This is a genomic window from Dictyobacter arantiisoli, from assembly GCF_008326305.1.
Classification (GTDB): domain Bacteria; phylum Chloroflexota; class Ktedonobacteria; order Ktedonobacterales; family Ktedonobacteraceae; genus Dictyobacter; species Dictyobacter arantiisoli.
The window spans coordinates 1-41,931 of record NZ_BIXY01000062.1; the positions used below are offsets into that span (position 1 = coordinate 1).

Sequence of the window (41,931 nt, forward strand, 5' to 3'; positions counted from 1 at the left end):
AATTGGTCACTGACTTCCCACGGTTTGGTTCGGGCCATCTTGGTTTCTCCTTTGCTTGGGGGATTCGTGTTCCTTTCCTTGTTCTTGATTCTATCATCTCCTTCCACGTTTTCGGATAAGTTCTAAGGCGGCTGATCGCTATGAAGAAGCTATGAACATTTTGCGCGCAGCAGGCGCTGCCAATACCGGGCGAGATGCCTTTCCCACAGGCTCAGAGCGTGCCTCCGCTATCATGAATGACTATGCAGTCACTGATCCCACCGTTCCTACCACCCCCGAAATGTATCCTGCCGCTCCGGAGGCTTCGAGCGGTACTGAGGGCATGATCAATCCTGGTCTTCCAGAGGCCGAACGCACGGTAGCAACTCCTCATGTCACTGATGAGCTGAGCCAGCCTGCTGTGACAGAAGTGGCGCGTGAACATGAGCAGCAGAAGTTTGAAGAAGAAGAAGTGGATGAGCGCTCCTGGTAGCATTCGTTTCTTTTACATTCACAAGGTATTCTCTCGGTCAATTGCTAAAGTCAGACCGAGAGAATACCTTCTTTTTATTTATTTTCTTATGCTATGATGCTGCGAAAGAATTGCCTCGGTCGCCCCCAGAAAAATGGATTTTGCCTGTTCTGAAAATTACATGATCTATTGACGTGTATATGGCAGGAAGAATTCTATCCTATTTGGGGGGGATATGTCTGCTATGTTTAATTTACTGGCTAATGCTGGTATACTAATCGTACCAAATGCGGATATTGGTACAACGCATGTACATATACGAGAGAAAGTATATCCCAGCATGACAGTGGACAAATCAGCCAATCAGCCGCAGGCTGGTTCCTCAGCAGATGACTCCGCGCTGATACATTTGTATGAGCAATATCGTCGTCCCATTCACTCCTACACATACCGTTTGTTGGGGAGTCAGGAAGATGCTGATGATGTGACGCAAGAGGTGTTTATCCGAGTTTTTACATCCTGGAAAGGATTGTATGAACGCGATAAACTCTCGGCATGGCTCTATCGCATTGCGACTAATCTCTGTGTGGATATTTTGAGAAAGCGCAAGCGTATTTCATGGTGGCCGTTGCGCTTTCGTACGCATCACGATAGTGTGTCTGATGACGATGCTCATGAGGACTTTTCTGCTTTTCTGTCCGATACCGGTGGCATTCCTGAAATTGCTGAGCGGGAGTTGATTCGTTCAGTACTGGCTCAGATGCCGGAAGAATACGCGGTTGTGCTTGTGTTGCATGCGGCCCAGGGGGTACCCTATCAGGAAATTGCCGACATTGTTGGAGTTTCCCCCAATGCGGCAGCCACACGTATTTCGCGCGCTAAGAAGTTATTCGCTACCCACTATCAACGTCTCTCTAAGGATGGTGTTGGCAAGCAGGAGCAATGAGTGATATGAGCAACACCAACGATCAGAATAATTTGTTTGAGCGTGGCCAGAGCACGCGTGAGCGACATGCGCGTCTGCTTGAGCTTCCTCCACTGCCCGCTGCTACTGCTGTGGGTCCTGAGGTATGTGCGACGATGCGTCTCTATCTGGCTGTCTGGCAAGATCTGACACCAACGCAAATGTGGACAGTATCACAACATGCCCAGCTGTGTGCTCAATGTCGTAATGAGCAGCAGATGTTGGAGCGGGCCGGAAACTTAATCCGGCATCTGCCTGTTTCTCAACCATCCGCGCACGTCGATCAGGCTGTGATGGCGGCTCTGACCGCGCGTCGTAATCTTCGACCTATGCCCGTGACTCCGATTGGCATCAGGCGTACACACCAACGCCGCACACGTATGATTGGTTCGCTGGTAGCTGCTGCCATCTTGCTACTTGCGCTGGGTTTTGCCGCGACGAACTTCCTCTTTCCCAGCCAGCAAGCCTTCGCGTTGCCTGCGACGCTATCATGGAATAACTATGTTCTGTTCCATACGCAGACGATGGCTGGTTCCCAGGGACAGCATTATGAAGTGACCTACTATCAAAATATGAGTGAACATGTTGTCAATGAGGAAACAGTACAGCCTGGCAAGCTCGATCTGGTCGTTGTGCACGATCAGCAGAAATCTTTGGGATTGGATATGATGCATCATGTGGCGCAATGGGATGTAACTCCGATGTCAGATGATGGAACATGGTTCAATTTGCAGCATTTACGCGAGGATTTGCAGCATGGGAGCGCAACCTATCTGGGGAAAGATCGTTTCCGGAATCAGGATGTCTACCGCATTCGCTATGCCGATGGGCATATTCTGTTGCTGGACATGGATTATATGCCGGTGAATGTGCTGTCGTCAGCAAACTCCACTCCGCTGTACGAGAAGGTGCAATGGTTACAACCCTCACAGGTGGCATCATCTATGTGGAACATGGATGTTCCGTCTGACTTCCGTATGGGGCAGGTGCGAAAGGTCTCTTAATCCATCTGGCTCTTTTAACGTGATACAATAGAATCTGTTATGCGTCCTACATCTTCACCGATATTTTCATCTCCAGCGTTGTAGATAGTATGCAAGGAGAGGTTTGCGATGTCTGAACATATTCCGGTTCTGGTTGGTGCTGTACGGACGCCAACCGGAAAATTTCTGGGCTCACTGGCGAGCCTGACTGCACCTCAACTGGGGGCAATCGCGATTAAAGAGGCTGTGCGCCGCGCGGGCGTCGATCCCAATGAACTTGATGAAGTGATTATGGGAAATGTCATTTCGGCTGGCGTGGGACAGGCTCCCGCCCGGCAGGCGGCTCTTCATGCGGGATTGCCCGTCTCTATCCCCGCTTTCACGGTCAACAAGGTATGTGGTTCGGGTTTAAAGGCGGTCATGCTGGCAGCCCAGGCTATTCGCGCTGGCGATGCTCAAGCCTTTGTGGCTGGCGGCATGGAGAGTATGAGCAATGGCCCTTATCTGCTGACAGAGGCGCGTAGCGGCTATCGTATGGGCGATAAGAAGGTTGTGGATAGCGTCGTGCATGATGGTCTCTGGTGCGCCTTTGAGAATATCCATATGGGTAATGAAGCCGAGATTATTGCTGAGAAGTTTGGCGTGACGCGTGAAGAGCAGGATCGCTTTTCGCTCCAGAGTCATCAACGTGCCGCTGCTGCTACAGAAGCTGGCCGCTTTAAAGATGAGATTGTACCCGTTGCGATTCAGCAGAAGCAGCATACCCTCCTGGTCGAGACCGATGAACCGATTCGCGGCGATTCTTCAATGGATGCACTGGCGAAATTAATGCCCGCCTTTCAGGAAGGGGGCACGGTGACGGCAGGTAATGCTCCTGGCTTGAGCGATGGCGCATCGGCAACCATCGTGGTTGAGCAAAATTTCGCGCAAGAACGACAACTGCCGGTACTGGCTCGCATCATTGGTTATGCCTCAGCCGCGATTACTCCCCGCTATATCTTTGCCGCACCGACCCTGGCTGTACGCCGTCTGCTTGAACGCACAGGATTGCACATTGGCGATTTTGATCTGATCGAGGTCAATGAAGCGTTTGCCGCCCAGGCTCTGGCGAACGGCAAAGAGTTGGATTTTGATTGGTCACGCGTCAATGTCAATGGTGGCGCGATCGCGCTTGGTCATCCCATTGGTTCCAGTGGATCACGCGTGCTGACAACTCTGCTGTATGAATTGCGGCGGCGCGGTGGTGGTCGTGGTCTGGCAACACTGTGTCTGGGTGGTGGTGGGGCCGTAGCTTTAGCCATCGAAGTATAGTGCATACCATTTGCTAAGTAGCAGGACAAACGGCTTACACGATGATGTGTCTATTCGTGCTGATGTCTGGCGAAGAAAGCGAGGCGGTCGCCATGCCTGAACAAGAATCGATAGAGACAACGCAGCCTGTAATCGAGCAGGGGATGTTGTTTGATCCTGCTGAGCTTGCACGTCTGGAGGTGGCTCACCAGCAGTGGGAGGAGACGGCGCTACACCAGTCGTTACAACATCTCTCTGAGCGTGATTTACTCGAAACCACTTCTGGCGTACCGATCAAGCGCCTCTATCTGCCACAGGATATCGCCACCTTTGATTACATGCGCGATAGTGGTTTTCCTGGCTCCTATCCTTTTACGCGGGGTGTACAATCTACTATGTACCGGGCGAAGCCGTGGACGATGCGTATGTTTGCTGGCTTTGGCACCGCCGAGGATACCAACACTCGTTTTAAATATCTGTTACAGCAGGGCCAGACAGGACTCTCGACCGCTTTTGATATGGCGACTTTGTATGGCTATGATACCGACCATCCTCTGGCTGCGGGTGAATTTGGTAAATGTGGCGTCGCCGTCTCCTCGCTGGCCGATATGGAGCTATTGTTTGCGGATCTTCCGCTGGATCAGATCACCACCTCGATGACGATTAATGGTCCTGCATCGGCGATCTGGGCGATGTACATTGTCAATGCGGAGAAGCGGGGTATTCCACGTGCCCGGTTAGGTGGCACGCTCCAAAATGACATTCTGAAAGAATATATCGCGCAGAAGGAATATCTTTTTCCTCCTGAACCCTCGCTGCGCCTGGTGATTGATACCATCGAATTTGGGGCACGCGAGATGCCGCGCTGGAATACCATCAGTATTAGCGGCTACCATATTCGTGAAGCGGGCGCTACGGCTGTACAGGAACTGGCCTTTACGTTAGCAGATGGACTGGCCTATGTGGATGCCGCCCTGGCCCGTGGGTTGTTGATTGATGAATTTGCGCCACGCCTGTCTTTTTTCTTCGATGTTCATAATGACATTTTTGAAGAGGTGGCAAAGTTCCGGGCCGCCCGTCGCCTGTGGGCCAGATTGATGCGCGAACGCTATCACGCCAGAGATCCTCGTTCATGGATGCTGCGCTGTCACGCGCAAACCGCCGGAGTATCGCTCTCCGCTCAGCAGCCAGAAAACAATATTGTACGTACCACGCTTCAGGCTCTGGCAGCCGTGCTGGGTGGCACTAATTCCCTGCACACCAATTCCCTGGATGAAGCCCTGGCCTTACCTACCGAGCAGGCTGCATTGATTGCCCTGCGCACTCAGCAAATCATTGCTCATGAAAGCGGTGTAGCTTATACCATTGATCCTCTGGCTGGCTCCTATTTTATAGAGCAACTGACCTCTGAAACCGAACAGGCTGCGTACGCCTATCTGGAGCGTATTGATGCGCTGGGTGGTGTACTGGCCTGTATCCAGAATGGCTTCTTCCAGCGTGAGATTGCCGAGTCCGCGTATCGCTATCAGCAAGAAATTGATACTGGTCGCCGCCAGATCGTCGGAGTCAATGCCTATACAACCGATGAGCCACTCAAGGTGCCAACCCTGTATGTGGATTATACGGGCCAGCAGCACCATCTGGATCGCCTGCGCTACGTACGCCGTACCCGTGATCAGGCTGAGGCCAGGCGCTGTCTGGATAATCTACGCCGTGTCTGTGAGACACAAAATAATACCATGCCTGCCTTATTAGAGGCTGCACGCGCTTATTGTACGCTGGGTGAAATGACCAATGTGTTACGCGCTGCTTTTGGAGATTATACAGAACCCGCCATCTTTTGAGTCGTATGGATAACAAATATGACATAATGGGAAAAGATTTTTCTCTGGATGAGGATATTCAGCTTCTTGCAGAGTATGGTAGATAAAATGCAATGAAATGGAGTTATAGAGGGATATGCCAGACGAGCAACAGCAGGGACTGTTCAAAAAAAGCACTTTGACATTCGATGAGGTGGAGGCAATCAAGCAACTTGCCATCCTTTGTGAGACCCATGAGCAATTACATATGCGTCTGGAATGGTCGATGCTCCAGTATCGCTCAGGCACAGCGACCAATGATTTTTTGTATTATGAGGATGGCTTGCTGGTCGGTTATCTCGCTATGGATGACCATCCTGCCTCAGAAAATGAGTTGGTCGGCATGGTGCATCCTGAGTATCGACGGCGTGGCATCTTTAGCCAGTTACTCACGGCCGCACAGGAAGAGGCCCGTGCGCGTGGTGTACAGCAATTTATCCTTGTTTGTGAGCGCATGGCGTATACCGGACATGCTTTCCTGCGGGCGAAAGATGCTCGTTTAAGTGAATCCGAGCATGAGATGATTCTAGCCAAATTGCCCCAGCAGCGCGTGTCCGAACATCGTTTAAAGGTGCATCAGGCCGACAGGAGCGAGATTGATATTCTTGTTGCAGTGCAATCTGATAGCTTTAACGATCCCATTGAGGCAACACGTTCTCGTGTTGAGCAATGCCTGCAACATCCTGATCGCATCTATTATCTGGCAGTCACGGAGGCTGGAGAGGCCGTTGGCTGTTTCCGGCTAGATAAAGGCGAAGATTTCGTTGGCATCTATGCTTTTGGTGTTCGTTCCGCGTATCAGGGGCATGGCTATGGGCGGCAGATGCTGGAAGAGGCTATCTCGATTATTCGAGCACAGACCCAAAAATCGATTATGCTCGATGTGGATGTTGAGAACACACGGGCTTTTCGCCTCTATCAAGGCTGTGGTTTTAAGATCCGTACTACCTATGATTATTATGTACTTGAATTGTAAATGGCGCTGTAGCTAAAGACATGGATTATCCACGGAGCTTTTTGTGCGATCGCCGTGGGCTTCCACTGGGGCTTTACATTGAGGGGGCCAATCGTCACGACAGCAAACGGCTCTTCTCTACCTTGATGGCTTTTTATCGTGACACCACAAGGGAATAAGGGAATGATACACAAATGAGTGATTTTGTTGGAAAACAATTTGGGAATTACCTCTTGACCAAAGAAATTGCCCGTGGGGGTTTTGGAACGGTGTATCAAGCAGAACATACCATCCTCACGAACAAACAAGCGGCCATCAAAGTGCTTCATGATATTCACCTGAATTCTTCTAAAGAACGCGAAGCCTTCTTACAAGAAGCACAGTTCCTGGATAAGCTCAAACATCATTTTATCCTGCCATTCATCGATGTTGGCATTCAGCAGAATATCCCTTTTCTTATTACAGAATATGCTGTATCTGGTTCTCTACGGAAACGCCTCGAAGCACAATCACCACGCTTGCTCAGGGTTGAGGAAAGTCTCACTATTTTGTCACAGATTGGGCAAGCACTTCACTATGCACATCAGCAGACTCCTGCCATCATCCATCGTGATCTCAAACCAGACAATATTCTCTTTAATCAGCAAGGCGAAGCACTCCTGGCTGATTTTGGCATCGCAACCATTCTCTCAACGGCGAGTCTGATCCTCACCAGAGTCACCGGGACACCTCCCTATATGGCTCCTGAGCAATTTCGTGGGTATGTGAGTCGGGAAACGGATCAATACTCCTTGGGATGCATTGCCTATGAACTGTTTACCGGGCAAAAACCGTTTACGGCCCCTGATTTCGTTGCCATGGGATTTAAGCATGCCGATGAAATGCCAATTCCACCAACACAACTGAACCCAGACCTTCCCCAGCATGTGGAAGACGCAATTCTTAAGGCAATGGCAAAACGGCGTGAAGATCGCTACCCTGATGTGGTTGCGTTTGTTGCCGGGTTGTATGGGTCTTCCGATACCCAAAGAAAGACTGAGTCCAAGGACCAGCAAAGTCGTCCACCATCTCCTCCTCCTCCTCCAGATGACCCCACAGTTTCAATGAAAGTGTCTGAGTCACTTGATCCAAAAACAGTGCTGGAGAGAATCCGGCGGAACGATGTTCCATCTACCTGGCATGTTCTCAAAAAAAAAGTATTATCACCTATGCCCATCAGCGATGTTTTTTTTGCGTTCTTCGGCGTACCCATCTTTGGAGGGTACATAGGCTTGCTATCGGCGCACGACTCTCTCTCCTCTCTCTTCTCTTTCCACCCACCCCAGTCTGCGATTATAGGTGCGGCGATAGGTTTGGTAGTGGGACTGTGTCTCACCAGCGTCAATGAAGAGGCCATATTAGTATTCATGCCCAATGGTTTTATCGTTGACAATATCTCCCCTGTAAAAAATCAAAGATATATCATCAGCTACAAAGAAGTCGAGGATATTCGTTTTGACAGCACGAGTGAAATGCTTATAGTGGTCAAGACCACTGCTGCCTCTGGTTTTACGTTATTACCTATTGGGGGCTTTCACGAAGCTCCTCATCTCATTGCGCAACGTGTTGAACAGGCATACACCCGCTTTCGCCTCTATCAGATCCTATTACATCGATGTGAGATGATTCGCCATCACACGTAATTTACCGGTGGCTTTGCTGATTTTCCAAATCACATGGAATTCAAAGGATTTGATATTACTGTGAACGAGGGTGTGCCTTCTGGTATCAAGCCTGGCTCACTACCGGATGCCAACGCTTTCTCACCCGCTCCTGCTTCGTCGAAGATACGCCGCTCATCACTCACTGCCACCTCTGGCAACTACACACACAAAGATGGGGAACACCGCTTTCTAAACGGGTTCCCCCACGACATTACTGCCAATTATCCGTGTAGCCATCCACCAATCTCGGCGCGGGAATCACCTATCCACCCCTGATCGTCCGGTCTATCTCCTTCTCCCTTAAATGATATCTTTTATGCCCAGAACTCCCCAACGATCAACTTGTTTCCCTTGTCTCACAAACCATCATGGTCTGGCGAGAAGATTTGTTATAGTTCATCATAATCTACCTCCTCTAAAACAAAAGTGAAATCTTGACACTCAAACAATATATCAGCATGATCAGCAATATCCATAAAAACATATGGCATTTTTTTGCCAGGCTGAACGAGAATATCTACTTTCCATCCAGTATAAAGGGTTGCATAGGCATTATCACTCACATTGTATGCATGTATTTTTAATCTGAGTAATTCGAACAAGATGGAGATACCATGGAAATTGATTACATCACTCAAAAAAATCAAGGAGGAGGGGAAGAGATAAGCAACAAATGTCTTCTCCATCGACATTGCCATGATGACCGACACGCTAGGCCTGCCGAAGGTATCTCTGACAAAGACCATAACACTGGAATTGAGCCGGATGAAGGGAAACCTTCATGTCCGGTTTTGAAGCCGAGCAGAGGAGGTAACTCCTTTGCTTAGGTCAACAATCGGGTTCGTCGGCATTCCACGCGGGCATACATGAGTCCACTCCAGTGTAAAAAACGGAGGATCAACGTACGTTACATAACATTTGAAGCAATACATTTTCATTGGTAGAATAAATACGTATTACGTAATATGATGTAAAAACGTTTTCTGTTCTCCTCAGCTCTAACCACTAGAGACTCTACAAAAACGGGGCAGGCTCATTATCTGCCTCAGACCACTACAGAAGCTCCGTAGCCTATCAGGTTGTCAGAATCAAAGCTCATAGCCTATAGACATCCTGACATAGACCCTCCACGTTTAGCAGTATGTGTATTTCAGGTGGATTAGATTTTTTTCGTGCATTTCTGTCGTGCAACGTCTTCTGCGTCGAGAGGATGATGAGGATATTAAAGAGTACAGAAATCACGATGAAAAATCTCTGTAAACTTCTTCTGTGTATGTCTCTGTCAGCCTCCGTACACTCAGGAAATCAAGGCCAAGAAACTGGGATTTTCAACCTTACTACCTCTTGCGGTCAGTCGGAATAGAGACGCCAGAGCTTTCAGCTAAGATGATTACAGATGCTAAAAAGCTTTGATCATTATTTCACAATGTGCTCCTGTGCCATTGTCCATTATAGTATAAAGAGTATAATGTATCTTCTCCTTATCCTGTTGACTTGAATATAATGTCATGCTGCTATATTCAATACTATTTACAAATTTTTTTAAAATTTTTCTTCCTTTAATATAAGAAAAATTTTTGACTAAAATATCTACTGTATAAGTAGCGCTTTCAACAGTGTAATCTAATTTAAAACTACCGATATCTTCACACTCTTCAAGGAACATAGTAATTTCTATAATCATTCCTGAATCTATTTTGTACTCGAATTGCTTAGAAAAATCATGCATCATCATTAGTATATTTTTGGTATTTTTACCCATTTTTCCTCCTATTAACTGTCTTTAGCAGTTAAACCTCTATATAATAAGTTTAACTGCTAAAGTTCGATTTTCAATAATTTTTAGGGTTTAGGGATGAAATTTGTGTCGTTAAGAGAGGCTGGATGTGAAAAAACCGTAATAATTCTTTCTATGTATTGATTAGTAACTACGGTATTTCCTCTCTTATCACTAAATCGGAAACGCTTTTCCAAAATCCCCGGATCCTTTTCTGTAGGTACCCATTGCTCTATTTTCCTGCCTTGTCTTACAATATTATCTATAGCTTCTGGCGTGAAACCTCTTTCGTTGGCTCTAGCAGCTCCATGATCAGTAAACTCTAGCCCACCAGGCGTTTCACCACCACCAACGCAAGCATTATGAACGATCCAATGTCCGTCACCCACAGTATACGTGTGATCCTGGGCGACTTCAAGGTTGTACATAGTACTAGCACCGGATAAGGCTTGCCAGCCAGAGACGACGCCGTAGCTGCCGTCGGCTTTGCGGATGTGCAGGCCGATGTGCAACTGGGACACGGGGACAAAGCCCTCTTCCTGCGTCAGGAACGGATGCTTGGCGGTGGTGTGGATGACCTCGTCTTTCTCGTGCGTCTGCCCCTTTTTGTCGGTGGTCGTGGTGGTGATGGCAAGGTCGACTAAGTCAGTGTCGTGATTGATCCAGACATACTTGATCGGTTCCAGCTCCATGTGTTGGGTCTGGGTGTTGTAGGCCAGGACCTTCTCACCTACACTCAGGCTGCCAATCGTCAGGGCTCCCCCGGCAGTCATGACAGAGGTATCAAATGATTGATAAGAAATGTAAAAATCACCTTGTTGGACGGAGCCCCATGTTCCATTTACGGTTATCCTGTAATATTATTTCTAGCATTATCCAGCCAGAATACACAATTTCTTTCTTCGAATTTTTTATGTAGGTAAGTAACTATATCTGCATATTCAATATTACCTTTTTCAGCTTGGTCCATTCGAAGAGGGATATTGTGAAAAACATCTGAAAGCACAAAACAGGTGTGGTAATCATATGAATGACTAGCGAAACGAATATCTATAAATGCCGCATACATGAGCTTTAGAATGTACTCTTTATCTGTCATGAAATCCTCCATTATAGTATTTGAGTAGCACCGCCTCAGTGGACAGGATTCCGAGAGGTGTTACCTCGTCGGTGAGAGATCGAGCGAACCTTTTCTTGGAAATGACCCTTTCTCGACGGCTCTGAAAAGATCGCGAATTTCTGCCGAAAAGTAGCGAAAACTGGATCTACGTTTGTATGTCTCTTCTCATGATTCGTTGGTTAGCGCGAAAGGGTGCCTAGAGCCTTTTCGCACAGCCCTTAGTACTACAGTGCCACTTAGAAGATGAGGAGGCTCCAGAAGCGAGCTCCCGCGGGTTAGGCTTTTGCATGAGACTGAGCCTGAGAAGCCATATCCCGATGATTGTACCTTGCTAACTGGGGCTGTAGTAGTAGGTGGTATACGTCGTCGGCAGGCCGACCGAAGGAGAGGTCCCTGCTGAAGAGCCTTCATCATAGGTGGTATCCTGACACGACCAGACATGCCCTTGCGCATCATCCGTCTCCGTATGCTTCACTTTGTTGGTGATGTAGTAACGGATGCCATTGGTCAGGCTATCATTGATGGCGTAGGTCATCTTATTGGTCACAGCTGCGACATTGGAACCGGTCGTGACCGTTTGGGTGACATTATGATAATGTACTTGCGACCAGAACCATTGGTTGTCGTATGATCCAGGTCAGAGTAGTGATTGGTTTCATCCGTAGCACTCCTATTCAAGAGAGACCATGAGCCGAAAAAAGAAGAACTGGATTGCAAGCGCCACTTTCAACCATAGCAGGCAAAGCCCACACCATCACACAGAAAAGCAGCCGAGCCATTCAACCCGACTGCATTCCCTAAAAAATGCCCGAGGAGTAACAAGGTCCCCGTGAGACTGAGAGTTAGACGGTTCCCAGGATCAGGGCTTCCAGATCGTAGATGACGTTGGCGACGGTTGCCAGGGCAGCTGTCTCAGCGCGTAAAATCCGGCTGCCCAGCGAGACAATCTGTACGCCATGCTCTTTAGCTAGCGCGACCTCTTCGGCTGTTAAGCCACCTTCGGGTCCGATGAAGATCATCACGGTATAGGGTTCATGGTCCGTCGGTGGTATCCAGTCAGTGCGTAGCGTTTGTAGGATCTGATGCAGGCTTTGTCCCTCTTCCTCTTCCCATGGCATGATGGCAAGCGTCCTGGATGGCAGCTCTTGCAAGATGCGTGCGAGTGGTTGAATAGCCTGTAATTCAGGTACGCGTGAGCGACCACACTGTTCAGTCGCTTCTTGCATGATCCGTTCCCAGCGCTGGCGCTTCTTCGGACCCGCCTCTTCTAATCCCGATAATGAGCGTTGACAGAGTGTTGGCACAAAGGTGGTCACGCCCAGTTCTGTCCCCTTTTCCAGGATAAACTCGAAGCGCGCTGATTTGAGCAGTCCCTGGCACAGGATAACGCGTAGCGCGGGCTCTCTTTTGCCGATACGCTGCTCGTTCACCTGGACATCTATGCCGCTCCGGCTGCTCTGCGTCACGCTACATACATATTCAGTTCCGCTGTTATCAAAGAGGATGAGTTGTTCGCCGACGTTAAAATGCAGTACGGCATGAACCTGATGGGCTAACTTTTCTGGGAGCGCCAGCGTTTCGCCCGGCGATATGGACAGCGAGCCAGTTTCACCAATAAAAAAGCGGTGCATCGCTCTTACGCTCGCTTTCGATACGTCAGTGCCAGCCAGTCATCGATCTTCATCTCTTCGACCAGTTCCAATCCAGCGGCCAGTAAAGGACCCTCGGCATCGGGACGGCGAGCTTCAATGATACCGCTGACCACCAGTAGTCCATCGGGGGCCACAACCTGCGCCAGTTGTGGAGCAATTGAGCCGATAATATGGGCGATGATATTTGCCAGTACCAGATCGTATTGACCAGCTGTACGAACAGCCGTTTCTTCATCCAGCACACCCAGGACCACATGTATTTGCTCTTGTAGCCCATTCATCTCGGCGTTGGCTTTGGAACTCTCGACAGCCACGCTACTATTATCAATAGCCTCGATATGAGTAGCCCCCAGTTTCGCGGCAGCCAGTGCCAGAATACCAGAGCCAGTTCCAACATCCAGCAGCTTCATCCCTGGCTGTACCAACTGTTCAACGCGTTCCAGGCACATGCGTGTGGTGGGATGCACCCCGGTACCGAATGCCATACCTGGATCAAGGGTCAGGACGACCTCATCATTTTTGGGTGTGTACTCACGCCAGGATGGGCGGATCACCAGACGTTGCCCGATGTGGGTAACATGATAATAATCCTTCCAGGCGTTGGCCCAATCTTCCTCATCGACGATGCGCGTCTGTAATTCGCCGACAAAATGGGCTCCAATGCTGGAGAAATGCCAGAGGCCCTGCGCAATCTCCTGTTTTTTCTGCTCTTGTGTGCCATCCAGAGGGAGATAGGCATGGACGATAACGGGCTGTCCTTGCAAGATACGGTATTCCTGCCCATCATCACTTAATTCGTATGGCTCTTCAATGACAACTCCATCTCGTGAATAGGTGCTGAGCAATTCACTGACCGACTCTACCGCTTCGGGATGTGTCTGTATTGTTAATTCTAACCACTGCATGAAAACGACTCTCTATCTTTTGTACTATATTAGCCTGATAACTGTGGACTTTATTAAATGCAGCTACAGGCGCTGCGCAAGCGCGGCTACCGCTAGCATGATAGCTCTGACTGTATGGCGTACTTTATAATTATGGTATATGCTGTTGTCTAGCATATCACAGGGGGCCAGTGTTGAATATGTGGTCGATATGCTATGAAACATGTCAGCAAATATTGACCAAAACAGATACTTCGTGCTATCATAGTCGAATATATCAGTTTATAGCAGGTTTTTCGAGTAATTTGTCATTGATGGAAAATGTGATACCTGGCGTGTTAAAGCGCCTGCGTGCCGCTGATATTATCCGCATGGCTGGATTAATCGCGGCTTCGCTGGGACAAGAGTATAATCGAATTGCGATACTAAAAGATACGCAGAGGCGAGGGGCGCGTTTACGCGGCAGTGTGGAACTTTCTTCCATCACCGATACTTTGACGTCAGCTTTTGATGGAAATTCGTCAGTAATACGTTCCTATACAGTGGAAGTAGAACTGATTGGTAACACGTCATGGCGGAGTGCCTGTTCCTGCGATGGAAAAGGTCCTTTGTTATGTTCCCATGCTGCGGCTTTGTTGTATCGCTGGTTGGCGCAACCAGCACTTTTTGACGTGCTCGGCGAAACTGATGAGCCTCTAGCCATCCCTCCCCGGAAGGCCGCCTCTTCCTCATCTCAGCTGTTTCCCGTCCATGCTGGCACGCGTGCTGAGGATACCCTTTCTGAAAATAATGCTGTGGTAGATTACAGTCCTGATTTAGTGGCTATCCTGAGCCAGTTGAGTCTGGGTGAATTGCGTGGTATGGCGCGCGAATATGAGCTTTTGACTAATGGAGCATCCAAACAGCAATTGGCCGAATTGATTGTCGAGGCGCTTAAGCAACCTGATGTGGTGCGACATGTGGCCTCAACTCTGGAGAAGGCGCAACGGCAGTTGCTGTCGGCGCTGTTACTGGCTGGTGGCGGGATTAGCGATGATGATTTACAGGGAATCTTTGAGCGTTTTTCGCTTGGTCAACCTGCTCAGTTGCAACTGGCTCTGCTGGCTTTACAGCATAAAGCCCTGCTCTTTCGTGTCAATCATGCTATCAGCGCCGATGTGGGATTGAACGCCGCACGTTCTTCGGGTAACGGCAACTTGCTGGCGAGCGGTTGGTTTGTACCCGCAGAGGTGCGTAGCGCATTGCGCGTTTTGATTCCAGCCACTCCCTTTGATATCGCCCATGCTGATGAGCAGCATGGAGAGCTTCAGACGCAGCTTGCTCAGCCATATCATATTCTGGCAGATCTGTTGTTAGTGGCACGCGTGTTGCATGGTATGCAGCTTGCTGAGACTGATCCCTGGTTTCCCCAGCGTGCTGCCGATACGGCATCTCTCCCAAGCAGCGTGGGCCGTACCGAAAATTCGTTCTTGATCCTGCGATCAGTGGATATGCCTTCATCACTGTTGTTGGAAACCTTGCAAACGAAATTACCTTTTTCCACGAGATTTTTGAGTTTTGCTGTGCGTGTGCTCTGTCTGGCGGGCATTGTACAAAAGCCAGAACGCGATCAGCCCTGTTTTCGAACCCTCCCCGATGCGGCTCAACTCCTCCTGGGTTCAACACCCTCTGCTGTCTTGCGGGATCTTTTTACCTTATGGCGTCAACATGTGACAACGGCTGAATTGTTTGAATTTTTAGATCATGGTCTCCAGTTACGCTCTCGGATGACCCCCCTGAATGTCCCTGTTTTAAGTATGAATGAGTTAGCAGGCGAAAATACTGAGGCGCGTCAGGTTATCATAAATTTGCTCACGCAGGCCCCATTGCAAAAGTGGATGCTTTTTGCGGCGTTCGCCCGTTTTGTCTCACGGTTAAATCCTTTGTTCTTACAGCGGCGTCAGAAGCTACTGCAACCACCACACTGGTGGTTAGAGGTCGAGACAGGTAAACCTTTGAAGCCTTTGAAATTAGGCGATTGGCAACAGGCAGAATTGCACTACCTGGCATACTTATTGATGGGACCACTCCATTGGTGGGGACTGTGTGATATTGTGCTTTCCGAGCAGGGGAGTTTGCTGGCGTTTCGTATGACAGATCTTGCTGCATGGCTCTTTCAGACAGATGCTACTGCGGCTGCGGAATTGGAGGCCGAGATCCCTGCATCTACCGAGGAGATAGTACAACAGATCCAGGTGTTGGAAAACGATACCCTATTGATCCCTTGCTCCGCGCACTACTGGCCGGTTATTGCATTGCTCGAAAGCTTTGCGGAAGTTGGAGGTGTAGAGCAAGGCTGTTTATGTTATCGCTTTACGCCACTCGCTTTGAGCACGGCCCTCAGTCGTGGACAACGTCCCGATGCTTTGCTAGCATGGTTACGCAAGCTTGCCGAGCAGCAGCCGCAGGATAGTGAACGCAGCGAGCAGTTAGTACTTCGTTTAGAACAATGGTTGGCTGGTTATGGTCGTGTACGCATCTACTCTGATGTAACATTGCTGGAAACAATTGATACTACGGCCATGCGCGAGCTCACAGCCATCTCTCCACTTGACACGCAGGTTGTTCGATCCTTACATCCTACCCTGGTAGTATTGCGGAAGTCTGCTATTGAGCGTCTGGTTGATGATCTCAAACGACGGGGTCAATCTCCACTCATTCACGATGAGGAAGTATAAGCGCATGGATCAGAATGACCTTGAGTTATTGCAAATGGTTCCCTTGTATCATTTACAGGCGATTGCTAAGGCATGTCACCTCTCTACGACGCTCCGTGTCTTTTCTACGGCAATTTCGGCTTCCAGTGATCTTTCTGCCACTCCTTCTACTCCGGTTGTCCTGGAGATGGCGCATTATCTGTTGGATGCAACCTCAATTGGCGAGATGTTCAACGAACTCGATGAGTTTGAAGTCTCATTGTTGCTTGAATTGCTGGCCTGTGGTGGACGCGCGAATAGTCGTGATCTCGCGCTCTATTTCCAGGGAGCCGCGCCGCTAGGTACGGTACACTCAGAAGAAATGAGAATATTGGCTCTCAATGCGGGAGTACAAATTTATCAGCCAGGGACATCGCTGCAGCCTCCACGCTATCCCGTCCCGCATCCACATGGGACATTTGAGCAGGCTGTACACCATTTATTGTTATTGGGTTGTGTTTTTTGGGGCAAGCAGACGCATTTTGTGGGGCGCGATTATGCCAGTGGAATGCATGATGGCTTATTGATTGTTCCGCAGACCATTTTGAACGCGGCGCGCCGTAAGTGGCATGCGGAAGCACCATCTTTGCCAGATAGCAGTGTTGCGGGGCGTATCGTCCAACACGATGAGCGTCTGGCTTTTTTTCAGCGCAGGCTTTATCGCTACTGGTCTTTTGTTGCAGGGATGCGTGGGGGTCTGACGTTGATTAATAATGGCCTCTTGTCCCGTACTGGCTTGCGCCAGATGATTGATCACATGAATGTCCCGTCGACTATTGAGCCTGTGCGCCTGGAAAGCGATCATGCACAACTGTTATTCATCCGCCTGTTATTGATACAGTTAGGATTATTGCGTGTACGACAGAATGCCTTGATCGCTGCTCCTGCCGAGACCTTTTTTTCGCTGCCTCTCTATGAGCGAGTTCAGCTCTGTTATCATGCATATCGCGATAGCGACTTTTGGAATGAACTCCTCTATTTGCCGGAGATCAATGTACGCCCTATTCCTGAACCATTGACGCCCGCACATGAGGAAATTCTCCGCGCACGCTGTCAGGTCATTGAACGTTTGCTGATTGAGCCCCCGGCTAAATGGCATCAGCAGGCTGCCTTGATCGCCCGTGCCAAGTTACACATCCCTTATCTGCTTTTTCCGCGCCAGTATGGTCCACGCGCTGAACGCTATTCGCAAGGATGCAATCCCTATGGCTGGGATTTCCGTTTACGGCGTGGTTGGCTGACTCACCGCGAAGGATGGCATATGGTTGAAGGCGGTTTTATGCGCGCCATGCTCACCGGACCGCTAGCCTGGATGCAACTGGTACAACTTGATCAGGAAAAATTGTCATCCACCTTCCAGATCTCTGAGGCCGGTGCGCTAATTATGCGCGATGTTCCCCTGCAACTGGCTGAGGAGGATGTGCAGAGTAATCGTCTTATCGTGCAACCTAATTTTGATCTGGTGGTACTGGCGCCTGTTTCTGAAGGATTGTTGGTTCGATTGGATCGTTTTGCCGATTGTGTTAATCTGGAGCATATTGCCCAGTATCGTGTGAGCAAAGCGAGCGTAACGCGTGCGGTTCAGCATGGTCTGTCTGCTTCGGATCTGCTCGTGCTCCTGGAACTGAATATCGAGGGAGATATTCCACAAAACGTGCGCTATTCTCTGGAGGAATGGGAGCGACAGGCTCGTCGGGTTGAGATATGGCCGCATGCTACCTTGCTTGAAGTTGAGGATAGCGCTCTATTGGATCGTTTCTTTGCAGATCCCTCGCTGAGTGTTCTTTTTCGCCGTCGTCTGACACAACAACTGGTAGAGGTCGTGCCAGAGAAATTATCCGAGGTTCAGCAATTACTCTGGCAACAGAATGAGCTACCCGCATACTCTACCGCAACTAATGATTCGATTACCTCTGGTCATACCTTGTCCGCGCATGAGCCGCAATGGCATCTGCATGAGGACGGCACGTTGTCACCTGTGTATGCTGTGTTGGACTTCTATCTGATTGCTGAAGCTTTGCTGTTCTGTGATCGTTCTGAACAAACTGGAGGATTGCGCATCACTGCCGCATCTCTACAGCGTGCCCTTGCGTCTGACATCAGCCTTGAGCAGATTATCGCTTTCTTACAAAGCTATTGTGCTGATGGTATTCCTGGCTCTTTTCTCATTCGTCTCAAGCTCTGGGGAGGTGGATATGCCGCGACACAATGCATTCATGTCGAGCAAGCGCCCCTGTTGCGCCTGTCTGCAGATGTATTGCGTGATCTTCAGGCTGATCCAGAGGTAGCATCCTTATTAGGGAGTGAAGTTGCCGCCGAGCAACGTCTGGTCCATATTGATGTTGCACAGCTTGCTCAATTGTTAAAGCTCTTAGAAATACGTGGTTTTTTGACCAACGCTCAAGAAGATTAAGACAAAGAGTGTAAGCCTGACAATTTTTTCTCTAAAAACTGTTGACAAACCATAAAGGGTATGATATCTTATCCCTACAAAACGTTGATGCATTTCTCCTGAAAAGAAATGCAGATGCGGGAGTGGCTCAGTGGTAGAGCACTTCCTTGCCAAGGAAGATGTCGCGGGTTCGAATCCCGTCTCCCGCTCCCCTTTTTTTTTCGGCGACGTAGCCAAGTGGTAAGGCACGGCTCTGCAAAAGCTGCACCAGCGGTTCGAGTCCGCTCGTCGCCTCCCAAAAAGAGACGTGGTATATTTGCCACGTCTCTTTTTTAGTCGCTAATCTGGAAAATCCACCTATGCGTGAGCAACGTAGTTATCCCACCGATGCTATTATTCTTAAACATACCGATCTAGGCGAAGCTGATCGGGTACTTACCCTGCTTACTCCCTATAAGGGCAAAATACGCGCCCTCGCCAAAGGATCGCGCCGACCCGGCAGTAAAAAAGCCGGGCACCTTGAATTGTTGTGTTATAGTCAGTTGCAACTGGCTGTGGGTCGTACTTTTGATGTTGTGACGCAAGCACAAGCGAAAGAGAACTTCTTTCATTTACGCAATGACCTGTGGTATATGACCTGTGGTTTCTATCTGGCCGAGCTTGTGGATCGCTTTGTTGAAGATCGTATGCAGCAGATGGATGTCTATACACTGTTATTGGATACATTACGCACCCTGGATGCCGATGCGGCCGAGCTGAAAAAGCGCCGGGCTGAAGGTGCTGAACCCTCTCCCCAGGACCGGGATCGAACACGCCTGTTGATGCGCTACTTTGAAATATATCTTCTTACGTATATTGGTTATGAACCCGTCTTGCGGAACTGTGCCCACTGTGGTACTGAATTAAAGCCAGAAGAGAATGGCTTCACTCCTACCCTTGGCGGGGCCGTGTGTCCTCAGTGCTCTCAGCTCTGGTCACAGGCACTCTCGCTGAATGCCCTCAAAGTCATGCGCTTATTACAAAGGACTGAATGGTCCCATGTTCCACATTTGCGACTGGATTTACGGCTCCAGGCAGAGATCGAGGCAGCTATGCATAGCTTGATCCGCTATCACCTGGAGCGTGATTTAAAATCCTGGGGTTTCCTGGAGATGCTCACTGTCCACACCTCCTGATAGGATGATCAACCAAGGACACGATGACTATAAATAAGCGTATCCGCTCGATTGTAGAGCTCGGCCTGGATGGGAAGATCAACAGGCTGATCAGTTAAAAAGAGCACCATCCCATTTTCTACGTTATCTTCGACAACCGTTCCACATTTGGCGATCAGGCATACGCGTGTCACATCCTGTCCATGATCAGCCACAAAGCCGCCGGCATAGAAATGATTGGGCATGCCACCGCCTCCGAGATTAGCCCAGGCTCGTTCAACTACCGGACCAGGATTATGTCCCATAATGCCATCGCCGGCAGCGCCACGGAAGAGCCAGTTCCCCTGCGTATCCTGTTCAACGTAACAGGTAAAATAGATTTCACTCCCCTGCTCATTTTCAAATACTACGATATACACAATGCGTCCGGGTAATGAGCGCTCTTTCAAAAATCTCAGCGTTTTATTCTTCGTCTCTGGCGTATTCTCTTGCGGCGTACCCACTGGAATCTTGCCTGGCGATGCTACTAATAAGCGCGTCAAACGATTAATGATCTCTTGCTTTGGATCTTGATGTGCCATAGGTTTCCCATCCTCATTCATTGCTCTATCCCGTGTCACCATATGGCTCGCAGGATACAGGCACGGATTGTACCAGTCTGTCTAATTTTAGCCATCATACCATAGCGCTCAATGCGAATGACAGCCTTGCGGTCTGATTGAATGGTAGACAATAAACTTACAAGTCGCGTATTATGGTAAAGGATGAAGCCGGCAAGCAGCCTCATCCTGTCCCTCAGAAATATTTAAACAGAATGTAAGGGTATCTCTAGCTCTCGCTCTGTATATGGTGGACGACGTTTGCTGCCATACGAACATAGAAAGTAAATGAAAGGAAGAAGTATACATCATGGTTCATACTTATGAACTGACTACTCTGGATAAGGCGCAACGTGGCCGCCTTCTCCGTCGAGCCGAAGTTGCCATTGATGATCTCCTGGACTATATCCGCCCTGTGGTGCACGATGTACGCGACCGCGGAGATGCGGCGCTTATCGACTATATGGAGCGTTTCGATCATGTGCATCTTACCGCGGATCAGTTTCGCGTGAGTCACGAGGAGATTGCACGAGCCCATGATTTGCTTGATAAAGATGTCTATCAGGCTATCAAGCATGCAATTAAGAATGTGCGCACCTTCCATGAGCGCCAGATGCCGCATGAGCAGTGGTTTACCGAAGTAGCTCCCGGGGTGATGGCGGGCGAGAAGATCACCCCCATTAGCAGTGTGGGACTTTATGTCCCGCGTGGTAAAGGCTCGTTTCCATCCGTGGTGTATATGCTGGCAACACCGGCCAGTATTGCGGGTGTGCCGCGTATTGTTATCTGTACGCCGCCAGCACCCAATGGAGAAGTTGACCCGGCTACACTGGTGGCTGCAGATCTCTGTGGCGTCCATGAGGTATATCGTGTGGCTGGAGCGCAGGCAATTGCCGCGCTGGCCTATGGTACTGAGACGATTGCGCGTGTCCATAAGGTTACCGGACCAGGCAGTCCCTATGTCTCCGCAGCCAAACGCCTGCTCTATGGAACCCTGGATGTTGGTTTGCCCGCTGGACCCAGTGAAGCTGCCATTCTGGCGGACGAGAGTGCCGACCCGGAACTGGTCGTACGCGATCTAATGGTCGAAGCAGAGCATGGTCCTGATTCGTCGAGTATCCTGGTTACCAATAGTCGAGCCTTGCTTGATGCCGTCAAGGATTTGTTGCCTGCCAGAATTGCCTCCCTACCTGAGCCACGCCAGACTTTTTGTAGGACCGGATTTGAGGGCGAGAAGGGCACCGGTGGCCTGATATTGGCACCTAATCTTTCCGAAGCCATTGCTTTTGTCAATGAATATGCGCCCGAGCATTTGCTGGTTCATATGCGCGAGCCATTTGCCGTCCTGCCCGAGTTGCGCAACGCCGGTGAGATTTTATTAGGTTCACGAACTTCCGGTCCACTGGCTAACTATAGCCTGGGAATTAACGCGATTCTGCCCACAGGAGGATTTGCACATACCTTCTCGTGTACCTCTGTATTCGACTTCCTGAAGCGCACCAGCCTGGGTTATGTGACCGCTGAAGGCTATGGTCCACTTAGCGATAGCACACGCATCCTGGCCGACTTTGAAGGCTTCCCATCGCATGCACGAGCCGTCACCGACCGCCCCGAAGCCCGCTTCTAATCTTCCAATAGCGCCATAAAAAAGAGGAGAAGTCAGTAGCACGTATTGTATAACCGACTTCTCCTCTTGACCCTTTTCAAGACCAACTTTGATGCCTTCTTCTTTAATTCAGTCGTATGATCTTTGCTTTTTTATGCTGGTAGACGGTCAGCGAAATTGGACGCTATCACTGTGTGAAAAAGCAGGAGCGGCCACCGTTCTACGGTGGAGTGAAACGCACCGCTTCCCCCATGGTGAGCGTCACCCCCTGACACCTGCTCCCGTCTCTCTTGCAGTGCCTTGCAGGGGTGTTTCGCGTACGACTCCACCGTAGAACGGTGGCCGCTACGTTGGTTCTCCCCATCCACCTTCTCATAGTAGAACAGCGAAAATTCGCTGATATGCACGGATGGATAGAATGGGCTAAATGTTTTTTGAGCGGTAAATGAGGAAGACATAGCCGGTGAGATAAGATAGTTGGATGAGTTGAGGCAGAGGTTGCATTTATTCAGTCTGGTCGCGTACACTATGTCTTAGATAAAGATGAGTATATGTGTGTGTGTTGGTGCTGATATGCGAGAAAGGCAGGTAGCGCCGTCCTGGCTGATGCTGATAAATGCTGTCTTCTGGCCTCTGTTCCAATCGAATAGTTCTATGATTGGGCAACATAACTCGAAAGATGTGTTATAATGCCCCCTATAAAAGTCTAAATTTGAGGTATGGAGCGCATATGTTTTTGAACTCTAGCATAAGACTGGCATAAAATAAAAGTGTAGAAGCCGATCGAAGAGTTCAAATAGTTTTCGCGGTGTAAAAATACGTATGTCAAATAATTATTCATCTGATAACGAGCATGTCTTACCAGTACATAGAGGGCCTGAGCCAGTTGAGACTGGGCTAGATCAGCATGCACGCACACCGCTTTCTCCGCATGCTGTTTCTCCTGAACCGGAAGGGAAGGCATCTCAAAAAGGGTTAGCACCTGGTACTACTCTTTCGTCTGGACGCTATATGCTCGAAAAGCTGATAGCCTCTGGTGGTATGGGCGCTGTCTATCGCGCGATTGATACTCGTTTCCAACGTCCCTGTGCGGTGAAGGAGATGCTGGATAAGTTCCATGATGAGCAAGAGCAGGCACAAGCAGTTGAGTGGTTCTCTCGTGAGGCCACGATGCTCCTCGAATTAAACCATCCCTGTATTCCACGCGTGCGCGATTTCTTTGTTGAGGACAGTCGCCATTATCTGGTGATGGATTTTATTGATGGGTATACTCTCTCGGAAAAGGTGGAGCGTGAGGCGAATGTCGTCGGTGTGAAGGGCGCACGTGGGATTACTGAGCTCCAGGCTCGAAGCTGGATGCGGCAAATAACCAGTGTGCTTGGTTATCTTCATGCTCAACTCCCTCCGATTATTTTCCGGGATTTGAAGCCTTCCAATGTGATGGTAACCGGGCGTGATGAAATTAAATTGATTGATTTCGGTATTGCTCGCACCTTTCAAGCTCAAAGCCAGGCCACGGTGATTATGACGATAGGCTATGCCCCACCTGAACAGTTGCAAGGTATGCCTGAGCCACGCAGCGATATTTATGCTCTGGGCGCGACGATGTATCGTTTGTTAACCCGGCACGATCCCGCCAATAATAAGCCCAATATGTTTCAATTTCCACCGCTGCGTTCGTTGCGACCGGATCTATCCATCGCTTTTGAGCAGATTGTGATGAAGGCATTGGCTCCTCAATTGGAGCAGCGCTGGGTGAATGCCGCTGAGTTGGAACAAGCTTTGATTAATTTGCCCAATATTGCAGTGACACCACCCGTCGTATCCGTTGATCCAACGCTCCTGAGTAGCGTTGCACAGGGGCCACGCTCATCGGGTCCAGCGCCATATCAGCCCCCTGTTTCATCGGGCCCTGTCTCCGCGCCGCTCACTGGCCCCGCGGGAGCGTACCTCTCGAGCGCTCTGGGCCACCTGGGTGCGAAGCGTATAGATGCCGCGTATGAAGCGATCAAAATGGCCCATACGTTAGAACCACAGAATGCATTGGTTCATCAAATCTTTGGACAGATCTTTGCCCGGCGTACACCACCGCAGATTGATTATGCTTTGCAAGCCTATCAACGCTCATTGTCGTTGAATCCAAACAATGCAGAAACTCATAAGCTGATTGGTGATGTCTGGTTCTTCTTGCGTAAAGCGCCGCAGAACGCCATTGCAGCATATATGCAGTCATTGCGGCTAAATCCACAGGATTTTGAATCCCATGATCGGCTTGCGCAGTGTTATGAACAGATGAATCAGGTTGAGCCGGCTTTATATGAGTATCAGCAAGCTTTGCAACTGGTTCCGGCGCAACCTGAGATTTTGCGTTTGCGGTTATCCTTTTCGTTGGGCCAGATAGCGATGCGCGCCACGCAATGGGCTATCGCCGAGCAGGCATTTGTGCAGGTGCTCACCTTAAATGCGGCGGATGCACAGGCTCGCTTCCTGTTAAGCCAGGTGTATGAGCGAGAAGGAAAGTTAGAGGACGCCTTCCGCGAATGCGGCTATGTCATCAATGGACCACTGGGTAAAAATCCTGCGGTCCAGCAATTATTCTTTAGTGTAAAACAACGTTTAGGACGGTAAGAGGCAATCTTTTATGCACTGTCTATCTGGCATGAAGGGAAAGTGTCAATGAGTACGCATCGTCTCAGCTCGCGGAAATTACAAAAGAGCTTTCGACTGCCAGCTATCTTAGTACTCGCTTGGCTCATGATCGCCCTGTTCTTCGGGCGTTCCTCCACTGCCTTTGCTGCTACTCGCCAGGCACCGCTATCACTTCCTCCACAGGATGTAACACGCGCAGGTGTCTCAGTTGTGCGCCTCCTTGTGTCATATACAGGTACTGCCGATACTGGAGGGGCGGCTGCCAATTCCACTATTTTGTGTACTGGTTTGGGTGTGCTTGTATCCAGTCAGCTCGATGAGGCTAAAAATCAGTATGAGAACTGGGTATTGACCGATGGCTCGCTGGTCAATAATGAGAAAAAAGCTACCTGCTTAACATCGGCACCTGATGCAACTCTCAATGGTATCACTGTCTATACAAGCGCAGCATATAATGCCCAAAGTGTTGTGAAGTATACGGTGAATGCCTCCGCTATTTCCGCCTATTGTTTGCCTGCGACCAGTTCGTGTGTCAATAGCCCGACCTTGTTTTCTTTTTCCAGTAGTACACAGGAACCACAGCCATTTATTGACCTGGCATCCAGTCAAAATAGTGGGAATAGCGCACAAAATCCTCCCCTTGTGCTGGCAAAAAGTGATGCCACGCTTGATGGATTGCAAACGACCAGTGAGGGTTCGACGCAGATCAGCACCTATGAGAATCTCTTAGAAGGATATCGTACACCTGTTACTCAGCCACAGAATGCAACGACGCTTGAGCGTGGCGCATTGCTGGTTAATCCCACTGGCGAACTGGTTGGCATGTATGGAGGAGGAAGTACAACGGTCTTTTCGCTCTCCTCCATTCAATCGCTCTTGAATGCAACATTGCCAAAAAATCCTAACTCCGCCACGGTAAATCCTGTACATGATAATTGGAAAAATGGCATGGATGCGTATTATCATCAGATGACGGATAGCGCTCGCGTTGCTTTCCAGCAAGCCTATAGCGCCAATAAAAATTTCCAGGCTGCGCAACGCTTCCTTTCGCTCACGGAACCCACAGTGGTTGCACAGCATGTGTCTCCTCCTCCGGCGGCCTCTCCCTCTTCAGAAGGTTTTTCTTCCGCTGGCTTAACCATACATGGAGTATATGTACTGTATTGGCAACTTGGTCTATTCGTTGCTATACTGATAGCGTTACTGCTGTTGGTGGTGTTTATGATATGGCGCATGCGCATAAACAAACGCCGTCGTGCTCTGGAGGCAGAGTTGGCGGATGCCGAGCAGCGTGCTACTATCGAGGCTCAACGCATTCGTCAGTCCGAACTGGACGTCGCACAGGAAAAAGAAGAGGTGTCCGCTTCTTCTGCTCCTTTGCCTGTGGTGCTGAAGAATGGTCCTTTAGGATCATCGACGCTGCATTGCCCGCATTGTGATGAGGTTGTGGCTCTCAACGCACGTTTTTGTGGCTATTGCCAGCAACAACTCTTGCCGGTGGATGGAAAAGTTCAGCGACGCGAGCCCTTCAGGCCAGCTTCGACGGCCTCTGAAGGATCACAGGCTCCGCTGACAACACCAGCTGTTTCAGCTCGCTCGATAGCGGAACAAACCACGATTGTACCTGCCAATGCTATTGCGGAACAGCCCACCGTGGTGCCGGGACGCTCAATTGCGGAACAGCCTACTGTGGATATCGCATCACGCATGGGGGCGGGCAATGAGATGCCAGCTGATCCTGAGAAAACGGTTCCTTATACGATGCGTTTGAGTGGACAGCGGATTGGTTTTGTGGTGGGAGCGCGCTCTAACGCAGGAATTAAGCGTAAGTATAAGCCTAATGAGGATAGTCTGTTTGCGGCTCAGGGAGTGTTGCGCAGTGCCTCAAAATCACCGATGTTTGGTTTGTTGGTGGTGGCGGATGGTATGGGTGGACATGCGAATGGCGAGGATGCCAGTCGTCTTGCCATTCAAGCGATTGCGAGTTATTTGCTCCCCAGAATTATTGGGCAGCCAGTACAGCAGGGTGATGCTTATGCCAGTTTACTGGTTGAAGGCGCCCAGCAAGCCAATCTGGCGGTCCATCAAAATAATATTGAGCAAAATGGTGATATGGGCACAACCATTACGGCGACGCTGATTATTGATGGCATAGCATATGTCGTCAATGTGGGAGATAGCCGGACCTACCTGTTTAATCCGGCTCTGGGATTGCGCAAGGTGACAACTGATCACTCGGTAGTTGCCAGTCTGGTAGAAGCTGGTATCATTAAACCAGATGATATCTATACACATCCGAAGCGCAATCAAATCTATCGCAGTCTGGGTGAGAAGCCAGCGGTTGAGATAGATTCATTTACAGTGCAATTGCAACCGGGTGACAAATTATTACTTTGTTCCGATGGCTTATGGGATATGGTCCGTGATCCAAAGATCGAAGCGGTGGTGAAAAATCCTGATCCCAATCCTTTTGTTATCGGCGACGCACTTATACAGGCTGCACTGGATGGTGGCGGGGAAGATAATGTCAGTGTGATCGTAGTAAATGTAACGGAACCCATTGATACGGCTGGAATGCCGCAGTTTCAACTGATCGCGAAACCTGATTCCGTACAGATCCCACAGTTACAATAAATTGTCGCTCCCTGTTCCCTGTGCTATAATCTAGTCAGCATTTTCTTGGCCTCCGCTGCTATAGCGGAGGTATTTCTTGGGAGGAAAAGCTCGTGTCAACACCAGCTAATATTGGATATTTATATGCAGGTATCCTTGTGGCAGCAGGTTTTGTGTTTGTGATATTGGCAACAACTGTCTCAGGCCTGCTTTCTCCACATAATCCAACAAAGGAAAAACTGCAGACGTACGAATCTGGCGAAACTCCCATTGGCTCTGCTTGGGTTCAATATCCGCTCGGATTTTACATCTACGCCTTGCTCTTCGTGGCCTTTGATGTAGATATTGTTTTTGTTATCTCCTGGGCTGTTATCTTTAAGCAATTAAGCATTTTTGGCTTTTGTGAGATTGTATTCTTTATTGTCGTCCTTGCGATTGGGCTTTTGTATGCATGGCGTAAGGGAGTAACACGATGGATCTAGTACCACGATCTAAAAATATTCCCAGTGCTACAACTGGGTATCGCGACCAGAACGCCGCATTGGCTCGTGATCTGGCCCCGATTGCTCAGATTACCGGAAAGCCCCTTGTAACGCAGCTTCAAAAAGGTGATTATCTCGGTCTCGATGTTGAGCGCGAACATCTTGTGGCGGTGAGCCGCCTTTTGCGTGACCAGCTTGGCTTCGATATTCTGAGTTGTATCTCAGGTACCGATATGCTGGATCATCTGGAGACGGTGTATCATATGCGTTCCACGATCCGTGAGCAGTTAATCCAGATCAAGGTTCGTCTTGATCATGAGGCCCCTGAAGTTGATAGCGTTGTATCGGTCTGGCCGACAGCGAATTGGCTGGAGCGTGAAACATATGACATGTACGGCATTCGTTTCGCTGGTCATCCTGATCTGCGTCGTATGCTGCTCGATGATGATTTTGAAGGGTATCCTCTGTTAAAGAATTTCCATCAGGTTCCGATGACTGTCAAACCACGTGCCACGACTCAGATTGATCCAAACATGGCTGTTTCTGGTCAATATCAGCAGCAGAATGTGGAACGTGTGGTGCAAAAGAAGTTGGGCCAGGGTATGGAGGAGCGGTTGCATCCTGGAACGCCAACCTTTGGACATGCCAATGAAGCTGCCCACAAGGAAGCGGACTCGTCAACTGAGACACACTCTTCGAGCAATGGTAACGCGTAGTTGTAGCGCTGCATGTCAATCCTGATAGATATCAGAATGATAGATAGCATGCCAAAGTCAAAAAAACGCACAAAGCATGGCCGTGAGCAGGGGGCTCTGGCACAGCCAGAGAGAGTTCATCCAGGCATGAGTCGCAGGCTGGTTTCACGCCGCACTGGCCGTACTGATAGTATGTCTGGTCTGGTGATAGGGGCGGTTGTGGCACTCGGTTGTTGGGGAATTGCCTACAGTTTTGTTTCGCTTAATGATCCCAATCGCTATGTTTTTGCTGGTATGATGGCTATGATTGCGTTACTGTGGTCGATTAGCTTCGGCGTTCGTCTATGGAAGTGGCAACGAAGAAGACAAGCAAATTAGAGGAAGCTTATGGCTACAAACCAAGATACTGAGTTTCAAGCCGAATTTTCTGGAACATCTGAAGGCATTAAAACTCAGGAAATGTTGTTAAACATGGGTCCGCAACACCCCAGTACCCATGGTGTTTTGCGTCTGATTATTACCCTGGAAGGTGAAACGATCACGAGTTGTACTCCGGTGATCGGCTACCTGCACCGTGGTATTGAAAAGATTCTGGAAAACCGTACCGTTATGGCGGGTATCCGCTACATGGATAATTCCGATTATCTGTCTCCTATGCTCAATGAGACCGCCTATGCGGGTGCCGTTGAACAGGAGATGGGGATTGAGATTCCACGCCGTGCGCAGTATATTCGCTTGATTACCAATGAATTACAGCGCATCGCAAGCCATCTGGTCGGTATTGGTACCTATGGTATGGACCTGGGAACCACTACTCCGATCATCTGGGCTTTCCGTGATCGCGAAGGTATTCTCTCGATGTTTGAGGCTCTGAGCGGCAGCCGCTTTAACGTGAACTATATGCGCGTCGGCGGTGTCTTGCATGATTTACCTAAGGGCTGGCTCGATGAGTGCTCGACTTTCCTGGACAAATTAGAAAAGAATATGGTCGAAATGGACGGCCTGCTGTCCGGTAACGAAATCTTTATGTCCCGGACGCAAGGTGTGGGTTATATCGATCCACAGCAGGCGCTGGCCTATGGCCTAACCGGTCCGATGCTGCGCGCAAGCGGTATCAACTGGGATCTGCGCGTGAATCGTCCATACATGGCGTATCGAGAAGTGGCTGTGAATCCGATTGTGCGCCAGGAGGGTGACTGCTTTGCGCGCTATTATGTCCGCTTGCAGGAAATCACTGAGAGCATTCGCCTTGTCCGTGAGGGCATCGATAAACTGCCTGGTGGTCCGATCAGCGTCCGTACTCCGATTGCGTTACGTCCTCCACGTGGTGAGACCTACTTCGCCATTGAGAGCAGTAAGGGCGAGTTAGGGGTGTACTTCATCAGCGATGGAAGTGAGTATCCATGGCGTGCCAAGCTCCGTGGACCATCCTTTGTCAATTTACAGATTGTGCCTGAATTGTTGCGCGGCCATAAAATGAGTGACGCCATTGCAATTTTGGGTAGTACCGATATTGTGCTTGGCGAGGTCGATCGGTAAGCGTGTCTTGAGGTAGCAAATGAGCCCATGCGGGCGTTTGCTGCTTCTCCCGTGGAGTTATCATATGTTTAGAATGATTGTCGCAGATATCGCAGCTAATAGTTGGTTTTATTGGCTCAGCAACCTGTGGAATGGAATTATCTCCTGGAATTTCTTGCAGTTTGTGGTGGCCTTCCTGACTATCTTCGGGTTTATTCTGACCAGCGCTACGATTCTGGTGCTCGCTGAGCGCAAAATTCTGGCCTGGATGCAGGACCGCTACGGCCCATTGCACACTGGCCCCTGGGGACTTCTCCAGTCGGTCGCGGACGTCGGTAAGCTGTTATTAAAAGAAGATGTCCACGTTGGTGGTGCTGATAAAGCGATGTTGATCTTCGCCCCGGCAGTCTTTATGGCTCCGGTTATCGCATCTTTTGCCATTATGCCATTTTCTCCTTATATTCAACTGCCTGGTAGTGCTCTGGCGGTCGGCCTGGTCTTCTATGTTGCCATGAGCTCGATTGACGTTATTGGCGTGATTATGGCTGGTTGGGGCTCTAATAACAAATATTCATTGATCGGTGGCTTACGTTCTGCTGCTCAGATGATTTCCTATGAGCTTCCCCTGGTGCTGGCTTTTGTCAGCGTGATTATGTTGACAAGCGTGCTGGCTGGCCGACCTGGCTTTCCTGGTCAGGATGGTATTGGTACACTTGCCCCTTATGAAATTCAGATCTTCCAGAACTCGGCCTGGAATCATACCGGTATTGGTATTCTCGACTTCCTCTTCCAGGGCTTTACTCCCTGGTCCTGGTTTGTACTGTTTCAGCCTTTGATGTTGTTGATCTACTACATCTGTGGTCTGGCTGAGACCAACCGCGCTCCATTCGACCTGCCAGAAGCTGAGTCCGAACTGGTTGCCGGTTACATGACTGAGTATAGCGGCATGCGTTGGGCTATGTTCTTCCTGGGTGAATACGGTAACATGACAATCGTTTCTGCGGTTGCTTCCTACCTCTTCCTGGGTGGATTCGCTGGCCCTGGTGTTGCCTTCTTAACAGCCCAGCATTCGCTGCTGTGGGGCTTTGTTGGTAATATGCTGGCTCTCCTGTACTTCATTATTAAGATTTACGCCCTCTGTGCGGTCTTCATCTGGATTCGTGCAACGTTGGTACGTTTGCGCGCTGACCAGTTGATGCAATTCGCCTGGTTGGTGTTGATGCCTGTAACCCTGGTGAATATCCTGGTTACTGGTATCCTGTACTTCGCAACCTCAGCTCTGCCGACCTGGGTCTTCCTGGTTGTACTGGCCTGTGTGAACTGGGCTGGTGTCTTCGGCTTTGTCTGGTTGGTGCGTCGTGTTACGCTCTCGACCACACGTCATGCTCAGGCTCCGGCTATTCGGGCGCAACTGCGTGCGAAACCTGCCGTTCCTGCCATCGCCCTGCGCGATGGTGTGCCGAGCCGGGTAGCTTTACCTGCTGGTACTGCTGCGAGTCAGGAGTAATACGCTTCTCTGGAAGCATGCTGATATACCTTAAAAAGACAGATGGCTTAACCTTAAAGGTGAGCCGCCTGTCTTTTTTCTTTCGTAAGGGGGGATCGCTTGAAGAGATTGGCTGTGCTGGTCTGTGCGGCGTTGCCCGCAAAACAGATTCAGATCCTGGTGGCTCTGGCCCAGGATGAGGATTGGGATGTCTCTGTGTTCGCGACCCCCAACGCACGTGCTTTTATTGATGAGCCACTGCTGGCACAAAAGATCGGACATAGCGTCTTCACGACCACCCCGACTGAGCCTTTAGCATCCTTCACCCTTGCCGTGGTTATCCCGGCAACCTTTAATACGCTACGCAAATGGACGCAGGGCATCACCGATACCTATGTCCTGGAACTGTTATGGCAATGGACACAGCAGCAGTCCTGTCCAATCCTCGTTTTCCCACGTGCCAGCGCTGAACTGGCGCAAGATCCCGCCTTCGCCCCCAGCCTGAACTGGCTGCAACAACACCAGATAGACGTCTTCTACCAGCCAGAACTCTATCCTCCTAACAATAACATCCCCTGGAACAAGGTTATGGATAACATCCGTAGTATCTCCCACGAGAATGAGGACGCAACTTAATTAATAATCCGCTTCCTCATTCTTTTCAAGCGTCGTGGATAATCAAAAGCCCTGGGTTTTAAGGAGTGACCAGGAGAGCAGGATACCGATGATAGAGCCCGCAATTACTTGGGCGAGGGTGTGGCGCTTGAGTCTGACCCGGGACCAACTGACCAGTATGAGGAGCACGAATGCGGGCAGGATGATTTTACCATAGGCCATGCTGAGGGCCGTCAGTGCAGCTCCCAGGGCTGATGCATGCATGCTGATCTTCCACCATAGCGTGACAATCATCATAAGTAGGCCACAGATCGCAACCAGGAGCAAGACTGTTTCCAGATTTTTTAGTCCCTGGGTGAGATGTAAAATGACATCTCCCAGCAGGCTGGAGGTAATGCCAAAGAGAAAGGGTCCAACCCGTTGTGAGCGCACACTTACATCGGCATCGGTAAATTTACCGGTGATAACCCCGAATACGATATAGGCCATGGGACCAACACAGAGAAAGAAGATGGTAATAATAACGGAAGATAAGATATTCGATGCGTTGGTCGACAAAGCCATGAGCACAATAAAGGGCAGGGCAACAACAGCAGGTGATAGGATCGTCGAGACCAAACGTGCAAAGGGCATTTGAGCCTGCTGCGTGGCCGTCGGCGTATCATCGCTATCTTGTAGTGCCATGTTCTCAAGCATGTAGAGTTTCTCCTTTGTTTCCCTTCATTGCGCTGAAGGAGACTATCTATCGATTTTATGTATTCAGAGTAGCATGTACGATTTATTCCTGAATGTATTTGAATGAGCGTTGCTAATTTAGTATGCATGGTGCCTGAGATACTTCAACTGGATAGCCAAGTATCGCGCTGGCGACTGAGCTGAATGCTCTGGCATCCCCGCTACACCAGATGTTCAATGTACCATGCTCTTCTTCCTGTGCCGGGAAAAGCATACCATCGGTATCCAGAATGGTGTGAGTTCGTCGCGCGATAGCGGTTCCACTATCGATGACCTGCACGCCTTTTCCTACCACGCGTTCAATTGCTGGACGCAGAGCTGGAAAATGGGTACAACCGAGCACAAGCACGTCTATATCTTTGCCTGTTAAGGGTTGCAGGGCATGACGCAGGGTTTCATCCACAACTGGTCCATCCAGTTGACCCTGTTCGACCAGGGGGACCAGTTCCGAACAGCCCACGGAATAGGCCTGAATATCTGAAGCAAAGGTATCAATCAAATCATGCAGATAGGCCGACTGTACCGCACCATTGGTTGCGGCAATCCCAATGCGCCCCCGTCTGGTGATGCGTGCAGCGGGTTTGACCGCCGGTACCACTCCTACAAAGGGAATATGGGGATAGGTCTCGCGTAACGCACTGAGCGCGGCCTGTGATGCGGTATTGCAGGCGACTACGATTAATTTCACCCCTTGTTCGACGAGGAAGCGGCAGGCCTGCACCGTCAATTGAATAACCTCAGCGTCATCCCGGACCCCATAGGGACAAAAGGCAGTGTCGCCATAGTAAATGAAGTGTTCCTGAGGCAGTTCTTTGCGTAGATCTGACAGAATTGTCAGACCACCTGCTCCAGAATCAAAGACCCCGATGGGGGCCAGGGCCAGTTTATTGGGCTGATCCAGGTGGCCTTGTCGGCTACGAGGATCACTATGATGATAATCGTAGAAGATATTCTCACTCCGCTCCGCATCACGTGCGGGATGCACTTGCTGCTCTCCTGCAGCATTGTTTACACTTTTGATAATTTTCATATGCTATTTCTATTATACTCTATAACAACTACCACTAATCTATACGACGCAATTCTCTTTGTTCGCCAAACACCTGACGCAGGATATCACTGATTTCTCCCAGGGTTGCGTAGGCCTCAACTGCGGCAATAATAGGTGGCATGAGATTGCTATTGCCACGTGCGGCCTGTTCAAGGATTTGTAGTCGTTGTCCAACCAGTGCATTATCCCGTTTTTGTCGCAAGGCCGCCAGCCTGGCGGTCTGTCGCTGGACAATTTGGGGATCAATCGTTTGAGATGTGAATGGTTCTGAGGTCGCGGTTTGAAAGCGATTGACACCCACAACAATACTTTGCTCTTCCTCCAGCGCTCGCTGATACACATACGCTGCTTCTTCGATCTGTGCTTGCAGATAACCATGCTCGATGGCGCGTACACTCCCGCCCAACGCATCAATCTCCTGGATGTACTGCCAGGCACGTTGCTCAAGCTCGTTCGTTAGTGCCTCGACATAATAGGAGCCAGCCAGTGGATCTACCACATCCGCGACGCCGGTCTCATAACCGAGAATCTGCTGGGTACGCAGGGCCACGCGGGCTGTTTCCTCGGTGGGCAAGGACAGGGCTTCATCTTTGGCGTTGGTGTGTAAGGATTGCGTTCCGCCCAGGACGGCCGCCAGCGCCTGATAGGCTGTCCGCACGATATTGTTATCTGGTTGTTGGGCCGTCAGAGTTGAGCCAGCGGTCTGAGTGTGGAAACGCAACATCAGCGAGCGAGCATCCTGTGCATGGAAGCGTTCGCGCATAATATGGGCCCACATACGGCGCGCGGCCCTGAATTTGGCTACCTCTTCAAATAGATTATTATGGCTATTAAAGAAGAATGAGAGCTGACCCGCAAAGGTATCCACATTCAGTCCGGTCTCAACGGCGGCCTGGACATACGCAATCGCATTGGCTAGCGTGAAAGCAATCTCTTGTGCCGCGGTAGAACCGGCCTCGCGAATATGATAGCCACTGATACTGATCGTGTTCCAACTGGGCAGGTTTTTTGCACAGTAGCTAAAGATGTCAGTAATGATACGCATAGAATGCCGGGGTGGATAGATATAGGTGCCACGGGCGATATATTCTTTTAAGAGGTCATTCTGGATGGTACCAGAGAGTTTGTGCATATCCGTCCCCTGTTTTTTCGCCACAGCGATATACAGGGCTAATAAGATACTGGCGGTGGCATTAATCGTCATCGAGGTACTGATACGTTCCAGGGGCAATCCCTCTAGCAGTGTCTCCATATCTTCCAGACTGGAGATTGAGACCCCTACTTTACCAACTTCACCCTCTGAGAATGGATGATCGGCATCATAGCCCATCTGTGTGGGGAGATCAAAGGCGACAGAGAGACCGGTTGTCCCCTGGGATAACAGGTAGTGATAACGGCGGTTTGACTCCTCGGCACTGGCGAAACCAGCGTATTGACGCATGGTCCAGAGCCGTGAACGATACATAGCGGGTCGTATCCCGCGCGTGAAAGGGAACTCTCCCGGATAGCCAAGCCGGGCGTGCATATCGCTATTCGCCAGATCCTCTTCTGTGACCAGATCAGGAATGGGAATCCCTGAGCTCGTCTCAAAGCTTGCTTTGCGCTCTATTCTCTGTTTGCCGCCACTGCTGGCTGTTGTTTCACGCCATTCAGCGGCGCTATTGCTCTCATGTATCTCCATGACGCGCAAAAACCTCCTATGGGTCCCAAACAATTATAACATACGCAATAATGAGAGCATATCAAGCATATCAAAGGAGTATCGTGTTTTCAGGTTCGCCGTCTGCTTGACTCTCGATGATCACCAGGGCTTGCCCTTGATCGACTGTTTGTCCTGCCTGGACTTTGAGCTCTTTCACTATGCCAGCAAGAGGAGCGGAAAGATCATTTTCCATTTTCATGGCTTCTAATATTACCACGGTCTCGCCAGCCCTGACCTTGTCTCCCGGAGTTACCAGAGTATTGACGACCAGTCCTGGCATGGGCGCGCGGACAGTTGCGGCGCTGGTATGGACGTTGGTGCGAGCGATACCTTCCAGCAGATGAGTTCTCTCATCTTCAACTGCCACCATAAAGTACTGCCCGGCGAGCTGTATTTCGTAGGTTCGCGTGCCCTTTTCATCGAGCTGGGGGAGGTGGCGCGCCAGAATTTCATAGGATTTGCCTTGCAGGAGCAGGCTATAGCGTCCCCCTGCCTGTACCTTGCCCCTGTCATCGGCGCTCAGGGGAGCGATACGCTTCCAATCAATGGCCTCTGAAACACCATCCAGGGTCGCCAGAGTCTGGTTGCCTTGCTGCTGTGTGGTGATTTGATACTGGTAGTGATCAACGGTGGTAATGTATGACATGCTATTTTACCTTCTATAGTGAAAGTTCTTTCTTATCACATGTGCCCGTGATTATTGTATCATGCCATCACAGAAGAGGAGAAGTGCGCCCTGTTACGAGGCTTATTGCTGGCATTCTAACACTTTTCTAACACTTTTCCTATGTGGTTCTAACAATCATTGTGGCATACTGCTTTACAGAGAAAAGAATAACGTTGCATTTTAAATCTACATGCAGACATTTCGTCTGTCTAATGCCTGAACGTGAAGAGTTGCAATGACGCAGAAAACGCCAAACATCTACTTTAGAGGGAATTATTTCCTGGGTGGTGGTTCAGCGCAACTGCAACAAAGGTATCACAATGAAGAGACAAGAGGATTTCGAGCACGTCTATAATAAAGATGATGAGCATAAACAGAGGAAACAAAATAAGGCGATTTCTGCCAATAGTCAGAAGCCGCCTCGTTGCGCGAACTGTGATATCGATATCCTTTGGCCTCCTACCATGGTAGCTGAGACGACCTATTGCTGTACCGGATGTGCGGCAGGTGGGCCGTGTTGTTGTGACTATTCACAGTATCGTTCGGTGAACATCTCTGGTGTGATCCATTATGGTTCAGACGAAGAGGCACTGAATACGTCTTCTGATTGATAATTTCACTGATGAAAGGAAGTATACATCGTGGCTAAGATTCGTCCTATTGGTGACCGTGTGGTTGTAAAGCCTGCGGCCAAAGAAGAAGTAACAAAAAGCGGTATCGTTATCCCTGACACAGCCAAAGAGAAACCTCAAGAAGGGGTTGTGATTGCGGTTGGTAATGGTCGTTTGCTGGATAATGGTGAGCGCGCTGCAATAGAGATCCATGAGGGTGATCGTGTGCTGTTCGCTAAATATGGCGGCACCGAGTTCAAACTGGACAACGAAGAGTACCTGGTACTCAAAGAGAACGATATTCTCGCAATCGTTGGTTAATTATTCCTCTTCCTGGTATTCAGGAAAGTCTTTCTTGAATACAGAAGGATAGTATGTAGTGAAGGAATGAAATACAATCATGGCAAAACAGCTTGTATTTGATGAAGAGGCTCGCCGTTCCCTTAAAAAGGGCATCGATATTCTGGCAGGCGCAGTAAAGACCACACTTGGTCCTAAGGGCCGTAACGTGGCATTGGACAAAAAGTTCGGTGCTCCTAACGTCACCCATGATGGTGTGACCGTCGCCAAAGAGATTCAGCTCGAAGATCCATTTGAGAATATGGGTGCGCAGTTGCTGAAAGAAGCAGCTACCAAGACCAATGATGTAGCCGGTGATGGTACAACCACCGCAACCGTATTGGCTCAGGCTATCGTAAATGAAGGCTTGAAAAACCTGGCTGCTGGTGCTAATCCCATGCAGTTGAAGTTGGGTATCGATAAAGGTTCCGAGGCCGCTGTGGCTTATATCCGTGAACTGGCCGTGCCGGTTGAGGGCAAGAAAGATATCGCTCAGGTCGCCTCGATCTCCGCTGCTGATGAGCAGATCGGCGAATTAATCGCTGAAGTGATGGATCGCGTCGGTAAAGATGGCGTCATCACCGTTGAGGAGTCCCGTGGTATCAACTTCGAGACCGAGTATGTCGAAGGTATGCAGATCGACAAAGGCTACATCTCAGCCTACTTCGTCACTAATTCAGAGAAGATGGAAGCCTCATTGGAGAATCCTTACATCCTGATCACAGACAAGAAGATCAGCGCTGTACAGGATATCCTGCCAGTAGTTGAGAAGATTGTTCAGCAGGGGCGCCGCGAAGTAGTGCTGATTGCTGAGGATGTCGATGGTGAGGCTCTGGCCACACTGGTCGTCAACAAATTGCGCGGTATCCTCAATATCCTGGCTGTCAAAGCCCCTGGCTTTGGTGATCGCCGTAAAGACATGCTGGGTGACATTGCTGCCCTGACCGGTGGTACTGTAATCAGCGAAGAGATGGGCCGCCGCCTGGATAGCGCCACGCTTGAGGATCTGGGTACCGCTCGTGTTGTGACTTCCCACAAAGAAGACACCACCATTATTGAGGGCCATGGAGATCGCTCCGAGATCGAGGCACGCATTCGCCAGATCAAAGCTCAGATTGACGTAACCACCAGCGATTATGACCGTGAGAAGCTCCAGGAGCGCCTCGCCAAGCTGTCCGGTGGCGTTGCTGTGATCAAGGTTGGTGCTGGTACCGAGGTTGAGTTGAAGTATCGCCAGACCCGTGTTGAAGATGCACTGTCCGCAACCCGCGCCGGTGTTGAAGAAGGTATCGTCCCTGGTGGCGGTGTCGCGCTGCTGTCCGCTATTGAGGCTCTGGATAACCTGAACCTGACTGGCGACGCCGCAACTGGTGTAACCATCCTGCGTCGTGCCCTCGAAGAGCCAATCCGTCAGCTGGCCGTCAATGGTGGCCGTGATGGTTCCGTGGTTGTTGAAGGTATTCGTCGGGCTCAGAAAGAGCAGAACAACAAGCATATTGGTTACAACGTGCTGACCGATACGTATGTCGACATGTTAGAGGCTGGTATCGCTGATCCTGCCAAAGTAACACGTTCGGCCCTGCAGAATGCTGCCAGTATCGCTGCTATGATCCTGACCACCGAGGCTTTGATCACCGATCTGCCTGAGAAAAATGCAGCCGCTGCGCCCGCAATTCCTGAATACTAGGCTTTATTATAGTCAGCGTGCTGGCTTGAAATAACCTGAGAACAGTCCTCCCTGAAATCTGGGGAGGACTGTTTTTTATTGCATGTTTGCTTGTTCAGGACAAGAATTTAAAGGAATTGAACATGGGCTGTAAGTATTTCTGGGTGGCTTCACGATAGATGTCGTCTGGCATAAAGACGGCGATCGAGTAGTAACTCTTCTTATGGTTCACTGAAATGATCGTGAAATGGTATTTATTGTTATTCGTATCGAGTACTGTTGCCTCATTCTGTGACCATTTTTCGCCACCAATGGAGGGTTGTGCATTACTTGTCTGGACAGTCTGAATGTTTTGGAATCCTTGCTGGTTTAAATTTTGCATGTGAGCCTGATTCAAGGTTGCAGTATCGGGAATTGAGCTGGTGACGGATGAAGCAAAATGGGTGAGATAGACCTGAATCCCGATCTGATTCTGGGACGTAAAAGCCATCGAGGTGGATGTGGTTGATTTTTGTGGCGCGCCAGCTGTCCAGTCAGCTGGATATTGTAGCGAGACGTTGATAGTTGGGTCCTTGGCGGTCTTAAAGGATGTTGGAATAGGGAGCGTGTTCTGGCTCTGGGACGGTTTTGGGGTTGCGCGTGTCTGGGCGCGGGTTGTGTTGGTATTCACTGCTCTGGCGGGTGTATTGGTCAACTGCCCATTGCTATAAAGGGTTGCCAGCGCAATCAAAACGCCGAGTACGGGCGCGAGTACCAGTACGGCAATCGTTGCGATCCATCCTCTTCCCGCTTTGCGGGCTTTGGAGTCTCGCTGGCGTGTTTTGAGAGGCCCATTGCCAGGTGGATCTACCGTATTCGCCTCAATAATAGAGGGACGGGTGACTGGCGGCGCTGTCGGCCATGGTGGTGCCCCTGGTGGTAAATACGAAAACGTCGATATTTGACTCGTCTGCGTCCTTGTTCCACAGCGGGGACAAAAGGCAGTGTTTTCACGAAGTTCAGTTGAGCATTGAGAACATTTCATAAGTCACGCTCCCTGCTAGTGTTGAGTTGGTATTACAGAATGCTGAACAAATCGTTTGCCCTCAGGGATGTATCAGGTTGGTTGTATTTGCTACTCCTTGCTTCTAATTATCGAATAGAATAAGCAATTTTGCAACCATTTGGCACGAGCAGAATATTTTGCCTGCATTGTGCTGCTTATTGCCAGATTTGGATTGTGCCATCCGTTAACCCGACAATCAGTTGTTGCTCGCTAAAGTTGAGCGCGCTGACCTGCCATGGATGATAAAACTTCTGGATAATTTGACCGGTTGTGATCGACCACAGATCGACGACCCCCTCGCTTACTTCACTGTCCTCGCGCGCTACCGCCAGCCATTGGGCGTCTGGTGAGATTGCTATACGGGCGCTTCCACCCATCGTGCCGCTGGTGATTTCGCTATAGGTGCCTGTAGTGGTATCACACAGGCGAATGTTTGAGCCAGCATAGACAAAGGCCAGCAGGGAGGCATCCAGGGAGGCTGCATATGGTGGGGCGCAATCTTCGCACCGCCCCATCAAAATAGAGGCTTCAATGTGTGGCGTTTTATGGCCCAGTGTTTTTTTTGGGGTGATATTCCAGCGCCGTATAATCGCCATCTGCTCAGGCTCATGTGGTATCTGGGCACAGGATAAGGTGACAAGCGTATGGGCATCCTGTGATAAAGCACGCATACGGATAGCCCAGAAACTGCGCCGATCAGTATTTTCTTCGGGGCAAACGATGGCATCAGAGACCTTGGCCGTTGGCTGTTCCATCCCATGATGAATGATATCCGTGCTCCGCACTCCCCAGGAGCGTGGAGTGCGTGTATCTTCATTAAGATGGGGTAAGGCCATGGAAACGCTACGCTTCCCATCTGGTTGCACATGCAGGCTCATATCCAGCGAATAATGGGCTGATACGGCGCGTGCAGTTAATGGATAGCTCCAGAGTCGTGTGCCTGAATAAGCATCCCATACATGCAATCCCAGGCGGTTCCAACCTGATAGAAGTGAGCCGGCCTGTGAGAAGCGCAGTTCGCGCAACGCTTCAACCGTCAACGCGGGATCAACCGCGAAATTGGTCGTTTCGGTGACTTTTCCATCATGATGGACCTGCCAGAGCGTTCCCTGACCATCGAGCGAGCCAGCAGCAATCTGTACACCATGTACTGTGGGACGACTGTGCAGGGCTGAAGGGACCACCAGTTTTGTTTGGATGATCGGCCCGGCGCGAAATGGTCCCCGGGTGCTGAATGTATTCAGCCCCGAAAATTCCACGTCGTTTGGATCATCGGGCACATGCGGGCGTGAATGTGGACGTACCAGAGGTTGGCGCATATCTATAATGCCGCTTAAGATTGCATCATAGCTTTCGCGTTTTTCCTGATCCCCCAGGACCGCGTAGGCGCGATTAATCTGTTTCATTTCCAGAGCCCCTTCGGGACCAGCCAGATCGGGATGAAAACGGCGTGCTAATTGGCGATAGGCTCTTTTGACGGTATCAAGGTCCGCATTGGGCGGAACCCCTAAGATAGCATAATAGTTCTCTGGTCTATCTATCATCTTATCGTATCACATCCATTCTTGCGAAATACATTCTTTCTCAACCAACGAAGGCTCGAACCCTCGCAGCCAATACCGAGAAGGTGGAACACCATTCCCCCGTAGGCGCCACCCTTCACGGGCAATACCGCTTAAATAACGAGAAAAGGAAGTTTCTTTCTGGCATAATAAAAAAAACGTTACATAGATCCAGAAAGAAAATTCCTTATGCCTTTTAGAATAACGTATCTTCCTGATGATGACAAGCTTTGCCATCACATTTCCAGGGCTTTCCAATTCTAAAAAACGGAACAGTAGCCAGTGAGCAAGAGATCAAGAGCCTTGTCATACGATGCATCAAAATAGCGCATCTGTCGGGCAACATTGCACACGCCGACACGATCCAT

General features: G+C 49.8%; 38 protein-coding genes and 2 tRNA genes. 26 read left to right on the top strand and 14 right to left on the bottom strand.

Annotated elements, in window-relative coordinates; translation table 11 throughout:
- The first annotated feature begins 151 nt into the window (after positions 1-151).
- From F1593_RS18560 to F1593_RS18595, 8 genes are all read left to right on the top strand, one after another.
- On the top strand, positions 152-472 hold the full coding sequence (locus F1593_RS18560) for a hypothetical protein (RefSeq protein WP_149403061.1): 321 nt from the start codon (positions 152-154) through the stop codon (positions 470-472).
- Positions 473-695: 223 nt separating this feature from the next.
- The gene (locus F1593_RS18565; protein WP_172632244.1) at positions 696-1,397 is read left to right on the top strand and encodes an RNA polymerase sigma factor; all 702 of its coding nucleotides are present in this window, start codon (positions 696-698) and stop codon (positions 1,395-1,397) included.
- Positions 1,398-1,402: 5 nt separating this feature from the next.
- Positions 1,403-2,419, top strand: coding sequence for a cupin domain-containing protein (locus F1593_RS18570; protein ID WP_149403063.1), 1,017 nt, complete (start codon positions 1,403-1,405; stop codon positions 2,417-2,419).
- Positions 2,420-2,527: 108 nt separating this feature from the next.
- Positions 2,528-3,709: a thiolase family protein gene (locus tag F1593_RS18575; RefSeq protein WP_149403064.1), complete on the top strand. Its 1,182-nt coding sequence runs from the start codon at positions 2,528-2,530 to the stop codon at positions 3,707-3,709.
- A gap of 143 nt (positions 3,710-3,852) precedes the next feature.
- Positions 3,853-5,532: an acyl-CoA mutase large subunit family protein gene (locus tag F1593_RS18580; protein WP_149403096.1), complete on the top strand. Its 1,680-nt coding sequence runs from the start codon at positions 3,853-3,855 to the stop codon at positions 5,530-5,532.
- Positions 5,533-5,647: 115 nt separating this feature from the next.
- The gene (locus tag F1593_RS18585) at positions 5,648-6,526 is read left to right on the top strand and encodes a GNAT family N-acetyltransferase (protein ID WP_149403065.1); all 879 of its coding nucleotides are present in this window, start codon (positions 5,648-5,650) and stop codon (positions 6,524-6,526) included.
- A 173-nt stretch (positions 6,527-6,699) separates the two neighbouring features.
- On the top strand, positions 6,700-8,187 hold the full coding sequence (locus F1593_RS18590; RefSeq protein ID WP_149403066.1) for a serine/threonine protein kinase: 1,488 nt from the start codon (positions 6,700-6,702) through the stop codon (positions 8,185-8,187).
- A 60-nt stretch (positions 8,188-8,247) separates the two neighbouring features.
- Positions 8,248-8,484: a hypothetical protein gene (locus F1593_RS18595; protein WP_149403067.1), complete on the top strand. Its 237-nt coding sequence runs from the start codon at positions 8,248-8,250 to the stop codon at positions 8,482-8,484.
- Positions 8,485-8,597: 113 nt separating this feature from the next.
- Here the strand turns inward: F1593_RS18595 and F1593_RS28460 are convergent, their stop codons facing one another.
- Positions 8,598-8,894: a hypothetical protein gene (locus F1593_RS28460; protein WP_172632243.1), complete on the bottom strand. Its 297-nt coding sequence runs from the start codon at positions 8,892-8,894 to the stop codon at positions 8,598-8,600.
- Here F1593_RS28460 and F1593_RS29880 point away from each other — a divergent pair.
- Positions 8,823-9,035: an HNH endonuclease gene (locus tag F1593_RS29880; RefSeq protein WP_149403068.1), complete on the top strand. Its 213-nt coding sequence runs from the start codon at positions 8,823-8,825 to the stop codon at positions 9,033-9,035. The two genes, F1593_RS28460 and F1593_RS29880, sit on opposite strands and share 72 nt — an antisense overlap.
- Before the next feature lie 572 nt (positions 9,036-9,607).
- On the opposite strand, the gene F1593_RS18605 is transcribed toward F1593_RS29880, so the two are convergent.
- The 6 genes from F1593_RS18605 to prmA form a co-directional block, all read right to left on the bottom strand.
- Positions 9,608-9,970, bottom strand: a complete 363-nt coding sequence (locus F1593_RS18605) for a hypothetical protein (RefSeq protein WP_149403069.1) — start codon at positions 9,968-9,970, stop codon at positions 9,608-9,610.
- A gap of 80 nt (positions 9,971-10,050) precedes the next feature.
- Positions 10,051-10,758 (bottom strand): polymorphic toxin-type HINT domain-containing protein, encoded by a 708-nt coding sequence (locus tag F1593_RS29885; RefSeq protein ID WP_149403070.1) that lies wholly within the window; start codon positions 10,756-10,758, stop codon positions 10,051-10,053.
- A gap of 74 nt (positions 10,759-10,832) precedes the next feature.
- Entirely contained in the window at positions 10,833-11,084 is a 252-nt protein-coding gene (locus F1593_RS18615; protein WP_149403071.1) for a hypothetical protein, read from the bottom strand.
- Between the two features lie 352 nt (positions 11,085-11,436).
- Complete coding sequence (locus F1593_RS18620) at positions 11,437-11,652, bottom strand: hypothetical protein (protein ID WP_149403072.1); 216 nt, start codon at positions 11,650-11,652, stop codon at positions 11,437-11,439.
- A 295-nt stretch (positions 11,653-11,947) separates the two neighbouring features.
- The gene (locus F1593_RS18625; RefSeq protein WP_149403073.1) at positions 11,948-12,736 is read right to left on the bottom strand and encodes a 16S rRNA (uracil(1498)-N(3))-methyltransferase; all 789 of its coding nucleotides are present in this window, start codon (positions 12,734-12,736) and stop codon (positions 11,948-11,950) included.
- Between the two features lie 5 nt (positions 12,737-12,741).
- Positions 12,742-13,662 carry a 50S ribosomal protein L11 methyltransferase gene (gene prmA, locus F1593_RS18630; protein WP_149403074.1) on the bottom strand — a complete coding sequence of 307 codons (921 nt, stop codon included), beginning with the start codon at positions 13,660-13,662 and terminating at the stop codon, positions 12,742-12,744.
- Between the two features lie 293 nt (positions 13,663-13,955).
- On the opposite strand from prmA, the gene F1593_RS18635 reads away from it, so the two are divergent.
- From F1593_RS18635 to recO, 5 genes are all read left to right on the top strand, one after another.
- Complete coding sequence (locus tag F1593_RS18635) at positions 13,956-16,358, top strand: helicase-associated domain-containing protein (RefSeq protein WP_172632245.1); 2,403 nt, start codon at positions 13,956-13,958, stop codon at positions 16,356-16,358.
- Positions 16,359-16,362: 4 nt separating this feature from the next.
- On the top strand, positions 16,363-18,789 hold the full coding sequence (locus F1593_RS18640; protein ID WP_172632246.1) for a helicase-associated domain-containing protein: 2,427 nt from the start codon (positions 16,363-16,365) through the stop codon (positions 18,787-18,789).
- A 116-nt stretch (positions 18,790-18,905) separates the two neighbouring features.
- Positions 18,906-18,977 (top strand) — tRNA-Gly (locus F1593_RS18645).
- A 14-nt stretch (positions 18,978-18,991) separates the two neighbouring features.
- Positions 18,992-19,062 (top strand) — tRNA-Cys (locus F1593_RS18650).
- Positions 19,063-19,127: 65 nt separating this feature from the next.
- Positions 19,128-19,943, top strand: a complete 816-nt coding sequence (gene recO, locus F1593_RS18655) for a DNA repair protein RecO (protein ID WP_149403077.1) — start codon at positions 19,128-19,130, stop codon at positions 19,941-19,943.
- 8 nt (positions 19,944-19,951) lie between these two features.
- Here recO and F1593_RS18660 read toward each other — a convergent pair whose 3' ends face one another.
- Positions 19,952-20,503: a hypothetical protein gene (locus F1593_RS18660; RefSeq protein WP_149403078.1), complete on the bottom strand. Its 552-nt coding sequence runs from the start codon at positions 20,501-20,503 to the stop codon at positions 19,952-19,954.
- 328 nt (positions 20,504-20,831) lie between these two features.
- Here F1593_RS18660 and hisD point away from each other — a divergent pair, with 328 nt between their 5' ends.
- From hisD to F1593_RS18705, 9 genes are all read left to right on the top strand, one after another.
- Positions 20,832-22,148, top strand: a complete 1,317-nt coding sequence (gene hisD / locus F1593_RS18665; RefSeq protein ID WP_149403079.1) for a histidinol dehydrogenase — start codon at positions 20,832-20,834, stop codon at positions 22,146-22,148.
- Positions 22,149-22,949: 801 nt separating this feature from the next.
- Entirely contained in the window at positions 22,950-24,755 is a 1,806-nt protein-coding gene (locus F1593_RS18670; protein ID WP_149403080.1) for a serine/threonine-protein kinase, read from the top strand.
- A 48-nt stretch (positions 24,756-24,803) separates the two neighbouring features.
- Positions 24,804-27,410, top strand: coding sequence for a PP2C family protein-serine/threonine phosphatase (locus F1593_RS18675; RefSeq protein ID WP_149403081.1), 2,607 nt, complete (start codon positions 24,804-24,806; stop codon positions 27,408-27,410).
- A 92-nt stretch (positions 27,411-27,502) separates the two neighbouring features.
- On the top strand, positions 27,503-27,871 hold the full coding sequence (locus tag F1593_RS18680) for an NADH-quinone oxidoreductase subunit A (protein WP_149403082.1): 369 nt from the start codon (positions 27,503-27,505) through the stop codon (positions 27,869-27,871).
- Positions 27,862-28,587, top strand: coding sequence for an NADH-quinone oxidoreductase subunit C (locus F1593_RS18685; protein ID WP_149403083.1), 726 nt, complete (start codon positions 27,862-27,864; stop codon positions 28,585-28,587). The genes F1593_RS18680 and F1593_RS18685 overlap by 10 nt, the downstream gene beginning before the upstream one ends.
- A 48-nt stretch (positions 28,588-28,635) precedes the next feature.
- A complete protein-coding gene (locus tag F1593_RS18690; protein ID WP_149403084.1) occupies positions 28,636-28,944 on the top strand; it encodes a hypothetical protein in 309 nt (102 codons plus the stop codon).
- A gap of 9 nt (positions 28,945-28,953) precedes the next feature.
- Positions 28,954-30,105 (top strand): NADH-quinone oxidoreductase subunit D, encoded by a 1,152-nt coding sequence (locus F1593_RS18695; protein WP_149403085.1) that lies wholly within the window; start codon positions 28,954-28,956, stop codon positions 30,103-30,105.
- Positions 30,106-30,169: 64 nt separating this feature from the next.
- Positions 30,170-31,591 (top strand): complex I subunit 1/NuoH family protein, encoded by a 1,422-nt coding sequence (locus F1593_RS18700; protein ID WP_216368913.1) that lies wholly within the window; start codon positions 30,170-30,172, stop codon positions 31,589-31,591.
- Positions 31,592-31,690: 99 nt separating this feature from the next.
- Positions 31,691-32,206 carry a flavoprotein gene (locus F1593_RS18705; protein WP_149403086.1) on the top strand — a complete coding sequence of 172 codons (516 nt, stop codon included), beginning with the start codon at positions 31,691-31,693 and terminating at the stop codon, positions 32,204-32,206.
- Positions 32,207-32,248: 42 nt separating this feature from the next.
- Here F1593_RS18705 and F1593_RS18710 read toward each other — a convergent pair whose 3' ends face one another.
- The 4 genes from F1593_RS18710 to F1593_RS18725 form a co-directional block, all read right to left on the bottom strand.
- The gene (locus tag F1593_RS18710) at positions 32,249-32,881 is read right to left on the bottom strand and encodes a phosphatase PAP2 family protein (RefSeq protein ID WP_149403087.1); all 633 of its coding nucleotides are present in this window, start codon (positions 32,879-32,881) and stop codon (positions 32,249-32,251) included.
- Positions 32,882-32,993: 112 nt separating this feature from the next.
- A complete protein-coding gene (gene murI, locus F1593_RS18715; protein ID WP_149403088.1) occupies positions 32,994-33,950 on the bottom strand; it encodes a glutamate racemase in 957 nt (318 codons plus the stop codon).
- Between the two features lie 34 nt (positions 33,951-33,984).
- Positions 33,985-35,652: an acyl-CoA mutase large subunit family protein gene (locus F1593_RS18720; RefSeq protein ID WP_149403089.1), complete on the bottom strand. Its 1,668-nt coding sequence runs from the start codon at positions 35,650-35,652 to the stop codon at positions 33,985-33,987.
- A 70-nt stretch (positions 35,653-35,722) separates the two neighbouring features.
- Positions 35,723-36,319 (bottom strand): acyl-CoA carboxylase biotin carboxyl carrier protein subunit, encoded by a 597-nt coding sequence (locus tag F1593_RS18725; RefSeq protein WP_149403090.1) that lies wholly within the window; start codon positions 36,317-36,319, stop codon positions 35,723-35,725.
- A gap of 341 nt (positions 36,320-36,660) precedes the next feature.
- Here F1593_RS18725 and F1593_RS18730 point away from each other — a divergent pair, with 341 nt between their 5' ends.
- The 3 genes from F1593_RS18730 to groL all read left to right on the top strand — a co-directional run bounded on the left by F1593_RS18730 (position 36,661) and on the right by groL (position 38,977).
- Positions 36,661-36,951: a hypothetical protein gene (locus F1593_RS18730; RefSeq protein ID WP_149403091.1), complete on the top strand. Its 291-nt coding sequence runs from the start codon at positions 36,661-36,663 to the stop codon at positions 36,949-36,951.
- Between the two features lie 30 nt (positions 36,952-36,981).
- Positions 36,982-37,272, top strand: coding sequence for a co-chaperone GroES (groES, locus tag F1593_RS18735; protein ID WP_149403092.1), 291 nt, complete (start codon positions 36,982-36,984; stop codon positions 37,270-37,272).
- Positions 37,273-37,351: 79 nt separating this feature from the next.
- Positions 37,352-38,977 carry a chaperonin GroEL gene (groL, locus tag F1593_RS18740; protein ID WP_149403093.1) on the top strand — a complete coding sequence of 542 codons (1,626 nt, stop codon included), beginning with the start codon at positions 37,352-37,354 and terminating at the stop codon, positions 38,975-38,977.
- Between the two features lie 94 nt (positions 38,978-39,071).
- Here groL and F1593_RS18745 read toward each other — a convergent pair whose 3' ends face one another.
- Positions 39,072-39,980 carry a zinc-ribbon domain-containing protein gene (locus F1593_RS18745; protein ID WP_149403094.1) on the bottom strand — a complete coding sequence of 303 codons (909 nt, stop codon included), beginning with the start codon at positions 39,978-39,980 and terminating at the stop codon, positions 39,072-39,074.
- 176 nt (positions 39,981-40,156) lie between these two features.
- Positions 40,157-41,545 (bottom strand): DnaJ domain-containing protein, encoded by a 1,389-nt coding sequence (locus F1593_RS18750; RefSeq protein ID WP_149403095.1) that lies wholly within the window; start codon positions 41,543-41,545, stop codon positions 40,157-40,159.
- Between the last annotated feature and the right edge of the window lie 386 nt (positions 41,546-41,931).

What these genes read in the sequence shown, in the direction of transcription:
- F1593_RS18560 (WP_149403061.1), top strand. Translation starts at nt 152, where the DNA reads ATGAACATTTTGCGCGCAGCAGGCGCTGCCAATACCGGGCGAGATGCC.
- F1593_RS18565 (WP_172632244.1), top strand. Translation starts at nt 696, where the DNA reads ATGTTTAATTTACTGGCTAATGCTGGTATACTAATCGTACCAAATGCG.
- F1593_RS18570 (WP_149403063.1), top strand. Translation starts at nt 1,403, where the DNA reads ATGAGCAACACCAACGATCAGAATAATTTGTTTGAGCGTGGCCAGAGC.
- F1593_RS18575 (WP_149403064.1), top strand. Translation starts at nt 2,528, where the DNA reads ATGTCTGAACATATTCCGGTTCTGGTTGGTGCTGTACGGACGCCAACC.
- F1593_RS18580 (WP_149403096.1), top strand. Translation starts at nt 3,853, where the DNA reads ATGTTGTTTGATCCTGCTGAGCTTGCACGTCTGGAGGTGGCTCACCAG.
- F1593_RS18585 (WP_149403065.1), top strand. Translation starts at nt 5,648, where the DNA reads ATGCCAGACGAGCAACAGCAGGGACTGTTCAAAAAAAGCACTTTGACA.
- F1593_RS18590 (WP_149403066.1), top strand. Translation starts at nt 6,700, where the DNA reads ATGAGTGATTTTGTTGGAAAACAATTTGGGAATTACCTCTTGACCAAA.
- F1593_RS29880 (WP_149403068.1), top strand. Translation starts at nt 8,823, where the DNA reads ATGGAAATTGATTACATCACTCAAAAAAATCAAGGAGGAGGGGAAGAG.
- F1593_RS28460 (WP_172632243.1), bottom strand. Translation starts at nt 8,894, where the DNA reads ATGGAGAAGACATTTGTTGCTTATCTCTTCCCCTCCTCCTTGATTTTT.
- F1593_RS18605 (WP_149403069.1), bottom strand. Translation starts at nt 9,970, where the DNA reads ATGGGTAAAAATACCAAAAATATACTAATGATGATGCATGATTTTTCT.
- F1593_RS29885 (WP_149403070.1), bottom strand. Translation starts at nt 10,758, where the DNA reads ATGACTGCCGGGGGAGCCCTGACGATTGGCAGCCTGAGTGTAGGTGAG.
- F1593_RS18615 (WP_149403071.1), bottom strand. Translation starts at nt 11,084, where the DNA reads ATGACAGATAAAGAGTACATTCTAAAGCTCATGTATGCGGCATTTATA.
- F1593_RS18625 (WP_149403073.1), bottom strand. Translation starts at nt 12,736, where the DNA reads ATGCACCGCTTTTTTATTGGTGAAACTGGCTCGCTGTCCATATCGCCG.
- prmA (WP_149403074.1), bottom strand. Translation starts at nt 13,662, where the DNA reads ATGCAGTGGTTAGAATTAACAATACAGACACATCCCGAAGCGGTAGAG.
- F1593_RS18635 (WP_172632245.1), top strand. Translation starts at nt 13,956, where the DNA reads ATGGAAAATGTGATACCTGGCGTGTTAAAGCGCCTGCGTGCCGCTGAT.
- F1593_RS18640 (WP_172632246.1), top strand. Translation starts at nt 16,363, where the DNA reads ATGGATCAGAATGACCTTGAGTTATTGCAAATGGTTCCCTTGTATCAT.
- recO (WP_149403077.1), top strand. Translation starts at nt 19,128, where the DNA reads ATGCGTGAGCAACGTAGTTATCCCACCGATGCTATTATTCTTAAACAT.
- F1593_RS18660 (WP_149403078.1), bottom strand. Translation starts at nt 20,503, where the DNA reads ATGGCACATCAAGATCCAAAGCAAGAGATCATTAATCGTTTGACGCGC.
- hisD (WP_149403079.1), top strand. Translation starts at nt 20,832, where the DNA reads ATGGTTCATACTTATGAACTGACTACTCTGGATAAGGCGCAACGTGGC.
- F1593_RS18670 (WP_149403080.1), top strand. Translation starts at nt 22,950, where the DNA reads ATGTCAAATAATTATTCATCTGATAACGAGCATGTCTTACCAGTACAT.
- F1593_RS18675 (WP_149403081.1), top strand. Translation starts at nt 24,804, where the DNA reads ATGAGTACGCATCGTCTCAGCTCGCGGAAATTACAAAAGAGCTTTCGA.
- F1593_RS18685 (WP_149403083.1), top strand. Translation starts at nt 27,862, where the DNA reads ATGGATCTAGTACCACGATCTAAAAATATTCCCAGTGCTACAACTGGG.
- F1593_RS18690 (WP_149403084.1), top strand. Translation starts at nt 28,636, where the DNA reads ATGCCAAAGTCAAAAAAACGCACAAAGCATGGCCGTGAGCAGGGGGCT.
- F1593_RS18695 (WP_149403085.1), top strand. Translation starts at nt 28,954, where the DNA reads ATGGCTACAAACCAAGATACTGAGTTTCAAGCCGAATTTTCTGGAACA.
- F1593_RS18700 (WP_216368913.1), top strand. Translation starts at nt 30,170, where the DNA reads ATGTTTAGAATGATTGTCGCAGATATCGCAGCTAATAGTTGGTTTTAT.
- F1593_RS18710 (WP_149403087.1), bottom strand. Translation starts at nt 32,881, where the DNA reads ATGCTTGAGAACATGGCACTACAAGATAGCGATGATACGCCGACGGCC.
- murI (WP_149403088.1), bottom strand. Translation starts at nt 33,950, where the DNA reads ATGAAAATTATCAAAAGTGTAAACAATGCTGCAGGAGAGCAGCAAGTG.
- F1593_RS18720 (WP_149403089.1), bottom strand. Translation starts at nt 35,652, where the DNA reads ATGGAGATACATGAGAGCAATAGCGCCGCTGAATGGCGTGAAACAACA.
- F1593_RS18725 (WP_149403090.1), bottom strand. Translation starts at nt 36,319, where the DNA reads ATGTCATACATTACCACCGTTGATCACTACCAGTATCAAATCACCACA.
- F1593_RS18730 (WP_149403091.1), top strand. Translation starts at nt 36,661, where the DNA reads ATGAAGAGACAAGAGGATTTCGAGCACGTCTATAATAAAGATGATGAG.
- groL (WP_149403093.1), top strand. Translation starts at nt 37,352, where the DNA reads ATGGCAAAACAGCTTGTATTTGATGAAGAGGCTCGCCGTTCCCTTAAA.
- F1593_RS18745 (WP_149403094.1), bottom strand. Translation starts at nt 39,980, where the DNA reads ATGAAATGTTCTCAATGCTCAACTGAACTTCGTGAAAACACTGCCTTT.
- F1593_RS18750 (WP_149403095.1), bottom strand. Translation starts at nt 41,545, where the DNA reads ATGATAGATAGACCAGAGAACTATTATGCTATCTTAGGGGTTCCGCCC.